Raw genomic sequence first — 44135 nt, forward strand, 5'->3', positions numbered from 1 at the left:
CCGCGGCGCCGCCGGCGGCACCGACGCGCGCCGCGCGCCCGCCGCTGGTCCGGCCACCCGCCCTTTGCTCTGCAGCCACCTACGCAGCGGCGCCCGCCGCCGTCGCTGGACCGGCTTCCGCGGCTACGGATGCTGGCCGATCCGGTCCACGACCGAGAGCCGCAGCACCGCGCTGGCGTACCGGACGGTCCCCCTGGGCTGGTTCTCGAATCGGCCCACCACGATGGATCGCGCACCCAGGAACCGGTAGGTCCGCGCGTCGAAGATCAGCTCTTCCCGGAGGCCGTCGTCCTCCCGGGCCACCGCGACGCCGGGCCGCCCGGCGGCATCGACCACGTGCGGTACGACCTCCACACCGGGAATTCCGGCGGCGGCCTGGAACGCCGCCGCCAGAACCCGCGGTGGCACGTAGGACTCCTTGATCAGGTCACCGAGGGTGATGAACGCCTGCTGGTCGGGCGGGTTCGCGCCGCGCGAGTTGCGGTACAGGTACTCGCGCATGCCGGCCGCATCTGTCGGCAGGCCGACGGGAGCGGCCGGCGCCATCTCAGGCGCAGACACGGGCAGGTCCTCCCACGCTCCGTCCGAGCCCCGGGGTCGGAGCTGGACCAGCCCGTCACGCGTGCCGTCCGCCGACAACCACACCTGCCGCTCATGAGACTCCTGATGCCGCCCGGTCAGCCGGAGCCTGTCCCGCAGACCGCCGGTGTACTCGGTCACCACCATCGAGCTGACCGATTCGACGTACACGAACTGGTCGGGTCGGGGGGTCAGGTCGGGGCCGTCCAGCGCGGTCTCCGCCGCGGCGAGGAGCAGGCGGGGCGCGTCGGCGGAGGCATCGACGGGCTCGACCGGCCCGCCCCGGCCGTAGGCCACCAGCGTGGCCGCGAGCACGACGGCCGCGAAAGCCGCCACGGGCACCAGGCCCCGCCGCCCCAGCCAGCGCCGCCGTCCCACCGTGGCCGTTCCTGACCGGGTCGACGACAGCACGCGGTGCCGCAGACCGCTGGGTGAGTGCGGTTCAGGAGCGAGGGCCTCGCCAAGATCCTTGATCATCGTCATCTCGTCCACCGTTGGCTACCTCTCGTTCCGAACGTTCGTGCCGGTGCCCTCGGCCAGTTGCCGGCGTACCTTCTGCCGGGCGCGGCTCAGCCGCGACCGGACCGTGCCGATCGGCAGGCCGAGCACCTCGGCGGCCTCCTCGTAGCTCAGCTCGCTCCACGCGATGAGCAGCAACAGCTCGCGTTCCCGGGCCGACAGGGCCAGCAGGGCGGCGGCAACGCCGGCTCGGCTCGCCCAGGCCACGACCTCGTCGACCACCCGTTCCGCCGGCCCGTCCACCACCTCGCGCGGCGCACTCGCCACGGCCTTCAGATAGGCGCGCTCCTTCCGGCGGTGCCGGGCGATCTCCTTGATCAGGATGCCGAAGAGCCACGGCCGGGCCAGCGGCCTTCCGCTGTCGTAACGGGCGCGATGGCGGAAGGCCGCCAGGAACGTCTCGGCCACCACGTCCTGCGCCGCATCGGGCCCGAGCCGACGTTGGGCGTACTGGAAGAGCTGTTCCGCATAGCGGTCGTAGAGGACGGCGAAGAGTTCGGGATTCTCCCCGGAGGCGCGCAGGATCGCAGCGTCGTCGAGCGCTCCGTCGGAGGCCACGGGCGTCAGGTTGGCGGCCATGTCAGGCCTGTTCGCATCATGGATGAGCCTTTCGCTCGGCGGGTCTGTCACCTCTTCTCTCCACCGGGCGCTCATCCAGTTCCCGATCCGCCGTGTCGACCCGCCGAAACACCCGCGGGCTCCGGGCCCGCGCTCAGGCCAGCTGCAGCGTTGCCAGGTAGAAGGGGTGATCCTGGTCGTCCACGTCGACCAGTCGCCACGGCGAGCCGTGGACCAGCCCGGCCAGTTCGTCGGCCGAGCAGACCAGATAGTCGAACCACTCGGTGCCGAGCAGCCGGTAGCGCAGCCGCAGCCGGAGCTGGCCGCCGAGCCGGCCCCACCGCCGGTTGCGCTCGTGGTAGCTGACGTGCACCGGATCGGTGGTGCCGTACGGGTCGGTGCCGTGCGCGATCACCTGCGCGCCGGGCCGGGCCAGCGCGGCGAGGGCGGCCAGGAAGCCGGGTGCCCGGTCCCGCCCCTCGATCAGGCCGAGGTTGTTGCCGAGCAGCAGGAAGGTGTCGTACCGCCGGCCGTCGGCGGTGTGCTGGTCGACGGTGCCGTGCACCAGGTCGCGTACGCCCCGGGCGCGACAGACCCGTAGCGCACCGGCCGAGGTGTCCAGGCCGGTGACCGGCACCCCGCGCTGCTGGAGGTGCAGCGCGATCCGGCCACCGCCGATGCCGACGTCCAGCACGTGCCCGCGTACCCGGTCGACGGCCCGGTGGTCGTGCGGCTGCCACGCCTCCGGCGGATCCAGGTAGTGCCCGGCGGGCGCGCCGTTGATCAGCCCGTCGTCCCGCTCGATGATCTCGATGACCGGCCGGGGCAGCCGCCCGCCGGCCAGCGGCCGGGGTCCGACGCCGGTGGCGACGGCGTACGCGTCGCGGATCATCTCGCCGAACACGTCGCCGATCGTGGGCTCCCCGGTCACGCCGATCACGCTAACCGGGCTCGGCGGAGCTGTCGCGGTCATATCCTGGGCGGCGTGACCGACCTGGACCGCCTGGCGGCGGAGAAGTACGTGCTGCTCACCACGTTCCGCAAGGACGGGCGGGCGGTGCCGACGCCGGTCTGGGCGGTGCGGGACGGCGAAGCGCTGGCGGTGTGGACCGCGGCGGACACCGGCAAGGTCAAGCGGATCCGGCGGGACGGCCGGGTGACGGTGGCCCCCTGCGACGTCCGCGGGCGACCGCACGGCGAGGCGGTGCCGGGGCACGCGACGATCTGCGATCTGGCCGGGACCCGACGGATCCGGGGGCTGCTCAAGCAGAAGTACCGGTTGATCGGCCGGCTGAGCCTGCTGGGCAGCCGGCTGCGCCGGGGGGAGACCGGCACGGTGGGGCTACGGATCGTGCTGGACGAATGAACCCCGGATACGACTAAGGGCGGCGGATCGTCGCTGTCGCGTACGACCGGCCGCCCCTGATCGGAACGCCTGAGAAACGTCCGGGTCTCAGTCCCCCTGACGCTGCTGGGGGATCTGCCCCTGCAGCAGGGCCCGGACCTCCGACTCACGGTAACGGCGGTGGCCGCCCAAGGTCCGGATGGCGCTGAGCTTGCCGGCCTTGGCCCACCGGGTCACCGTCTTCGGGTCGACACGGAACATCGACGCCACCTCGGCCGGTGTGAGTAGCGGCTCTGGTTCATGCGTTCGCGATGCCATCGGGGTCACTCCTCCACATGTATAGACATCGGCCGGGGTCCCGCCGGCCGACGCGTCTCCCATGGTCCGGCTAGTCCCCGATGTCCGACATGGGCCGAACGGCTGAAGGTCCCTAGACGGACGGATGAACCATGCCCGATTTTTACGACTTTTATGCGGCAGAAAGTACCTTATTCGGACTCATGATCACGGTTCGTGATGCGTCAACTACGAGACACCTTCGTCTTGAAGGTGCCTCGATCGGACAATTCGGGCTAGTTGCAGCGCTCCAGCAACTGCACCGCCCGCCACCGCGCGACCAGCTTGTCGTACGCCGCCGAGGCCTCCTCGGCCTCGCCCCGGGAGAGCCCGGCCAGCCCGGTCGCGACCAGCTCGGTCGAGTCGTCGGCCGCCAGGGTCTCGTCCGGCAGCAACTGCACCAGGCCGCCGTAGTCCAGCTCGACCACCGAGCGCGGATGGAACTCCTCCAGCCACCGGGCGGCCTCCTCGACCGCCTCGGTGATCGGGGCCTCCCCGACCGTCTTGCGCAGCACGGACAGCGCCCGGGACGACCGGCGGCGGGCCTTCGAGATCTCGGTCCGGTAGCGCAGCGCCCGCCGGTCCGGCTCGGTGACCAGGTGCCGCTCCTGCGCGTCGAAGAGCACGAACCAACGCAGCGGCACCCCCCAGGTGGCGATCTGCTCGTGCACCCGTGGCACCCCGTGCTCCAGCACCCGCGCCCCGCTGCGCCAGTCCTCCACCACCGCCTTGGCCTGGCCGGCCAGCACCGGCGGGACGAACGCGTCCGCCAGCACCGAGGGCACCCCGTCCCGGGCGCTCAGCGCCGCCTCCGCCACCCGGATCCGCAGGTTCCACGGGCAGACCAGCAGGGAGTCGTCGGTCTCCAGCACGTACGCCTCGTCCGGCAGGTCCGGCAGCCGGGTCCAGCCCGCGCCGAGCGCCTCGATCACTGCGGTCCGCTGCCGGACCGGCCCCTCCAGCGGCGCGACGGCCCGGCCCTCGTTGACGTAGCGGCGCCAGAACGACTGGCGGTCCCGATCGAAGGCGGTCAGCGGCTCGTACACGCGCAGGTAAGAAGCGAAGAGCGACGGCACGGCGCGATCCTCCCACGAGTCGGGACCCGTACGTTGCCGGCGTGGCGTGCCGACATGGCGTGCGCGACAGTACGGCTTCGGCCGATATTAGGCTCAGCAGCACCGGCAGCATCCCGCCGGCGTGTCACCAGGGCCGCGCCCCACAAGGGCGCACACCGAAACAGGAGTCAGCCATGGGCGTATTCGCCACCACCGACGACCCGGGATCCACCGGTCACGAACAGGTCGTGTTCTGCCAGGACAAGCAGTCCGGCCTCAAGGCGATCATCGGGATCTACTCCACCGCGCTGGGCCCCGCGCTCGGCGGTACCCGGTTCTACCCGTACGCCAGCGAGGAAGAGGCTCTCGCCGACGTGCTCGATCTCTCCCGTGGCATGGCGTACAAGAACGCCCTGGCCAATCTCGACCTCGGTGGCGGCAAGGCGGTCATCTGGGGCGACCCGGAGCAGATCAAGAGCGAGCCGCTGCTGCGCGCGTACGGCCGTTTCGTCGAGACCCTGGGCGGGCGCTACTACACCGCCTGCGACGTCGGCACCTACGTCGCCGACATGGACATGATCGCCCGGGAGACGCGCTACGTCACCGGCCGCAGCGTGGAGCACGGTGGTGCCGGCGACTCCTCGGTCCTCACCGCGTGGGGCGTCTTCCAGGGCATGCGGGCCGCCGCCGAGCACGTCTGGGGCACCCCGTCGCTGGCCGGCCGGCGGGTCGGCGTGGCCGGCCTGGGCAAGGTCGGCAAGTACCTCACCGGCCACCTGCTGGGCGACGGGGCCGAGGTGGTCGCCACCGACGTCAACCCGAAGGCCCTGGAGTGGGTACGCACGACCCACCCGCAGGTCGAGCTGGTCGACGAGACTGCCGCGCTGGTCGCCTCCGACATCGACGTGTACGCGCCGTGCGCGCTGGGCGGCGCCCTGAACGACGACACCGTGCCGGTGCTGCGGGCCAAGGTGGTCGCCGGTGCGGCGAACAACCAGCTCGCCCACCCGGGCATCGAGAAGATGCTCGCCGACCGGGGCATCCTCTACGCCCCCGACTACGTGGTGAACGCCGGCGGCGTGATCCAGGTCGCCGACGAGATCGAGGGCTTCAACTTCGAGCGGGCCAAGCTGCGGGCCACCCGGATCTACGACACCACGCGGGAGATCCTGCGGCTCGCCGACGACGAGGGCGTGCCGCCCGCGGTGGCCGCGGACCGGCTCGCCGAGCGGCGGATGGCCGACGTCGGCCGGCTCCGCACCATCCGGGTGCGATGAACGTCACGTCGGGGGCGGGCCACCGGCTCCGCCCCCGACGCCTGACGGCAGCCCGATTGCCGTTACGCTGGAAATTGGGGCATTTAGGCCCGGTTTGACCGCTGTCACGGCCGACCCCGGGGGTCGCTCCTTACCCGGTACACTTTGTGACGGCCGGATAACTGCGACGCGCAGGGCCGGCAGACGGTAACCCGAGGTGCCGAACGGTGGCATCCCCATGTACCGTAAGAGCCACGAGAGATGCCTGACGTCATCGGGGCCCGCCTTCGGGCTGCCCCGCATTCTGTGCGAGGGGGTCGAGCCATGGGGCGCGGCCGTGCTAAGGCCAAGCAGACAAAGGTGGCGCGGGAGTTGAAGTACCACTCCCCGAACACCGACCTCGCCGCCTTGCAGCGAGAACTCGGCGGCAGCGGAAAGTCGAACCGCGACTTCGACGACGACTACAAAGAGTATGTCGACGACGATGACGAGGACCACGCGGACGAGGACCCGGACACCTGGGTTCGTCCGACCCGCTGACCTCCGGTCACATCTGAGCACGCGGGTAGGCCCCGCGTGCTCACGCATGTGCCCTGCGAAAGCCGGCGTACGACCGACGATCAAGGACCTGCCGCACCGGGACGCCCCTATGCGGCGGCAGGTCCTTGATCGCGGAGTCGCACCCTCAACGGGGGCGGTTGTTCCAGTTGTAGAACGTCGGGATGTTCTCGAAGTGGTTCCACGCGCACACCGCGCTGGCCCCGTCGCCACCCGACACCTCCGCCCGCAGCAGCCGCGCGGCCTCGGCCTCGTGGAGCAGTGCGGTCAACCCCACGGCGGCTTCCCGCACCCGCTCGACGACCGGGTCCGGGTCAGCTCTCCCGACGCGCTCAGGCTGCCGGTGACTGGTGTCCTCGGGCATGCTCCAACACTCCCTCCAGTAGGCGGATCTTGCTGTTGCGGCAGTGCTCGGTCTCCGTACCGTCGAAGCGGCCCTGCTCGAAGTAGCGGTTGGCGGCGTGGCCACCACCGCAGAAGCCGAAGTACGGGCAGGACGACCGGCACGCCTCGACACCGGCAAGGAAGTCCGTCACCCAGGGGGTCCGCCCCACGCCGGCCAGGATCTCAGCCAGCGGCGTGGTCAGCACGTTGCCGCTGCCGAAGTCGCCGTACCGGGGATCGGTGAAGCCGGCCAGCTCCGGGGAGAGCACGACCACCGAACCGTCGTGGGCAACGGTGGGGATCGGGTCGAGCTGACGGGGCAGCAGCTCGTCCGCCGCGCCGGCCAGGACGGCCCCGGCGTACCGCAGGGACCACTCCACCTCACGCAGGTGGATCCGCGGATTCCGGCGCCACGCGCCGACCAGCTCCGCCCAGAATCCGGTCACCGCGGCGGCGTCCCGGGCGTTGCTCCGGGTGTTCACCCCCTCGGTCTCCTCGATGTTGATGCCGAGCACGTCGCAGCCGAGGTCGAGGAAGTAGTCGTACAGCTCGGTGGCGAGGCCGGGGCCGGGCCGGGACACCACCGCGAGAGCCGAGAAGGGCAGCCCGTGCCGGCGCAGCGCCGCCACCCCGGCCAGGATCCGGTCGTACGCGGGCCGGCCGCCCCGGGTGACCCGCTCCGCGTTGCGCTCCCGCGGCCCGTCCACGCTGACGCTGACCCGGACGCCGTGCTCGGCGAAGAACTCGCACCAGGCATCGTCGATCAGCGTGGCGTTGGTCTGGACGTGGTGCTCCACCTCGGGCTCGAACGGGGCGAGCAGGGCCGCCAGGTGCTCCCGGCCGGCCGCGAGGGGCTCCCCGCCGTGCCAGACGACGGAGAAGCGTCCCGCCGCCGCCCACGGGTTCACCGACGTGGCCACCGCCTCGGCGACCGCGACCGGCATCCGCCGGTCCACCGCCCGCATCGGCAGGTAGCAGTAGGCGCAGTCGAGGTTGCAGAGCGTGGTCGGCTGCATCACCACGTACGACGGGACGGCGGCGATGCCCCGCATCCCGGTGTGCGTACGAGCGGCCATCAACCCTCCCCCGTCAGCCGAAGTGCCCTTCAGGCTAGGCGGCGGCGGCCACTCGGGTGAACCCCCGATCAGGTGCTTGGCCGATCACCAGGCAGCGATCAACCCCGGGTGTGGTGACCGATCATCTGCACGTTGCCGGAACCCTCGATGATCTCGCCGGCCTGCCAGGCGTCCACACCACGGCCGGTCAGGGTGGCCAGCGCGCGGTCGGCGTCCTCGGCGGAGACGATGGCGAACATGCCGACGCCCATGTTGAACGTCGCCTCCATCTCCGGGTCCTCGATCCGGCCCTTGGACTGGATCAGGTCGAAGACCGGCTGCGGCTTCCAGGTGGAGCGGTTGACCACCGCGTCGACGTGCTCCGGCAGGACCCGGACCAGGTTGCCCGGGATGCCACCGCCGGTGACATGGGCGAACGCCCGCACCTCGGCCTCGGCGATCAGCTTGAGGCAGTCCTGCGCGTAGATCTTGGTCGGGGTGAGCAGCTCCTCGCCGAGGGTCCGCTGCCGGCCGAAGTCGTCGATCACCACGTCCAGCCGCATCCGGCCGGCGCCGAGCAGCACGTGCCGGACCAGGGAGTAGCCGTTGGAGTGCAGGCCGGAGGAGCGCATCGCGATCACGACGTCGCCCACCTCGACCCGCTCCGAGCTGAGGATCTCGCTCTCCTCCACCACGCCGACGCCGGTGGCCGAGATGTCGTACTCGTCCGGGCGCAGCACGCCCGGGTGCTCCGCGGTCTCACCACCGAGCAACGCGCAGCCCGCGTACCGGCAGCCGTCGGCGATGCCCGCGCCGATCTCGGCGACCTTGTCCGGCACCACCTCGCCGGTGGCGATGTAGTCGAGCAGGAAGAGCGGCTCCGCGCCGCAGGCGACCAGGTCGTCGACCACCATCGCGACCAGGTCGATGCCGACCGTGTCGTGGATGTCGAGCTGCTGGGCGATCACCAGCTTGGTGCCCACACCGTCGGTGGAGGAGGCGAGAATCGGGTTCTTGTACTTCTGCGTGTCCAGCCGGAACAGGCCGGCGAAGCCGCCCAGGTCACCCATCACCTCCGGGCGCCGGGTCTGCTTGACCTTGGACTTCAGCAGCTCGACCGCCCGGTCGCCCGCCTCGATCGACACCCCGGCGTCGGCGTACGAGACCGAACGTTTGCGTGTCGTACGGCCGGTGCCGGCCGTCCAGGGCTGGCGGTCGCCGCCGGCGCCCGTCGGGCTGGTTCCTGCGCCGCTGCGCTCGGACACGTGCGTCACGGTTCTCCCCTTTGTGTTTCTCGCGGGACCGGCCCGGTGTGGCCGGGCCCGCGTCGGTGGCGCTATGGGCGATGGCTAGCGGCCGACGGCTTCAGGCCGACGCGCGCCGAGCTGAAGCTGTCGTTGAGTGCGGTGGTGTTGTCGTCGACGGTGGCCTCGGGGGACGCCTCGGCGGCGACCCGGCGGCCCACCCCTTCGAGGACGTGCTTGCCGATCAGGTGCCCGGCCGGCAGCTCGATCGGGTACTCCCCGTCGAAGCACGCCCGGCAGAGCCGGGACTTCGGCTGCTCGGTCGCGGCGATGAGACCGGACAGCGAGACGTAACCCAGTGTGTCGGCCCCGATGGACCGCCGGATGCCCTCGTTGTCCAGCCCGTTGGCCAGCAGCTCCGCCCGGGTCGCGAAGTCGATGCCGTAGAAGCAGGGCCAGCTGACCGGCGGAGAGGAGATCCGGACGTGGACCTCCAGGGCGCCGGCCTCGCGCAGCATCCGCACGATGGCCCGTTGGGTGTTGCCGCGGACGATCGAGTCGTCCACCACGACCAGGCGCTTGCCCCGGACGTTCTCCCGCAGCGGGTTCAACTTGAGCCGGATGCCGAGCTGACGCAGGGTCTGGGACGGCTGGATGAAGGTGCGCCCGACGTACGGGTTCTTCATCAGGCCCTGGCCGTAGGTGATGCCGGACTCCTCGGCGTACCCGATCGCGGCCGGGGTGCCGGACTCGGGCACCGGGATCACCAGATCGGCCTCAACCGGGTGCTCCCGGGCGAGCTGGCGGCCGATCTGGACCCGGGCGGCGTGCACGTTGCGCCCGGCGATGGTGGCGTCCGGGCGGGCGATGTACACGTACTCGAAGAGGCAGCCCTTCGGCTCCGGGGCGGCGAACCGGGTGGAGCGCAGCCCGTCCTCGTCGATGGCGATCAGCTCGCCCGGCTCGACCTCGCGGACCACGCTCGCACCGACGATGTCCAGCGCGGCGGTCTCGCTGGCCACCACCCAGCCGCGCTCCAGCCGGCCGAGCACCAGCGGGCGCACCCCGTGCGGGTCGCGGGCGGCGTAGAGGGTCGACTCGTCCATGAAGACGAAGCTGAAGGCGCCGCGCAGCCGGGGCAGCACCTCCAGCGCGGCCGCCTCGACGGAAAGATCCGGCCGGCTGGCCAGCAGCATGGTGACCAGGGAGGTGTCGTTGGTCGAGCCGTCGGAATCCAGGCCCCGCTCGGCCACCTCGCGTTGCAGCTCGGCGGTGTTGACCAGATTGCCGTTGTGGGCCAGCGCGATCGTGGTGCCGGCACTGGTCGCCCGGATGGTCGGCTGGGCGTTCTCCCAGGTCGAGCCGCCGGTGGTGGAGTAGCGCGCGTGGCCGATCGCGACGTGCCCGCGCAGGCTGGCCAGGGTCGGCTCGTCGAAGACCTGGGCGACCAGGCCGAGGTCCTTGAAGACCACCACGCTCGAGCCGTCGCTCACCGCGATCCCGGCGGCCTCCTGGCCGCGGTGCTGGAGGGCGTAGAGCCCGAAGTAGGTCAGGTTGGCGACCTCTTCGCCGGGCGCCCAGACGCCGAAGACGCCGCACGCGTCCTGCGGGCCGGGTCGCTGGGGGTCAAGGTCGTGGCTCAGCCGGCCATCGCCTCGGGGCACCTGCCGCTCCCTCGCTGGTCTGGACCGGGCTGGCGGAGTCGGGGGGCAGCTCCGCGCGTACAGCCGGGACCGTCGTCGCCTGACAGTGTACGCGAACACGAGTTGACACCGACAGTCACGATCTGCCTGCAAACAGTAACTCAGCCGGGCACCCGCCCAGCTAGAGCGGCAGGTGCGGGGAGAGGTCCGCGCGCACCCCGCTCACCCGTACGCGACCCTGGGTGACCGCCTCCGCCCAGCCCAGGCGCCCGGTGGCCAGTGCCAGCCAGGTGGTTGGGTCCATTTCCACCACGTTTGGTGGTGTTCCTCTGGTGTGTCGCGGCCCGGCCACGCACTGGACGGCACCGTAGGGTGGGACCCGCACCTCCACCGATCGGCCGGGGGCGCGCTCCGCGAGGACAACCAAGAGGGCACGTACCGCCTCCCGGAACACCGGCCGTTCGGGTGTACGCCCCTCATCCAGCGCCGTCAACGCCGCCGCGATCGCGGCCGACTTGGAGTGCGGAGAGGACACGACGGGACGATACGATCCGACAGCAATTCGGTCGACGCCGGCCCTGGGTAGAGATGTTCCAGTCAGACAAGGCATAGTTGCCGACGGCGTATTCGTACCGTGAGTGATCATTCCTCGGCCCGGCGCCGGCCGGACGGGGAGGTCAGACCCGGAAGGCGGTGGACGTGTCAACACACCGACGTGCCTGGAAGCGACGGGCGGGTGTGGTCGTGGCGCTGGTCGTCGGCGCCCTGCTCACCGTCCCCGCCACACCTGCCCTCGCGGCTCCGCCTGGCGTCTCTGACGTCTCCGCCTCGCCCAGCACGGTTGAAGCAGGCAAAACCACGAAGATCAGCTACACCCTCACCTTCGATGACACTGACCAGGCGGCCGACATCAGCCTGTCTTCGAGCAACCCGAAGTTGACCTGTATCGACAAGTGCAACCGGGGCAGGGTCACCGCGAGTGGCACCTACGACGCCGTCTTCAAGCTCGCGGACGACGCAGCGAACGGTTCTGCTCAGATCACGGTCACGGCCACCGAGGCAACCGGGCCCCTGAAGCAGAGGCAGGAAGGCTCAACGACCGTCACGCTGGTTGCCAAGGCGCCGGAAACGCAGACGGTCAAGTCGGTCTCCGGCAAGGTGGTCGTCGCGTCCACCAACGAGCCGGTCTCGGGCGCCCTGGTCATGCTCCGGGACAGCCAGAACCGGACGTACGAGGCCAAGAGCGACAGCAGTGGCAACTTCCGCTTCGCCGGCTCAAAGTCGAACCCGATCGCGCCCGGCCCGATCGATCTTGGTGCCAGCAAGGACGGCACGCCGGGCACCGTGTCGTTCAACGCCGCGGCCGGCGAGAGCGTGACCGGCAAGCGGATCAGCCTCCGGCTCCAGGCCTCGGCGAGTCCGAGCGCCACGCCGTCGGCCAGCGAGGAGCCGCTGCCGACCGAGGAGGCCACCGAGGCGGCCACCGAGGAGGCGGCCACCGAGGCGGCCCCCGCCGCCCAGCAGCCCACCGGCAACCAGGATTCGGGCGGCTTCGGCAACGGGCTGCTGATCCTGCTCGGCGGCCTCTTCGTCGCCGTGGGCGTGGGCACCATCGTGCTGCTCTACATGCGGCGCAAGAACGAGGGCGACGACGTCGACGGGGACGACGGGTCCGGCCCGGGTGGGGCCGCGGCGGCGGGCGCGGTGCCGGTCGCCCGAGGCGGTTACCGGGGCGTGGACGACCAGACCCGGGTGGTGAACGGCATGGGTGCCGGGGCCGCGCCGACGATGGTCGGTGGTACCTCGCTCAGCGACGCGCCGACCATGATGCACCGCCCGGTCGTGGACGACGTCCCGCCGGACCCGTACGGCGCGCCGCCCGGCCCCGCGTACGGCGGCGCACAGGGCGGCTACGGCTACGGCGACGAGGCACCCGGCCCGGGCGGCGGCTACGGCGCCGGCTACGGCAACGCGCCCTCCTCCGGCGCCGGCTACGGCAACACCCCCTCCTCCGGCGCCGGCTACGGCAACGCGCCCTCCTCGGGCGGCGGCTACGACAACCGGGACTACGGCGCGGCGGGCGCCGGCGGCTACCCGCCCGCTCAGGGCGGTGGCTACGGCAACGACCGCTACGACGAGCCCACCGGTCGCTACACCGGTGACAGCACCCAGTACGCGCCGCCGGCCGACCCGTACCCCACCAGCACCTACCAGCCGGACGAGGGCCGGGGCTACGACCAGCCGGCGGGCCAGGACCAGTACGGCCGCGGCCCGGAGCAGGGCGGCGGCTACGGTGCGGGCGGTGGCTACGGTGCGGGCGGCGGCTACGGCGCCCCCGCCGGCGGTTACGACAACGGGCCGTCGGGTGGCTACGACAGCCGCCAGCAGGGCTACGACGGCGGCCAGCAGCGGGGCTACGACGGCTACGGACAGCCCCAGCAGGGCGGCTATGGCGGTGGCGACGGCTACGGCCAGCCCCAGCAGGGCGGCTACGGCCAGCAGGGCGGTTACGGCCAGGAGCAGCCGCCTCAGCAGCGCACCGGTGGCTACGACAACCAGGGCTACGACCAGGGCGGCTACTACGGTGACCCGGCCCAGGCCGGTCGGGGGCGACCCGACGGCCCGCCGGAACGCGGTGGCCGCCGCCTCGACTGGCTGGACGACTGATCGCCGGGGCTACCCGCCCCGACCAATATCGACGGTGGCCGTCCGGATGATCCGGGCGGCCACCTCGCATCGTCGACCCGGCGGCCCGCTCCGGTCAGGACGTCGGCCCGTCGATCCAGCAGGGACAACGGGGCCGTGCCTCGCGATCCAGGCTCCTGGCCCCCTCCACCGCGACCGCCACGGCAGACGACCCCTGTCGAACCCGCTACAGACCTGATGGCGTAAACGATTCAAGGGGCTCGGGCCGAATCGGCTCGGGCGTGGCCAGCCCCAGTCGATGATCACGTGAGTCGTCGACGCCATCAGGTCGATAGCCACCGACAGGCGAAGCATCGGCCCGCTCGACCGGTGGCGGAGCCGGGGGTGGCGGCAGCGGCGAACCGGGCGGGCACAGCCGGGTCAGGCGGCGGCGAAGTAGCCCTGGCGCAGCACCGGCACCACGTCGGAGACGCCCACCTGGACGGCTACCTCCACGTCCTGCGCGAAGCCACTCTCAGCGAGTTCCCGGCCGGAGACGCAGCCCCGCACCGCCGCCGGCACGTCGGGCGTGCTGGCCAGGGCGGCCAGCGCCATCGCCGCCTCCACCGAGAGCCCACCGGGCACGCCGGACAGGGCGTCCAGCACGCTGGCGGCGCCAAGCTGGTCTTCCACGCAGGGGCGCAGTGAGCCGTCCGGCCAGCGTTCGCCGGCGGCCACCACGCCCACCGGGGCGTCGGTCGAGCCGTACCCCTCCGCGCGCAGCCAGCGCCCGACGGCCGGCGCGTTGCGCAGGCACGCCGCGACCAGCGGCACGCCGGTGGCGCTCGCGGCAGCGCTGATCGCCGAGCCGTTCGGGGACGGCAGGACCAGGTCGGGGACGACCGGCGCGGTCCGCAACGCCGCCGGCGAGAGCGACCACGGGTGTTCCGGGGTCATCTGCCGGCGGCCCACCGCGGCCACGGCACCGACCCGGCGGGCGTAGTCGGCCGCCTGCTCCCCCCAGGGGAACGGGTGCACCCGCATGCCCCGGCCGACCGCCACCTCGACGGTGGTGGTGAACGAGAGCACGTCCACCACCACCAGGGCGGCACAGACCCGGCCAAGTTCCGCCGCCCCGGTCAGCCCCCAGTCGAACCGGGCGCCGGAACCGGGCTGGGCGAAGACCGCCAAGGCCAGGGCCTCAGCGCTGATCCGGTGCGGGGGCCTGATCCGGGTCACCGGAAGCCGTCGCGGAGCCCGTCGACCCGGCCTCGGCCGGGTCGGGGGCCGCCTCCACCGGACCGTCCGCACCCTCCGCCGGGCCGTCCACGACCTCTGCCGGACCGTCCACGACCTTCGCCGGGTCGGCCACCGGCTCCGCCGGGTCGGTCGCGGCCTCCGCCGGGTCGCCGTCAGCCAGGTCGGCCTCGACGTCCACCGGCTGCTCCGCGGTGGCCGGGACGCCCAGCGGGACCGCCTCCGGGCCGCCGAAGAGGCGCGGCAGGGTCGCGGTGTGCGCGGCACGCAGCTCGTCGAGACCGATCCGGAACTGGCCGCGCACCTCCAGGGCACCGCCGGCCGGGTCGGTGACCCCGATGAACTCCCACGGCACCCCGTGCTCGGCGCAGAGGGCGGTGAACGCCTTCTCGTGGCCGCGTGGCACCGACACCAGCGCGCGACCGGCGGACTCGCTGAACAGGAAGACGAACGGCATCGACCCGTCGGCGAACTGCTCCGGCACCGCCACCCGGGCGCCGACGCCACGCCGCAGGCAGGACTCGACCAGGCTCTGGGCGAGGCCGCCCTCGGAGAGGTCGTGCGCGGAGCTGAGGTGCCCCACCCGGGCGGCGGCCGCCATCAGCTCGGCGAGCTGCCGCTCGCGGGCCAGATCCACCTGCGGCGGGATGCCGCCCAGGTGCTCGTGGGTCACCCAGGCCCACTCCGAGCCGGAGAGCTCGACGTGCGTCTCGCCGAGCAGGAAGAGCTGGTCGTGGTCGCCACCCGCGCGGGGCAGGAAGCCCATCGGCACCCGGTCGGCGACGTTGTCCAGCACGCCCAGCACACCGACCACCGGGGTCGGGTGGATGGCCGCCGCGCCGGTCTGGTTGTAGAAGCTGACGTTGCCGCCGGTCACCGGGATGCCCAGCTCGAGACAGCCGTCCGCCAGGCCGCGGACGGCCTCGGCGAACTGCCACATCACGCCCGGATCCTCTGGAGAGCCGAAGTTGAGGCAGTCGGTGACGGCGATCGGCTTCGCGCCGGTCACCGCCACGTTCCGGTACGCCTCGGCCAGGGCGAGCTTCGCCCCCTGGTACGGGTCGAGGCGCGCGTACCGGCCGTTGCCGTCGACGGAGAGGGCGACGCCCAGGCCGGTCCGCTCGTCGATCCGGACCACGCCGGAGTCCTCCGGCTGGGCGAGCACGGTGTTGCCCAGCACGTACCGGTCGTACTGCTCGGTGACCCAGGTCTTGTCGGCCAGGTTCGGCGACGCGATCATGCGCAGCACGGTCTCCCGGAGCGCCTCCGGGGTGCTCGGCCGGGGCAGCGTCTCCGCCCGGTCGGCCTGCAGCAGGATCAGGTCGGCCGGCTCGCGCATCGGGCGGGCGTAGACCGGGCCGTCGTCGACCAGCGAGCCCGGCGGCACGTCCACCACGAGCTGGTCGCGCCAGGTGATGACCAACCGGCCCGGCTGCCCGTCGGCGTCCGGCGGGGTCACCTCGCCGATGGCGGTGGCCCAGACGCCCCACTTCTCGGCGATCTTGAGCACCGCCTCCAGCTTCTCGGGGGCGACGACCAGCAGCATCCGCTCCTGCGACTCGCTGGCCAGGATCTCGTGCGGCTCCATCGAGGGCTCGCGCAGCGGCACCCGCTCCAGCCAGACCCGCATGCCGGTGCCGGCCGCCGCGGCGGTCTCGGTGAGCGCGCAGGTCAGGCCGGCACCGCCGAGGTCCTGGATGCCGACGACCAGCTCGGCGTCGTACAGCTCCAGGCACGCCTCGATGAGCAGCTTCTCCATGAACGGGTCACCGACCTGCACGGAGGGGCGGCGCTGCTGGCTCTCGTCGTCGAAGGTGGCGCTGGCCAGCACCGACACGCCGCCGATGCCGTCCCGGCCGGTCTTGGCGCCCATCAGCACCACGACGTTGCCGGGGCCGGCGGCCTCCTTCTTCTGCAGCCGGTCGACCGGCAGCACGCCGAGGCAGAGCGCGTTGACCAGGGGGTTGCCCTGGTAGCAGGGGTCGAAGACCACCTCGCCACCGATGTTCGGCAGGCCGAGGCAGTTGCCGTAGCCGCCGATGCCGGCGACCACGCCGGGCAGCACCCGGGCGGTGTCCGGGTGGTCGGCCGCACCGAACCGCAGCGGGTCCATCACCGCCACCGGGCGGGCGCCCATGGCGAGGATGTCCCGGACGATGCCGCCGACACCGGTGGCCGCGCCCTGGTACGGCTCGACGAAGCTCGGGTGGTTGTGCGACTCGACCTTGAAGGTCACGGCCAGGTCGTCGGAGACCCGCACCACACCGGCGTTCTCGCCGATGCCGGCGAGCATCCGGTCGCTCTGCGGCGCCTTCTCCGCGAACTGGCGCAGGTGCACCTTGCTCGACTTGTAGGAGCAGTGCTCGCTCCACATGATCGAGTACATGGCCAGCTCGGCCTGGGTGGGCCGGCGGCCCAGGATGTGCCGGATCCGGTCGTACTCGTCGTCGCGGAGGCCGAGCTCCGCGTACGGCTGGAGTTCGTCCGGCGTGCCGGCGGCCCGGGGCACGGTGTCCACGCCCGGGGCCCAGCCGTCGACCGGGCCGGCCTGCGGCAGCACGGCGGCCGTACGCTGCCCTGCGGAGTCGGCCGGGAAGTCGGCCGGCGTCTCCCGCAGGGCCGGGTCCGGATGGGTGGTCATGACCTCTCCTCGCTGCGCTCGCCGCCGTAGGGGCGGGGGAGCCTACCGATGATCCCGCCGCGCACGGTCACGCCGGGGCCCCCACCAGGTGCTTGAGCACCGAGGTGAAGAAGCCGAGACCGTCGAGGGAGGGGCCGGTGAGCGCCTCCACCGCGTGCTCGGGATGCGGCATGATGCCGACCACGTTGCCGGCCTCGTTGGTGATCGCGGCGATGTCGCGCTGCGATCCGTTCGGGTTGCCGCCGACGTAGCGGGCGACGACCCGGCCCTCGGCCTCCAGCCGGTCCAGGGTCGCCGGGTCGGCGACGTAGCAGCCCTCGCCGTTCTTGACCGGGATCAACACCTCCTGGCCCGACTGGAACGCGTTGGTCCAGGCGGTGCCGACGGCCTCGATGCGGAGGACCTGATCCCGGTTACGGAAGTGCAGGTGCTGGTTACGGGTGAGCGCGCCGGGCAGCAGGTGGGCCTCGCAGAGGATCTGGAAGCCGTTGCAGATGCCGAGCACCGGCAGGCCGCCCCGGGCCGCGTCCACGATCGTCTCCATCACCGGGGCGAACCGGGCGATGGCGCCGCAGCGCAGGTAGTCACCGTAGGAGAAGCCGCCGGGCAGGACGACCGCGTCCACCCCGTGCAGCGCCGGGTCGCCGTGCCACAACCGGACCGGCTCGGCGCCGGAGATCCGGACGGCTCGGGCCGCGTCCCCGTCGTCGAGCGAGCCGGGGAAGGTCACCACACCGACCCGGGCGGTCACCGGTGCGCGTCCACGGTCTCGTCGGTCTCGGCCAGGCGGACGGTGAAGTCCTCGATGACCGGGTTGGCGAGCAGCTTGTCGGCGATCTCCCGGGCCCGGTCCAGGTCCGGTTCACCGGTGAACTCGATCTCGATCCGCCTGCCGATCCGGACCGAGGCGACGTCGCTGACGCCGAGCCGGGGCAGCGCGTTTGCGACGGCCTGGCCCTGCGGATCGAGGATCTCGGGCTTGAGCATGACGTCGACGACGACGCGAGGCACTGGGCACTCCTGACTGTGTACGCAGTTGGGTGCCGACCCACAACGGGCGAGCGCAGCCAGCCTACCTGGCAGATTCCGCCTCGGCCGAACCGGCCGGGGGCAGTTCGGACACGGACCGACATTGCTGGCGGGGTGCGGGAACGCGGGATGTCCCGGCTGTGCCGAAACGTGCCGGAGCAGGGAGTTCGCCGCGCCCGAGGACGCCAAATCGTTACATCGAGTAGTCTCGATCAGACCCTTGCCACGACCACGGATGACCCCTACTCTACATCGACGAAGCTCGATGCTTGGCCGGCGGGTGACCCGCGACCCCCACCGGCTCGATCGACCCGGCGATCCCGGGTCCGTGAGGCAAGGAGTCCCCGATGCGTATCCGTTCCCTGCTCGCCGTGCTCGGCACCGCCCTCGTGGGCGTCATGGGTGCCGCCAGCGGCGCCGTCGCCGCCCCCGTCAGCCCGTACATCATCGGCGGCGGCACCGTCTCGTCGGCGCCCTGGGCCGCCGCGGTCTTCAGCAACGGCTCGTTCACCTGCTCCGGCAGCGTGATCGCCTCGTCGTGGGTGCTCACCGCCCGGCACTGCATCAGCGGCAGCATGTCCGTCCGGGTCGGCAGCGTCTACTACGCCTCGGGCGGCACCACCCGCACCGTCAGCGCCACCTACACCCGCTACGACCTCGCGCTGATGCAGCTCTCCAGCCCGGTGAGCACGTCCGCCGTCTCGCTGGCCAGCAGCAACCCGCCGGTCGGCTCGACCAACTCGATCTACGGCTGGGGCATGACCTGCTACAGCGGCTGCTCCCCGTCGAGCCAGCTGAAGACCGCCACCGTCCAGGTGACCAGCAACAGCGCCACCGACGCGTACGGCGGGCCGGCCATCCGCAGCAGCCGGATCAACGGCAACGCGTGGAAGGGCGACTCGGGTGGCCCCCAGTTCTACAACGGGGTCCAGGTCGGGGTCGCGTCGACCGCCGACGGCCAGAGCATCCAGAACTACGCCAGCGTGGCGTCCAGCCGGTCCTGGATCACCTCGGTGGCCGGTGTCTGACCGTCCGGCCCCTCGACACCCCTTCTGGGTCGTGTCGGCCGATTGACACCGTCCGCGGCGCGGATGGTCGGCTCAGCGCCGGCCGTCCGCGCCGACCCGTTTCGCAGCATCCGATCAGGTGACCACGGCAGACGTTCGGGTAGCCGTCCGACTGACAGCATCGGAATCGTGCTGGTCGTGACGACGGATCAACTGCCCGGCTACGAGATCCGCCAGATCCTCGGCGAAGTGGTGTCCTCGATGGCGAGGACGCGCAACCCGTACCGCGAGGGCGTCAAGAACCTCCGCGGTGGCGCGTACGACCCGATGGCACCGGACAACCTAACCCGCTGGCGTACGGACTCGGTGGCGCGACTGGGCGAGGAGGCCCAGCGGCTCGGCGCGAACGCGGTGATCGGCATGCGCTTCGACAGCCGGGACTGCGGCGAGATGTGGATGGAGATCTGCGCGTACGGCACGGCGGTGATCGTCGTACCCAAGACGCCGGAGGTCATGCCCCCCGACCAGCCCCTCGTCGCGGCCGACACGGCACACGAGCCGGAGATCGCGTCCGCCCCCGGCGGCGTCGCCGAACCGCCCAGCGCCCCCGACCTCAGCTCCGCCGCCGAGACCCCCACCCGCGACTCCTGACCCTCGGCCGAGCCCGCCCGCCGCCCCACGGCGTTGATCAAGGGGTTTGCGTCCACGAAGAGATCAACTCGGACGCAAACCCCTTGATCAACCAGACGTCGGAGGCCGGGGTCAGAGGATGGGGGGTGGGGAGTAGGCCGCCGCGTGGGGGTGGACTTCTACGATCTTGGCGATCCGGGCCGTCACCCGGTCGACCTGGGCGCCGGCCGCGCCCACGAAGGCGTTGCGGTCGGCGACCAGTGCGTCGATCTCGGCGCGGCTCAGGCCGAGGCGACCGTCCGCGGCGAGGCGGTCGAACAGGTCGTTCTCGGCGGCGCCCTTCTCCCGCATGGCCAGCGCCACCGCGACCGCGTGCTCCTTGATCACCTCATGCGCGACCTCCCGGCCGACGCCCCGCCGGACCGCCGCGACCAGGATCTTGGTGGTCGCCAGGAACGGAAGGAAGCGCTCCAGCTCCCGGTTGATCACCGCCGGGTACGGGCCGAACTCGTCGAGCACGGTGAGGAAGGTCTGGAACAGTCCGTCGGCGGCGAAGAACGCGTCCGGCAGGGCCACCCGGCGCACCACCGAGCAGGAGACGTCCCCCTCGTTCCACTGGTCGCCGGCCAGCTCCCCGACCATCGACAGGTAGCCGCGGATGATCACGGCGAAGCCGTTCACCCGCTCGGACGAGCGGGTGTTCATCTTGTGCGGCATCGCGCTCGAGCCCACCTGGCCGGGCTTGAAGCCCTCGGTGACCAGTTCCTGGCCGACCATCAGCCGGATCGTGGTGGCCAGCGACGACGGCGCGGCGGCGACCTGGGCCAGCGCGGAGAGCACCGCCAGGTCGATCGAGCGCGGGTAGACCTGGCCGACGCTGTCCAGCACCCGACTGAACCCGAGGTGCTCGGCCACCCGGCGCTCCAGCTCGGCCACCTTCTCGGCGTCGCCGTCGAAGAGGTCGAGCTGGTCGGCGGCGGTGCCCACCGGGCCCTTGATGCCGCGCAGCGGATACCAGTCGATCAGGTCGGCCAGCCGCTCGTACGCGATGAGCAGCTCCTCCGCGGCCGAGGCGAACCGCTTGCCCAGCGTGGTGGCCTGCGCCGCGACGTTGTGCGACCGGCCGGTCATCACCAGGCCGGAGTACTCGTGGGCGTGCCAGGCGAGCCGGGCCAGGGTGGCGACCACCCGGTCCCGGATCAGCTCCAGCGATCGGCGGACCTGAAGCTGCTCGACGTTCTCGGTGAGATCCCGGGAGGTCATCCCCTTGTGCACGTGCTCGTGCCCGGCGAGCGCGCTGAACTCCTCGATCCGGGCCTTCACGTCGTGCCGGGTGACCCGCTCCCGCGCCGCGATCGAGTCCAGGTCGACGGCGTCGACCACCCGCTCGTACGCCTCGACCACCCCGTCCGGCACCGGGACGCCGAGGTCCCGCTGGGCCTTCAGCACGGCGAGCCAGAGCCGCCGCTCCATCCGTACCTTCTCCTCCGGCGACCAGAGGGCGACCAGCTCGGGCGAGGCGTACCGGTGGGCGAGCACGTTCGGGATCGTCGTCACGTACCTCATTCTTTCGTACTGGTCCGGGCCCCATCGGCATGGGTCGCCGGGCTACCCCACCTGCTTGATCTCGTGCACCGTGGCGGTCACCACGACGGTCTTCTTCTGGCTGCCCTGGGCATTGGTGACCGTCAGCAGGTAGGTGTGCCGCTGGACGTCACCCTCGGCCCCGGAGCAGGGGAAGTTCAGCTCCTTGCTGCCGGCGGGCGGGAGGTTGCCCTCGTACACGCCCGGGCCGTCGACGGAGAGGGCGACGGAGTCGATATTGCTGGCCTTCCACTCCAGGACGACCGGCCTTCCCTCGATCGGGTTGCGGTTGGTCCCTGACGGGCAGGACGGCTTCTGGGCCACCCGGAAGAAGGCGATGTCGGGTCCGGCCGCCTTCGAGGAGTTCGTCGCCGGCTTGCTGCCGGACTGCCCACCGTTGCTGCCGGTGCCGCCGCCGGTCGACCCGCCGCCGCTCGTCGTCGCGTCGGTGACGGGCGCGGCGGACTCGGCCGTCGTCGCGTCGGTGACCGGCGCGGTGGACTGGGCCGTCGTCGCGTCGCCGGCGGCCCCGGTGGCGCTGGACTCGGTGGCCTTCTCACCGCTGGGGCCGCAGCCGGCGACCGCCAGCGCGGCGGCCAGGGCGACGACGGTGGTACGGAGCACAGCTTGACCGGACATGACCACTCCCTCATGGGTGCCGCCGTCGATGACGTCCGGGCGGACTGGCGTTCACGGTAAGGATGGTCGGCAAGCGGCGCCCCCGGTACCGGATAGGGTGACCATCCTCCTGACTCGACCGACAGGATTGGGGAAGCGTGTCCACACTCACCGGCAAGGTCGCCCTGGTCACCGGCGGGAGCCGCGGTATCGGTGCCGCGGTCGTACGCCGCCTGGCCGCAGACGGAGCCCACGTCGCCTTCACCTACCGTGAGGCGGAGGACAGCGCCAAGGCCGTGGTCACCGACATCGAGTCCTACGGCCGCACCGGCCTGGCCATCCGGGCCGACAGCGCCGACGGTACGGCGGTGGCCGACGCGGTCGAGCAGACCGTCACGGAACTGGGACGCCTGGACATCCTGGTCAACAACGCCGGCGTCTTCTCGGCCGGCCCGATCGACAAGGTCAGCCTCGACGACCTCGACCTGGCCATCGCCGTGCACGTACGCGGGGCGTTCCTGGCGACCCAGGCGGCGGTACGCCACATGGGCGACGGCGGACGGATCGTCAACATCGGCAGCAGCTTCGCCAGCCGCGTCCCGGACCCGGGAGTCAGCGTCTACGCCATGACCAAGAGCGCGGTCAACGGCCTGACCAGGGCCCTCGCCCGGGAACTCGGCCCGCGCGGGATCACCGTCAACCTGATCCTGCCCGGTTCCACCGACACCGACATGAACCCGTCGGACGGCGCCACCTCCGACAAGCAGCGGTCGCACATCGCCCTCGGCCGGTACGGGACGCCGGCCGACGTGGCGGCGACGGTCAGCCACCTGGTGGGCGAGGGTGGCCGACAGATCACCGGCGCGTCGATCGCGATCGACGGCGGCACTACCGCGTGACGGGGCCGGGCCAGGCCATCACTCTGGTTGCCTGACCTCCGCTTGGTTGCCTGGCCCCCGCCCCGCCGTTCGACCCGGCTCCGCCGCTGGTCGGGCGGCTGGCGGGGCCCGGGGGCCGGCGCGGCGACGTGGCTGTCCACGTCTCGGTGACTATCGACCTGATGTCGTAAACGACTCGCTGCCTGTCCACAGCAGTCGCCCCGGCCGGCGCCACCGACCGCGCAGCGTGCTCAGCGCTCCAGGATCGCCGTCACACCCTGGCCGCCCGCCGCACAGATGGAGATGAGTCCGCGTCCGCTCCCCTTCTCGGCGAGCAGCTTGGCCAGAGTGGCCACGATCCGGCCGCCGGTGGCCGCGAACGGGTGCCCGGCGGCCAGCGAGGAACCGTTGACGTTGAGCTTGTCCCGGTCGATCGAGCCGAGCGGCCCGTCCAGGCCCAGCCGTTCCTTGCAGAACTCAGGCGACTCCCAGGCGGCCAGGGTGGCCAGCACCTGCGCGGCGAACGCCTCGTGGATCTCGTAGAAGTCGAAGTCCTGCAGGGTCAGGCCGGCCCGGGCCAGCATCCGGGGGACCGCGTACGCGGGGGCCATCAGCAGACCCTCGTCGCCGTGGACGAAGTCGACCGCGGCGGTCTCCGACCAGGAGAACCAGGCCAGCACCGGCAACTGGTGCTCGCGCGCCCACTCCTCGGAGGCCAGCAGCACGGTCGAGGCGCCGTCGGTGAGCGGGGACGAGTTGCCCGCGGTCATGGTGGCCTGCTCGGCGTCCGGACCCTTCGTGCCGAAGACCGGCTTCAGCGAGCGGAGCTTCTCCAGGCTGGTGTCCGGGCGGAGATTCTGGTCCCGGGTCAGCCCGAGGTAGGGGGTCATCAGGTCGTCGAAGAACCCCTTCTCGTACGCGGCGGCGAGCCGCTGGTGCGAGCGGAGCGCCAGCTCGTCCTGGGCCTGCCGGTCGATGTGCCAGCGCAGCGCCGTCCGCGCCGCGTGCTCCCCCATGGACAGCCCGGTACGCGGCTCCGCGTTGCGCGGGATCTCCGGCTTGAACGGCTGGTGCGGGCGGAGCTTGGCGGCGATCTTCAGCCGCTCGCCGAGGGTCCGGGCGGAGTTGAGCTGGAGCAGGGTCCGGCGCAGGTCCTCGTTGAGGGCCAGCGGCGCGTCCGAGGTGGTGTCCACCCCGCCGGCGATGCCCACCTCGAGCTGCCCGAGCGCGATCTTGTTGGCGACCAGGATGGCGGCTTCCAGCCCGGTGCCGCAGGCCTGCTGGATGTCGTACGCCGGGGTGTGCGGGTCGAGCTTCGAGCCGAGCACCACCTCGCGGCTGAGGTTGAAGTCCCGGGAGTGCTTGAGCACCGCCCCGGCGACCACCTCGCCGATCCGCTGCCCGGCCAGGCCGAACCGGGCGACCAGGCCGTCCAGCGCCGCGCCCAGCAGGTCGGCGTTGGACGCCTGCGCGTAGCGCGAGTTGGACCGGGCGAAGGGGATGCGGTTGCCGCCGATGACCGCGACCCGCCGGACACTCTGCACGATCGGCCTCCTCGAAGCTGTTGCCCGAACCCTACTCGCCAGTAGGCTACGCCTATGACCGACAGGTACGCGAGCTTCGTCCAAACGGGGGCCGGTCGCGCGCTGGTCAAGCGCCTCGGGCTGCCCGACCCGCCCCGACTGCGCCGACACACGCCCGGCGACCCGCTCGTTCCCGGGCCGGTCCTGCTCAGCTCCGCGACCGGCGGCCGGCTCGCCGAGCCGGTGGGCAAGATCCTGACCGCCGCCGGGGTCGAGCTGGCCGACCCGGCCGCCGGCACCGGCGCCGCGTCGCGCTTCGCCGCCCTGGTGTACGACGCCACCGGCATCAGCGACTCCACCGGGCTGCGCCAGCTCTACGACTTCTTCCACCCGCAGGCCCGCGCCCTGCTGCCCAGCGGCCGGGTGATCGTGCTCGGCACCCCGCCCGCCGAGTGCGGCTCGCCCCGCGAGGCGACCGCGCAACGCGCCCTGGAAGGGCTGACCCGCAGCATCGGCAAGGAGTTCGGCCGGGGCGTCACCGCCCAGCTCGTGTACGTCACGCCGGGCGGGGACGCCGGCACCCCGGTCAGCCTGGAGTCCACCCTGCGCTTCCTGCTCTCCGGGCGGTCCGCGTACGTGTCGGGGCAGGTGATCCGGGTCGGCACCGGCGCCGCCACCGCGCCGGCCGACTGGGACCGGCCGCTGGACGGGCAGGTCGTCCTGGTCACCGGGGCGGCGCGGGGCATCGGCGCCGCGCTCGCCGGGGTGCTCGCCCGGGACGGCGCCCGGGTCGTGGCGCTGGACGTGCCCGCCGCCGGGGACGCGCTGGCCGCGGTCGTGAACGAGATCGGCGGCAGCGCGGTTCAGCTCGACCTGACCGCGCCGGACGCCCCGGCCCGGCTGGCCGAGCACCTGGCCAGCCGGCACGGCCGGGTCGACGTGGTGGTGCACAACGCCGGGATCACCCGGGACAAGACCCTCGGCCGGATGGACGCCGACCGGTGGGACTCGGTCATCGACGTGAACCTCTCCAGCCAGGAGCGGATCAACGACGTGCTGCTGGCGCGCGACCTGATCCCGGCCGGCGGGCGGATCGTCTCGGTCTCCTCGATCGCCGGCATCGCCGGCAACCGGGGGCAGACCAACTACGCGACCAGCAAGGCCGGCGTGATCGGCCTGGTCGACTCGCTCGCCCCGTTGCTGCGTGAGCGCGGCATCAGCCTCAACGCGGTCGCGCCCGGGTTCATCGAGACCCGGCTGACCGCCCGGATGCCGGTGATGATCCGGGAGGCGGGCCGGCGGATGAACAGCATGGCCCAGGGCGGCCTGCCGGTGGACGTGGCCGAGACGATCGGCTGGCTGGCCTGGCCGGCGACCGGTGCGGTCAGCGGCAACCTCGTCCGGGTCTGCGGCCAGAGCCTGTTGGGGGCCTGATGGCGCGGCGGAAGCAGCGGCGGGCGGAGGAGCCGGCCGAGGAGCTGTCGGTGCACGAGCTGATCGAGGGCCCGACCCAGGATCTCACCGCGGCCCGGGACGCCGTGGCCACGACCGGCGGCGGGCCGGGACCGTCCACCGACAAGACACAGGATCTGGCCGGCCTGACCGCCGGCGTCGCCCGCGACCTGCCCGGACCGGCCGCCGGCGCCACCCGCGACCTGTCCGGGCCGGCCGCGGCGGTCACCCGGGACCTGTCGGCGGTCGCCGGGACGGCCGTCCGCCCGGCGGCCGGGGCCACCGGGGAGCGGGTACGGATCGACCTGCCCCGGATGCCGTCGGCCGGCGCGCTCTACCGGCGCGCCCTGCTCGGGACGCTGCCCGGCCTGGGCGGGCGACGCGGGCCGGAGCTGCCCGAGGTGGAACTGGGCGTCAGCGGGGTGACCGTCGACCGGACGCACCTGGCCGACTACGACCGGGTCTGCGGTTTCCGGCTCGCCGACCGGCTGCCGGCCACGTACCCGCACGTGGTGGGCTTTCCGCTGGCACTGCGGCTGATGACGGCGGCGGAGTTCCCCATCCCGTTGACCGGGGTGGTGCACGTGGCGAACCGGATCACCGTGCACCGGCCAATCGAGGCCGGCGAGATGCTGGACTTCCACACGTACGCGGAGAATCTGCGCCCGCACGAGCGGGGCCGGCAGCTCGACGTGGTGCTGGTCGGCTCGATCGGCGGCGAGGAGGTCTGGCGCGGCGTCTCGACGTACCTCGGGAAGGAGCGCCAGGCGGGCGGCGGCCCGCGGCGCGACCGGGGTGACCGCCCGACCCCGCCGGCCGCCTCCGCGCACTGGCGGGTGACGCCGCGGGTGGGGACCGACTACGCGCGGGTCTCCGGCGACCACAACCCGATCCACACCTCCCGGCTCGGGGCACGGCTGTTCGGCTTCCCCCGCCCGATCGCGCACGGCATGTGGAGCAAGGCCCGCTGCCTGGCCGCGCTGGCGGGCCGGCTGCCGGAGGCGTACACGGTGGAGGTGGCGTTCAAGCTGCCGGTGCCGCTGCCGTCCACGGTCGCCTTCAGCGCCACGAACACCGGCACGACGTGGGATTTCGCCCTGCACGACGCGCGCTCCGGCGGACCGCAGCTGGTGGGCACCGTCCGCTGAGGAGAGAGGGGGCTGGCTTTCCCTCCTTCGTACGCTAGGTTGTTCTCACATTGAGTTGTTCTCAGAGTGAGATAGATGCCGTGAACGAGCAGGACTTCCTCGCCGGGTACGACCCTCGGAACTACCCGGCGGTCGCGGTCACCGTCGACGTGGTGGCGCTGACCATCCGCGAGGGGGCGCTGCACCTGCTGCTCATCCGCCGGGGTGCCCCGCCGTACGAGGGGCACTGGGCGCTGCCCGGCGGCTTCGTCCGGCCGGACGAGGACCTGAGTGCCGGTGCCCGGCGGGAGCTGGCCGAGGAGACCGGGCTCGGCGGCGATCGGCTGCGCCGCGTCCACCTGGAGCAGCTCGGCAGCTACGGCTCCCCCGACCGCGACCCCCGGATGCGGGTCGTCTCGGTCGCCCACCTGGCCTTCGCCCCCGACCTGCCCGACCCGGCCGCCGGCACCGACGCCGAGGACGCGGCCTGGCTGCCGGTGACCGCGCTGACCAGCCGGCAGCTCGCCTTCGACCACGCCCGGATCATCGACGACGGCCTGGAGCGGGCCCGGTCGAAGCTGGAGTACACCCCGCTGGCCACCCGCTTCCTCGAACCGGAGTTCACGATCACCGAGCTGCGGGCCGTCTACGAGACGGTGTGGGGGCACCCCCTGCACGCCGGCAACTTCCACCGCAAGGTGCTCTCCGTGCCGGGCTTCGTGGAGAGCACCGGTGCGAGCACCGAGCGCGGCGGCGCCCGGGGCGGCCCCCGGGCCAAGCTCTACCGGGCCGGCGACGCGCGGCTGCTGCATCCGGCGCTGCTGCGCCCCGCCCGGGAGGAGACGGTCCGCTGAGGACCGGGGCAAGGACCCGCCAACCCTTCACCCGCAACCCCTAGGAGGCTGCCATGGGCAGCGGAATCTGGTCCACCGACGTGTACGACGCCGCCGACCGCTGGCGCCGGGCCACCGGCGCGAGCGCCTTCTCCTACAGCGACAGTGGTGCGCGGAGGGTGCACCCGGCGCTCGACCCGCGCGGGGCGGTACGGGAGAGCCGCGACTCCGACGAGCACCCCCGGTCGACGCCCATCGCGGTGCTGTTCGACGTGACCGGCTCGATGGGCCACGTGCCCCGGGTGCTCCAGACCAAGCTGCCGCGGCTGCTCGGCCTGCTGCTGCGCCAGGGGTACGCCCGCGACCCCCAGATCATGTTCGGCGCGATCGGCGACGCCACCTGCGACCGGGTGCCGTTGCAGATCGGGCAGTTCGAGTCGGACAACCGGATGGACGACGACCTCGGCCGGATCGTGCTGGAGGGCGGCGGTGGCGGCCAGATGACCGAGTCGTACGAGCTGGCCATGTACTTCATGGCCCGGCACACGGCCACCGACCGCTGGGAGAAGCGGGGGCGGCGGGGCTACCTGTTCATCATCGGCGACGAGCTGGCGTACCCGCGGGTGAAGGCCCGGGAGGTGGGCCGGCTGATCGGTGACGACCTGCGCGAGGACCTCCCGGTACGGCAGATCGTCGACGAGGTGACCCGGCGCTGGGACACCTACTACCTGCTCCCGGCCGGCAGCGCGTACGCCGGCAGCCGCAAGGTGCTGAACTTCTGGCGCGGCCTGCTCGGGCAGAACGCCGTCGAACTGGACGACCTGGACGCGGCCTGCGAGACGATCGCGCTCACCGTCGGCCTCGGCGAACAGGCCATCGACCTGGACGAGGGGCTGTGCGACCTGGACCGGGCCGGCTCGGCGGCCACCCGCACGGTCTCCCGGGCGCTGGCCCCGCTGCGCGGTCGACGGGCGGTGGCGGCGCTGCCCGCCACACCCACCACCGGAGGCGGGGCCACCCGGCGGTGAAGCACGTGATGGTGGTCGACCTCGGCTACGGCGACGCCGGCAAGGGCACCGTCGTGGACTGGCTCTGCGCGAGCCGGCCGGTGCACACGGTGGTCCGGTTCAACGGGGGCGCGCAGGCGGCGCACAACGTCGTGCTGCGCGACGGACGACACCACACGTTCGCGCAGTTCGGTGCCGGGACGTTCCGCCCCGGGGTCCGTACGCACCTGTCGCGGCACGTGGTGGTGGACCCGCTGGCGCTGGCCGCCGAGGCCGACCACCTCACGGCGGTGGGGGTGCCCGACGCGCTCGACCGGTTGACGGTGGACGGCGAGGCGCTGCTGGCCACCCCGTACCACCGGGCCGCGAACCGGGCCCGGGAGATCGCCCGGGGAGCCGACCGGCACGGCTCCTGCGGGCTGGGGGTGGGCGAGGCGGTCGCGTACGGCCTCGCCCACCCCGACGATGCACCCCGGGTGGCGGACTGCCGCCGCCCGGCGGTGCTGCGTCACCGGCTCACCGCGCTGCGGGACCGGCTCACCGCCGAACTGGGTCCGCTGGACGCCCGGCCGGTCGCCGACTGCCTGCCCGCGTACGCCGGCTTCGCCGAGCGGGTGGCGATCGTCGACCGGTCGTACCTGGCCGGGGTGCTGCGGGCGGGGAGCTGCGTCTTCGAGGGGGCGCAGGGGGTGCTGCTGGACGAGTGGCACGGCTTCCACCCGTACACCACGTGGAGCACGACCACCTTCGCGAACGCCGAGGCGCTGCTCGCCGAGGCGGGCCTGGCCGGCACGGCGCAGCGGCTCGGGGTGCTGCGGGTGACGACCACCCGGCACGGGCCCGGGCCGCTGGTCACCGAGGATCCGGCGCTGCCCTTCACCGACCCGCGCAACCCGACCAACCCCTGGCAGGGCCAGTTCCGCTTCGGCCACTTCGACGCGGTCGCCCACCGGTACGCCCTCGACGTCGTCGGTGGGGCGGACGGGCTGGCCCTCACCCACCTCGACCTGGCCGGCCCGGAGCTGCAGATCTGCCGCCGCTACGACACCCTGGACCGGATCACCCCGGGGCCGGCCGGCGACCTGGACCGGCAGGCCGCACTCACCGCCCGCCTGCTGCGGGCCCGCCCGGTGTACGACGACGCGCCGGCCGACTGGTCGGCGACGGTGGCCTCGGAGCTGGGCGTCCCGGTGGTACTGGCCTCGCGCGGCCCGACCGCCGACGCCAAGGTCGCGTCGGGCTGGCTGGCCGCGCCCACCCGTACCCACGTGTCCGCCTGATCCCGCAACTCAGCCCGGCGGCCGATGTGGCGGCACCAGCATGAGGGCATGGGGAACGTGCTCGACCTGCTGCAGCAGACGGCGACCTCGCCGTGGGCGTACCTGGTGATCTTCGTGGTCACCGCGGTCGACGCGTTCTTCCCGGCGGTGCCCGGCGAGACGGTGGTGATCACCGCCGCGGTCTTCGCGGCGGACGGGGAACCCGCCCTGGCCGCGCTGATCGTGGCCGCCGCGCTCGGCGCGCTGGCCGGCGACCACGTCTCGTACGCCATCGGGCGCGGCGGCGGCGGGCACCGGCTGGCCCGGCTGCCCGCCGACAGCCGCCGGCGGGCGGGCTCCGAGTGGGCCCGCCGGGCGGTCGACCGGCGTGGCGGGATGATCCTGATCACCGGCCGGTACGTCCCGGGCGGCCGGACCGCGGTCACCCTGACCATGGGCGCGGTCCGCTACCCGCTGCGCCGTTTCCTGACGTACGACGTGCTCGCCTGCACCGCCTGGGCGCTCTACTGCGGGCTGCTCGGCTACTTCGGCGGGCTGGCCTTCAAGCAGAACCCGATCCAGGGCCTGCTCCTCGGGGTGGGCCTGTCGCTCGTGGCCACCGGGCTGTTCGAGGCGGCCCGCTGGGCCCGCCGCCGCTCCCGGTCCCGCGCCGCCGCCCGCCGCTGAGCCCGCGCCGGCCTCACAGCAGATCGGCGCGGCCCCACACCCGGTTCACTTCACCTGTACGAAGCCCGGCGGGGGCGTCAGCACCAGACGCGCCAGGTTCTCCCCGGTACGCGGCAGCCAGGTGTACGTCGTCGTCACCCTGGCCGAGGCCGGAAACCCCTCCCCGCCCCCCTTGGCCACGATCTCCTTGACGGGAAGGTAGGTGGTGCTGTCCACCCACATGTCGATCCGGTACAACCGGTTGGGGCCGTCGATCCGCAGGTGCAGCGCCTCGACGCCGTCCACCTTCTCCCTGCCCAGCAGTTCCACCTTGCCCTCACTGATCGCCTTGCGGACGCTGTCAGCGTCGGTGATGTCGACCGGGATGGTGGGCTTCATAGCGGGGGCTTGCTCCTTCGACCACCACTTGCCGTCGTAGTTGACGGTGATGGTGGTCCGGTTGCCCTTCGGACCACCGACGCTGTTGGACTGGCTGAGGCGAAGCGGGCCGGCCGTCTCTTCCCCGGGGGCCTCCGGCATCCGGTCTGTCCCGTCTGGCGCCGGTGCCTGGGGAGCGGGCAGGCTCGTGTAGACATCGGTGCGGTACCGCTGGGTGGCCTTGTCGATCCACACGTCGTAGTGCCCGGTCCCGTAGCTGTTCTTCGCGTGGATGACGTACTGCGACGCCTGGTCCAGCGCCTTGACGGTCTGCTCCTGTACGTAGGAGACGTTCTCCATCCGCGTCCGAGCACCGTTCGGCTGGTGCGTCCGGTCCGGAGCGCCCTGCCCCGGCATGGTCACCAGGATGGCGGCAGCGGCTGCCGCGGCCACCGGGGTGGCAATCGCGGTACGGATCGCCCAACTCCGCCGGGCCTGCCGACCGCGCAGCCTCCGCATCAGGTCCGGGGCGGCGTGCACGTCCGCCGTCTCGTGCCGCAGCTGGACACCGAGCTGCTGGCCGTACTGCTCATCAACTGGCATGGAAGGCCTCCAGTGAAGTGGGCTGGTGCTGACCGGCCAGCAGTTCACGCAGGCTGGCCAGCGCCCGAGACGTGTACGACTTGACCGTGCCGGTGGAGCAGCCGAGCACCTCCGCGGTCTGTTCGACCGACAGGTCCTCGAAGAAGCGCAGCACGATGACCTGCCGCTGGCGGATCGGCAGCCTGGCCAGGGCTCTGATCACCACTCGGCGCTCGGTCACCTGCTCATAACCGGCGTCGACGGCGTTGACGACGCTGTCCGGATCCGGTGGCATCGGCGCTTCCCGGGGCCGCCGGAACAGCCATCTGATCCGGTCCCGGGACAGGTTCACCAGCACTCGGCGCACGTACGCCTCGGGTGCGTCCCGCGCCCGTGACCAGTGCCGCGCGGTGCGCAGCAGCGCTGTCTGCAACAGATCCTCGGCATGCCCGCGGTCCCCGGTGAGCAGGTACGCGGTGCGGAGCAGTGCCGTGGATCTGCCTTCGACGAACGTTTCGAAGGTGGGGTCTACCCGCATGCCCTTCAGAACTCCACCTCGGCGGGACGGGTTGCCATGCGGTAGGACCGGATCCCATCGGTGGTCGCGCCGCAGTGCCTGCTTATGACAGTGGGCCCTTCCTCACGCCTCAGGCGGGCGCCAGGTGACGCCACGGAGGAGCTGGTCGGCACCGAGCCAGGCGACGTTCATCATCCGGGTGGCGGTCTTCTCCGGGTCCGCCTCCGGGTGGTCGGCGAGCCAGTCGGCCAGCGACTCACTCGCCCCGACCAGGGCGTACGCGACCACCTCCAGGTCGGTGCCGCCCACCTCGCGCCCCCTGGCGCGCAGCGCGTGGTCGAGCATGCCGGCGACCACCTCGACCAGCCGGCCGCGCATGGTGGCCACCTCGGCGGCGAACGGCCGCTCGCCACGGGCCTGCCGGTAGAGCACCGCCCAGCCGTCCCGGTGCGCGCCGACGAAGGTGAAGAAGGCGCGCAGCCCGCGCCAGAGTCGTTCGTCGGCGGGCAGGTCGGGGGCGGCCGCCCCGGCGATGGCCGCCATCAACCGGGTGCCCTCCCGGTGCAGGCAGGCGACGAAGAGCTCCTCCTTCGTGCCGAGATACGCGTAGACCATCGGCTTGGAGATGCCGGCGGCTTCGGCGATCTCGTCCATGCTGGCCGCATGGAAACCTCGTCGGGAGAACACCCGCACCGCCGCGTCCAGCATCTGCTGCTCGCGTACGGCCCGGGGCAGGCGCTTGAAGGTGGGCGTGCCAGACACCTTGCGAGCATACCTACTCCTGCGTAAGGTTACGCCTGAGTAACCAAAGTCGGCCCGCCCCGAGAGGTGCAACCCCATGACGGACTTCGACCCGGCCAACTTCGCGAACGTCAGCCCGAAGGAGTTCGCGCAGTTGGTCAAGTCCACCCCCGATGACAAGATCGCCGGGGTCATGTCCGGCGACCTGCGCGGCAAGATCCTGAGCGAGGTTTTCGAGCGCATGCCGTCGCTGTTCCGGGCCGACCGCGCCGGCTCCACCAACGCGGTCATCCACTGGAACATCACCGGCCGCGCCGACGGCGGCACCGACACGTACGAGATCGTCATCGAGAACGGCACCTGCACCGTCTCGGACACCCCGACGCGCGACCCGAAGCTGAGCCTCACCATGGGTCCGGTCGACTTCCTGAGGATCGTGTCCGGCGGCGGCAACCCGGTGATGATGTTCATGACCGGCAAGCTCAAGGCCAAGGGGGACCTGGGCCTCGCCGCCAACATCGCCAACCTGTTCGACATCCCCAAGGCCTGAGATGGCCGAGTTCTCGCTCGATCTGAACGAGGAACAGCGGGATCTCCGCGACTGGGTGCACGGCTTCGCCGCCGACGTCGTGCGCCCGGCCGCGGCCGACTGGGACGCCCGCGAGGAGACGCCCTGGCCGATCATCCAGGAGGCGGCGAAGGTCGGGCTGTACGGCTTCGAGTTCCTCGCCACCTGCTGGGCCGATCCCACCGGCCTCTCGCTGCCGATCGCCAGTGAGGAGCTCTTCTGGGGCGACGCCGGCATCGGGTTGAGCATCTTCGGCACCTCGCTGGCCGTCGCCGCCATCTACGGCGCCGGCACGCCGGACCAGCTGGTCGAGTGGGTGCCGCAGTGCTTCGGCGACGTCGACCAGCCGGCGGTCGCCGCCTTCTGCACCACCGAGCCGGAGGCCGGTTCCGACGTCGGGGCGATGCGGACCCGGGCGGTCTACGACGAGGCCACCGACGAGTGGGTGCTGAACGGGCAGAAGGCGTACGCCACCAACGGCGGGATCGCCGGGGTGCACGTCGTCACCGCCTCCGTCGAGCCTGAGCTGGGCTCGCGGGGGCAGGCCGCGTTCGTCGTACCGCCCGGCACGCCGGGGCTGACCGCCACCCGCAAGCTGCGCAAGCTCGGGCTGCGCGCGTCGCACACCGCCGACGTCTTCCTCGACGACATCCGGGTGCCGGGTCGCTGCCTGCTCGGCGAGCGAGAAGCCCTGCTGGAACGGCTCGCCCGGGCCCGCTCCGGGCAGCGCGCCTCGGGCCAGGCGGCGATGCGCACCTTCGAGCTGTCCCGCCCGACCGTCGGCGCCCAGGCGCTCGGCGTGGCCCGCGCCGCCTACGAGTACGCCCTGGACTACGCCAAGGAACGGGTCCAGTTCGGGCGGCCGATCATCGAGAACCAGGCGGTCGCGTTCGCGCTCGCCGACATGAAGATGGAGATCGACGCCGCCCGGCTGCTGGTGTGGCGGGCCTCCTGGATGGGCCGCAACAACCGGCCGTTCACCGCCGGCGAGGGCTCGATGTCCAAGCTCAAGGCCGGCGAGGTGGCCGTGTCGGTCACCGAGAAGGCGGTCCAGCTGCTCGGCGGCGCCGGCTTCCTGCGCGACCACCCGGTCGAGCGCTGGTACCGGGACGCCAAGATCTACACCATCTTCGAGGGCACCTCCGAGATCCAGCGTCTGGTCATCTCCCGGGCCGTCTCCGGGATGCAGATCCGCTGACCGAGAGGAGGCTTGCGGCTTGGACCTGCCGTTCATCGTCGCCACGCTGACCCGACGCGGGTTGCTCAACCCGGGCCGCCCGATCCGGGTCGCGTCCCAGCTCGGTGCGCTGCGCAGGTGGGGCTGGAGCCTCGCCGGTGAACTGCGCCAGGCCGCCGCGCGGGACCCGGGGCGCACCGCCGTGGTGGACGAGGACGGCGGCTCGCTGACGTACCAGGAGCTGCTGGACCGGACCGAACGGCTGGCCCGCTCGCTGCGGGCCGGGCTCGGCGTCCGGGCCGGTGACCGCGTCGGCGTGCTCTGCCGCAACCACCACGGCATGATCGAGGCGATCGTCGCGGCGATGCTGCTCGGCGCGGACGCCGTACTGGTCAACACCGGGCTCTCGGCGGCGCAGCTCGCCACCGTGGCCGAGGAGCAGGCGCTGCGGGTGCTGGTGCACGACGCCGAGTTCGCCGAGCGGATCCTCGGCCTCCCCGCGGACGTGCACCGGGTCGACGAACGCGGCCGGGAGGAGCTGATCGCGGGCGCCCTCCCCGGGGACCAGCTCCGGCCGCCGGAGCGGGACGGCCGGACCATCGTCCTCACCTCCGGCACCACCGGGGCGCCCAAGGGCGCCCGTCGGCCCACGCCGAACGGTTTCGGCCCGCTGGTGTCCATCATCGACCGGATCCCGCTGCACGCCCGGGACACCGTGCTGATCGCCGCGCCGCTCTTCCACACCTGGGGGTACGCCGCGCTCCAGGTGGCCTTCGCACTGCGCTCCACCGTCGTGCTGCACCGCCGGTTCGACCCGGCCGCCACGCTGGCCGCCCTGGCGGGGCAGCCCTGCGACGCGCTCTTCGCCGTACCGGTGATGCTGCAACGGCTGATGGAGGTGCCCCCGCCGGAACCCCGGCCGCCGCTGAAGGTGGTCGCGGTCAGCGGCTCCGCGCTTCCCGGCGGGCTGGCCACCGCCGTCATGGACCGCTACGGCGACGTCCTCTACAACCTGTACGGCTCGACCGAGGTCTCCTGGGCGTCCATCGCCGGCCCGGCCGACCTGCGCCGGGCGCCCACCACCGCCGGCCGGCCGCCGCACGGCACCCGGCTGGCGATCCTGGACCAGGCCGGCGCGCCGGTCCCGCCGGGCCAGGTCGGGCGGATCTTCGTGGGCAACGAGATGCTCTTCGAGGGGTACACCTCGGGGGCCGGCCGGGAGAGCCACGACGGCCTGCTCGACACCGGCGACCTGGGCCGGACGGACGCCGAGGGCCTGCTCTTCGTCGACGGACGAGCCGACGACATGATCGTCTCCGGTGGTGAGAACGTCTTCCCCGCGGAGGTGGAGGACCTGATCGCCCGGCTGCCCCAGGTGCGCGAGGTCGCGGTGATCGGCGTACCCGACGCCGAGTACGGCCAGCGGCTCGCCGCGTTCCTGGCCCTGCACCCCGACGAGACGCTCGACCCGGAGGCGGTCCGCGAGTACGTGCGGCACTACCTGGCCCGCTTCTCGGTGCCCCGGGACGTGATCTTCGTCAAGTACCTGCCGCGCAATGCCACCGGCAAGGTGCTCGGCCGCGAACTGCTCCGCTACTACGCCTGAACCCGACACCACTGAGGACGGACGGGCCGGCTCCCCCGATGGTATTTTTCCTGTGCCGGCTGTCCCGGCAGGTGCATTCACTTGACCGGGAGCTGTCCGATGGTTCGACTCCGCCGGCGCTGGGCACTCGGCCTCCTGTTGGGCGGAGCCTCCGCCACGGCGCTCGGCAGCACCGGGCCCGTCCTCGGCCGACGCCGCGCCGGCACGCTCGTCCGCCGCCAGCCCTCGCCGATCGAGATCGAGAACCGGGCGGCCGGCGCGCCCTGGTGGCCTCCCGCCGACGACCGGCCCGCCGACGACCGGAGGCGGCAGATCCAGGGGTACGCCTCGGCGACCAGCGTCGCCCCGGGCGAGTCCATCGACTTCCACGTCGCGGTCAACCCCGCCGGCCGGTTCCGGATCACCGTCCACCGGCTCGGCTGGTACGACGGTGCCGGAGCGCGCACCGTGCTGCGTAGCCCGATGCTGGACGGCGCAGCACGGCCGGTGCCCCCCGCCGACCCGCAGACCGGGATGATCGCCTGCCGCTGGCCGGCGTCCTGGACCCTCCGGGTGCCCGACGACTGGACCTCCGGCCTCTACCAGGCGGTCTTCACCTCCGCCGACGGCTGGCGCGCGTGCACCCCGTTCGTCGTACGCGACGACCGGCGGGCCGCCGCGCTCTGCGTCGTCCTGCCGGTGGCCACCTGGCAGGCGTACAACCAGTGGCCGGCGGACCGGGTGTCCGGCAAGAGCCTCTACAACGGATACGACCCGGGCGGGCGGCTCAACCCGGCGCTACGGGCGCGGGAGGTCTCCTTCGACCGGCCGTACGCCGGGCGCGGCCTGCCCAGCCAGTTCAGCCAGGACTACGACGCGATCCAGTGGCTGGAGCGCAACGGTTACGACGTCAGCTACGCGACCAGCCTCGACCTGCACTCGGGGCGGCTCGACCCCGGCCGGCACCGGGGCGTGGTGTTCTGCGGGCACGACGAGTACTGGTCGCTGGAGATGCGGCGGGTGGCGGAGCGGGCGGTCGCGGACGGCGTCAGCCTCGCCTACTTCGGCGCGAACAGCGTCTACTGGCACGTCCGTGTCCGGCCCGCCGACGACGGCCGGCCCGACCGGGTTGTCGCCTGCGCCAAGGTGACGCCGGACCCGGACGAGGACGAGGCCGGCCCGACAGTCACCTGGCGGCTGGTCGGCCCGGCCGAGCAGGCGCTGCTCGGGGTGCAGTACAACGGCATCGTCCGCACCGCGGCTCCGCTGGTGGTCCGGGAAGCCAACCACTGGTTCTGGGCGGGCACCCGGGTCGCCGACGGGGACCGGATCCCCGGGGTGGTCGGCCGGGAGGCCGACGGCATCGATCCGGCCTTCCCCCGGCCGGTCAACGTCACCGCGACCACCCTGAGCGCTTCGCCGTACCGGACCCGCTCGGGGCGGCCCGCCGTGCAGCACACCCATCTCTACCAGACACCGCAGGGTGCCCTCGTCTTCGCGAGCGGGACGCTGCACTGGACGATGGCGCTCAACCGCCCCGGCCACCGGGACGACCGGATCGAGCGGGCGACGGCGAACCTCCTCGACCGGATCATCAGCCGCACCCCGGCGCCGCTCCTGAACCGCTCGATCGCGACCGCTCAGGGGTAGAGGGTCAGCCCGGCCGTCCGGGCCAGCGCCGCCAGCTGCGCGGTGGTGAGCAGCGGTTGCTCCGCGGTGCGCCGGGGGGCACCCCCGTCCGGCCCGGTGCCCGCGTTGGCGGTGATCGCCCTGACCATGGTGCCGTCCGGTCGTACCAGGATCGCCGAGAGCTGGGCGACGCTTTCGACCCCGTACGGCACCGCACTGGTCAGAAGGACGCCGCCATCGGCCAGCTCGGTCCTCGTGCAGTGCTTCGAATCTCCGGTCAGGGTGGCGCAGTCCGCAGCCGCGTCCGCCGCGGTCGGGCGCAGGTCCACCGTGAGGAAGCCCTCTTCCGCGCCGCGCGCCAGGCGGCCGCTCGCAACGTACCTGCGGTAGCTCGGCTGGTACTGGAACCGCGGGTCGGTGCAGCCGGGCAGCACCGCCCGGACGGTGACGTCTGGTGGCATCACGTCCCGCAACGCCCCGCGCAGCACCCCCGTCAGCCGGTCCACCGTGTGTGAAACGGAGGCGAGGGGCAGCCGGGTTGCCCGGTCAGGCCGGAATCGTGACCTGTTCGTTCACCGCGGCGGCGGCGATGTCGGTGCGGTGGTGCGAGCCGGCCAGCTCGACATCGCGTAGCAGGGCGTAGGCGGCGTCCCGCGCGGCAGCCAGGTCCGGACCGGTGGCCGTACCGCAGAGGACCCGGCCCCCGGCGGAGCGCAGGGTGCCGTCGGCGGCGCGGCGGGTGCCGGCGTGGATGATCCCGGCGCGGTCCGCGCCGGTGATCACGTCGCCGGTACGCGGTGCCGCCGGGTACCCCTCGGCCGCCACCACGACGGTGACCGCCGCGCCGTCGCGCCAGCGCAGCGGCGGGTGCGCGGCGAGGGTGCCGGTGGCGGCGGCGTGCAACAGCCCGGCGAGCGGCGTCTCCAGCAGCGCGAGGACGACCTGGGTCTCCGGGTCGCCGAAGCGGGCGTTGAACTCGATCACCCGGGGGCCGGCGGCGGTGATCGCCAGGCCCACGTAGAGCAGGCCGGCGAAGGGCGTGCCCCGGCGGCGCAGCTCGGCCAGCGTCGGGTGCACGACGTCGCGCATCACCTCGTCGACCAGGCCGGGCGGTGCCCAGGGCAGCGGCGCGTACGCCCCCATGCCGCCGGTGTTGGGCCCGGTGTCGCCGTCGCCGGCCCGCTTGAAGTCCTGCGCGGGCAGCAGCGGCAGGGCCGCCTCCCCGTCGGTGACCACGAAGAGGGAGACCTCGGGGCCGGCCAGGTACTCCTCGATCACCACCCGGCCGCACTCCTGTGCGTGCTTCTGGGCGACCGCCCGGTCGCCGGTCACCACGACGCCCTTGCCGGCGGCCAGCCCGTCGTTCTTCACCACGTACGGCGGCCCGAACTCGTCCAGCGCCCGGCCGGCACTCTCCGGATCGGTGCAGGTGTACGCCCGGGCGGTGGGCACCCCGGCGGCGGTCATCACGTCCTTGGCGAACGTCTTCGAGCCCTCCAGCCGGGCCGCCTCCGCCGACGGACCGAACGTGGGGACGCCCTTTGCGCGTACCGCGTCGGCGACCCCGGCCACCAGCGGCGCCTCCGGCCCGATCACCACCAGGTCGGCGCCCACCTCGACCGCGAGCGCCGCCACGGCTGCCGGGTCGGTGACGTTCACGTCCCGCAGCTCGGCCACCGCCGCGATCCCCGGATTCCCCGGCGCCGCGACCAACGCCTCGACGGACGGATCACCGGCCAACCCGAGCGCGAGTGCGTGCTCGCGCCCTCCACCCCCCACAAGCAAAACCCGCACGACCCCGCATCCTACTGCCCCACCACCCCACCCTCGTTGATCAAGAAGTTTGCGTCTCATTTCCGCCTTTCCGGCGGCCCAAACTCCTTGGTCAACTCACGACGGTCGGGCCCGGCGGAGGGCTTGTCTGACCGTTTCGGGGATGTAGTCGGGTCGGAGGGTGTCGGACCAGGTGAAGCGGAGGACCGTCCAGCCGGCGTTGACCAGTCGGTTCTGCCTGACGCGATCCTCGTAGACCGCCTGGGGCGTGCGGTGTGGATCCCTGCCGTCGGCCTCTGCGATCACCCGAGCTCGCCGCCAGCCGAGATCTCCGACACCGAGCAGATAGCCGTCCTCGTCGCGGACCTCGAGTTGCAGTGCATCAGGTGGGACAACGCCGTCCACGCACCTCAGCCGGACGCGCGTCTCAAGCGGCGACTGCGCCCGGCCGTCCGCCTCGGCCAGGCATCGTCTGGCCGCCACCGCTCCACGGCGGCGCGCGATGAGGCTCGGGATGGCCGAGAGCTTCGTCTCGGTGAGCAGCCGGCGATTGAGCCCCGAATCGAGGACGCAGACCGCCGCGTACCGATCGACCCGGAGGATGACGTCGGCAACGGTCCGGATCGGGGTGGTTATCGGTATGCCGGCGAGGCTGGAGACATCGTTCGGTTCGAGAGTCAGCTGGTGCACCACGAGATCCGGATCGGTGGGGCGCTGTGGGCGGGGACAGTCGATCGGCACCGACACGTGGATCGCGGACGTCGGCCTCAGGCCTCCGATGCGGTGCAGTCCGGCGGCCGTGTCGAGGACCACGACCGCACCGGGCCCGAGGCTGCTCACCGCCGCACGGATCCGCGCCAGTCGCAGGGTCGTCACGTCCAGCTCAGGGGTTGGCACGAAGCAGCCACGGGCCACCCTGATCCAGCGCCCCGACCTGGCCAGATGGCGGATCTGGCCCCGGCTGAAGCCCGCGGACAACGCCTGGACCGCCGTCACCACGCCGCCCTGTCGGGCAGCAATGCGGTTCAAAAGATCGAGATCAGCCACTCACCCAGGCTGCCGCCACCCGCGGCTACCCCGCCGCCCCTGTGGACAACCACCTCACCACCTGTGGACAAGCCCCCTCTCCGCCACGTTGATCAAGGGGTTTGCGTCTGAATCCGGGGCTGGACAGACGCAAACCCCTTGATCAACAAGGGCTCTCGGGGTTGGGGTTAGAGGAGGGGGTGGCGGAGGACGTTTTCCTCGCGGCCGGGGCCCACTCCGACAACGCTGACGCGGGTGCGGCAGAGTTCCTCGATTCTCGCGATGTAGCGCCTCGCGTTCTCGGGGAGCTCGTCCTCCGTCCTGGCCTTGGTGATGTCCTCCCACCAGCCGTCCAGCTCCTCGTAGATCGGGGTGGCGTGGTGGAAGTCGGTCTGCGTCATCGGCATGTCGTCGAAGCGCTCGCCGTTGATCTCGTACCCGACGCAGATCGGCACCTTCGGCAGGCCGGTGAGCACATCCAGCTTGGTGATGACCAGGTCGGTGACGCCGTTCAGGCGGCAGGCGTACCGGGCGACGACGGCGTCGAACCAGCCGCAGCGGCGCTCCCGGCCGGTGGTGGTGCCGTACTCGTGGCCGATCTTGCGCAGGTGCTGGCCGTTGTCGTCGAAGAGCTCGGTCGGGAACGGACCCGAACCCACCCGGGTGGTGTACGCCTTGCTCACCGCGATGACCCTGCTGATCGCGGTCGGCGGGATGCCCGCGCCCACGCACGCCCCACCCGCAGTCGGGTTCGACGAGGTGACGAAGGGGTAGGTGCCGTGGTCCATGTCGAGCATGGTGGCCTGGGCGCCCTCCAGCAGCACCGTCTCGCCGCGGTCCAGCGCGTCCCAGAGCATCACCCGGGTCTCCGCGATGTACGGCTTGAGCCGCTCGGCGTAGCCCAGGTACTCCTCGATCGTCGCGTCGACGTCGATCGCCTTGCGGTTGTAGACCTTGAACAGCACCTGGTTCTTCTCGCGGAGCGCCAGCTCCAGCTTCTTGCGCAGGATGCCGGGGTCCAGCAGGTCCTGGAGCCGGATCCCCATCCGGGCGACCTTGTCCCCGTACGCCGGGCCGATACCGCGGCCGGTGGTGCCGATCCGGGACGAGCCGAGGTAACGCTCGACCACCCGGTCCAGCGCCCGGTGGTGCGGCATGATCAGGTGCGCGTCGCCGGAGATCCGCAGCCGGGAGACGTCCACGCCCCGCGCGGCGAGCCCGTCGATCTCCTCCAGCAGCACCTTCGGGTCGACCACCACGCCGTTACCGATCACGATCATCGCGCTTGGCGAGAGCGCGCCGGACGGCATGAGGTGCAGTGCGTACTTCTGCCCGTCCGGGGTGATCACGGTGTGGCCGGCGTTGTTGCCGCCGGAGTAGCGCACCACGTAGTCGACCCGCCCGCCCAGCAGGTCGGTAACCTTGCCCTTGCCCTCGTCGCCCCACTGGGCGCCGAGGAGCACGATCGCTGGCATCTTCTCCGCCTCCAGAAGGCTCGGGTGCCAGGTGGCGACCGGTCAGCGAGCCCGGGGTGTCAGGCTAACAAGTAGGGACGGCGGGACCGGCAGGGGTTCGTCGAGAAGCAGGAGGCTCCTTCGTGTACGACGTGGTGCTGCTCACCCTCGGCTCGGAGCGGGACACGCCCGGTGGAGGATGCGGCAGTGGTGGAGCCTGCTGCGGTGGCGCCGACGAGACCACCGGCGCCGCGCCCGCGGAGCGCTGCGAGACGCCGCGCGTACCGGTGCTGGCCTGCGCGGACGCCCTGACCGCGCGAGGCGCCCGGGTGGAGACGGTGACCGCCCGTTCGGACGCCGAGATCGACGAGGTGCTGGCCCGCCTCGACGGGGCGCCGCGCCCCGACGGCCTCACCTGGCCGGACCCGGACAGCAAGACCCGGCTGGTCGTCGCCACGGCCAGCGACGGTCAGCTGCGCGCCGTCCTGCGCCGGCTGGTCCGGCGGTACGCTCCGCCGCCCAGCCGCCGCCCGGCCGACCTGCCCGACAACCGGACCGTCCCCGACCTGCCCCCGATCGGCGTACTCCCGCTCGACCCGGCCCGCAGCGGTGCGGCGCGGGACCTGGCCGGGCAGCTCGGGCTGCCCCGCGACCCGGCGGCGGTGGCCGCCGCGGTGCTGGACGGCACGGTCCGCCGGCTCGACCTGCTGCGCAACGACGGCGGTTCGGTCACCCTCGACGGCGCACTGCTCGGCGCGGCCGACGACGCGGGCCGCCCGCTGCACTGGCGGGCCCGGGTCGAGGTCGACGGCACGATCCTCTCCGAGGGCGAGGACCCGATCATGGCCTGCGTGATCGGCAACGCCGGCGGGTACGCCCGCCTGGACGACGTGGCGCTGCTGGCCGACCCGGACCCGACCGACGGCCGGGTCGAGGTGGCGGTGGCCGTGCCGGTGGTCACCCGGTCCGCACTCGGCAGGAAGCGGGTACGACTCGAGGTGCGCCGGGCCCGGGGCCGGGCGGTGGCGGTGGTGCCGCGCGACGAGAAGGTGCCCTTCCTCGACGACGGCGTCGAGGGCGAGCTGAACCGGAAGCGGTCCTGGTGGACCGAGCCGGGAGCCTGGGCGGTGTGGGCGGCCTGACCTCCGTCGATCCGGTCGGACCGTCCGGCGAACCGGACGGCCTATCCTCGGCGGGAGGAATGGGGAGGAACCGTGGTGCACGAGAACGCCGACCGGGCCCACGTGCCGGGCCAACCGCAGGTGCCCGAGCGGGACATCGAACCACTCTGGCCGCCGGATCCGACCGACCCGACCGCCGCCGTCCCGCCCTGGGCGGCACCCCAGCCGGCAGCGTCGGCCTGGCCCGCCCCGCCCGCCACGAGCACACCCCCGGCGCCCTCCTGGCCGCCCGCGCCGCAGCCGGTCGACCCGGCCGCCGGACCGGCCCCCGACCAGACACCACCGGGTACCGGCAACAGGGCATCCGCGCCCCGCGCGGCGCATCCTCCGGTCGACCTGGACCTGCCGTTCACCCTGGACCACCCGGTGCCCAGCCCGGACAGCCCGGCGGCGGATCCGGGCGGCGAGGCGGGGCAGCGCGGCGAAGCGGGCAGTTCCGAGCGGACGACCGAGGAGGCAGCGGCCGTCGGTCCGGCGACTTCCCCGCGAACCGAGGGCACGACGGCCAGCGATCCGGCGACTTCCCCGCCCACCGCCGTGACGGGGGACCCGGCGGGCGGCCGGAACGAGTCGCCGTGGGCGCAGCCACCGCAGCGGTTCATCAGCTCGGGAGGCGAGCCGGCCGCCGAGGCACCGGTGCCCGAATCGACGGAGGCCGGCTCGGCGACGCCGCCGAATAGCGAAGCCCTGCCGCTGCCAGCCCGGTCGGACCTGCCGGCACCCGCTCCCGTCGAGGCGCTGACGGTCAGCCCGGCACCCGGCCCGACCGGCTCGGCGGCCGGCGGCGCGACCAGCGACGGCCCAGGAAACGACGGGCCAGGAAACGACGGGCCAGGAAACGACGGGCCAGGAAACG

General features: G+C 72.6%; 42 protein-coding genes and 1 pseudogene. 19 read left to right on the forward strand and 24 right to left on the reverse strand.

What is annotated here, in order from left to right; all coding sequences use genetic code 11:
• Positions 1-123: 123 nt before the first annotated feature.
• The 3 genes from ABZ570_RS12075 to ABZ570_RS12085 form a co-directional block, all read right to left on the reverse strand.
• Positions 124-1062, reverse strand: coding sequence for a CU044_5270 family protein (locus tag ABZ570_RS12075; RefSeq protein ID WP_358061124.1), 939 nt, complete (start codon positions 1060-1062; stop codon positions 124-126).
• Positions 1063-1077: 15 nt separating this feature from the next.
• On the reverse strand, positions 1078-1656 hold the full coding sequence (locus ABZ570_RS12080; protein WP_358060951.1) for an RNA polymerase sigma factor: 579 nt from the start codon (positions 1654-1656) through the stop codon (positions 1078-1080).
• Between the two features lie 154 nt (positions 1657-1810).
• A complete protein-coding gene (locus tag ABZ570_RS12085; protein ID WP_358060953.1) occupies positions 1811-2587 on the reverse strand; it encodes a class I SAM-dependent methyltransferase in 777 nt (258 codons plus the stop codon).
• 54 nt (positions 2588-2641) lie between these two features.
• Between ABZ570_RS12085 and ABZ570_RS12090 the strand changes: the two genes are divergently transcribed.
• On the forward strand, positions 2642-3022 hold the full coding sequence (locus ABZ570_RS12090) for a PPOX class F420-dependent oxidoreductase (protein WP_358060956.1): 381 nt from the start codon (positions 2642-2644) through the stop codon (positions 3020-3022).
• A gap of 87 nt (positions 3023-3109) precedes the next feature.
• On the opposite strand, the gene ABZ570_RS12095 is transcribed toward ABZ570_RS12090, so the two are convergent.
• Positions 3110-3319 carry a BldC family transcriptional regulator gene (locus tag ABZ570_RS12095; protein WP_007073996.1) on the reverse strand — a complete coding sequence of 70 codons (210 nt, stop codon included), beginning with the start codon at positions 3317-3319 and terminating at the stop codon, positions 3110-3112.
• Between the two features lie 254 nt (positions 3320-3573).
• Positions 3574-4413: a hypothetical protein gene (locus tag ABZ570_RS12100; RefSeq protein ID WP_358060959.1), complete on the reverse strand. Its 840-nt coding sequence runs from the start codon at positions 4411-4413 to the stop codon at positions 3574-3576.
• A gap of 173 nt (positions 4414-4586) precedes the next feature.
• Here ABZ570_RS12100 and ABZ570_RS12105 point away from each other — a divergent pair, with 173 nt between their 5' ends.
• Together ABZ570_RS12105 and ABZ570_RS12110 are read left to right on the forward strand one after the other, a co-directional pair.
• A complete protein-coding gene (locus ABZ570_RS12105; protein WP_358060962.1) occupies positions 4587-5669 on the forward strand; it encodes a Glu/Leu/Phe/Val dehydrogenase dimerization domain-containing protein in 1083 nt (360 codons plus the stop codon).
• Between the two features lie 303 nt (positions 5670-5972).
• Positions 5973-6188 carry a DUF3073 domain-containing protein gene (locus ABZ570_RS12110; protein ID WP_089004553.1) on the forward strand — a complete coding sequence of 72 codons (216 nt, stop codon included), beginning with the start codon at positions 5973-5975 and terminating at the stop codon, positions 6186-6188.
• Between the two features lie 145 nt (positions 6189-6333).
• Here ABZ570_RS12110 and amcA read toward each other — a convergent pair whose 3' ends face one another.
• The 5 genes from amcA to ABZ570_RS12135 form a co-directional block, all read right to left on the reverse strand.
• Positions 6334-6570: a multiple cyclophane-containing RiPP AmcA gene (gene amcA, locus ABZ570_RS12115; RefSeq protein WP_157744304.1), complete on the reverse strand. Its 237-nt coding sequence runs from the start codon at positions 6568-6570 to the stop codon at positions 6334-6336.
• On the reverse strand, positions 6539-7642 hold the full coding sequence (gene amcB, locus ABZ570_RS12120; protein ID WP_358061127.1) for a cyclophane-forming radical SAM peptide maturase AmcB: 1104 nt from the start codon (positions 7640-7642) through the stop codon (positions 6539-6541). Before amcB ends, amcA begins: the two co-directional genes overlap by 32 nt.
• Positions 7643-7764: 122 nt before the next feature.
• Positions 7765-8919, reverse strand: coding sequence for a phosphoribosylformylglycinamidine cyclo-ligase (gene purM, locus ABZ570_RS12125; RefSeq protein WP_358060966.1), 1155 nt, complete (start codon positions 8917-8919; stop codon positions 7765-7767).
• A gap of 62 nt (positions 8920-8981) precedes the next feature.
• Positions 8982-10553 (reverse strand): amidophosphoribosyltransferase, encoded by a 1572-nt coding sequence (purF, locus tag ABZ570_RS12130; protein WP_358060969.1) that lies wholly within the window; start codon positions 10551-10553, stop codon positions 8982-8984.
• A gap of 160 nt (positions 10554-10713) precedes the next feature.
• Positions 10714-11037 (reverse strand): sterol carrier family protein, encoded by a 324-nt coding sequence (locus tag ABZ570_RS12135; RefSeq protein WP_358061130.1) that lies wholly within the window; start codon positions 11035-11037, stop codon positions 10714-10716.
• 194 nt (positions 11038-11231) lie between these two features.
• Here ABZ570_RS12135 and ABZ570_RS12140 point away from each other — a divergent pair, with 194 nt between their 5' ends.
• The gene (locus ABZ570_RS12140; protein WP_358060972.1) at positions 11232-13199 is read left to right on the forward strand and encodes a carboxypeptidase regulatory-like domain-containing protein; all 1968 of its coding nucleotides are present in this window, start codon (positions 11232-11234) and stop codon (positions 13197-13199) included.
• A 399-nt stretch (positions 13200-13598) separates the two neighbouring features.
• Here ABZ570_RS12140 and ABZ570_RS12145 read toward each other — a convergent pair whose 3' ends face one another.
• The 4 genes from ABZ570_RS12145 to purS all read right to left on the reverse strand — a co-directional run bounded on the left by ABZ570_RS12145 (position 13599) and on the right by purS (position 18066).
• A complete protein-coding gene (locus ABZ570_RS12145; RefSeq protein ID WP_358061133.1) occupies positions 13599-14348 on the reverse strand; it encodes a 2-phosphosulfolactate phosphatase in 750 nt (249 codons plus the stop codon).
• A gap of 10 nt (positions 14349-14358) precedes the next feature.
• Positions 14359-17055: a phosphoribosylformylglycinamidine synthase subunit PurL gene (gene purL, locus ABZ570_RS12150; protein ID WP_358060975.1), complete on the reverse strand. Its 2697-nt coding sequence runs from the start codon at positions 17053-17055 to the stop codon at positions 14359-14361.
• A gap of 67 nt (positions 17056-17122) precedes the next feature.
• Positions 17123-17806 carry a phosphoribosylformylglycinamidine synthase subunit PurQ gene (gene purQ, locus ABZ570_RS12155; protein ID WP_358060978.1) on the reverse strand — a complete coding sequence of 228 codons (684 nt, stop codon included), beginning with the start codon at positions 17804-17806 and terminating at the stop codon, positions 17123-17125.
• On the reverse strand, positions 17803-18066 hold the full coding sequence (purS, locus tag ABZ570_RS12160; RefSeq protein WP_358060981.1) for a phosphoribosylformylglycinamidine synthase subunit PurS: 264 nt from the start codon (positions 18064-18066) through the stop codon (positions 17803-17805). Before purS ends, purQ begins: the two co-directional genes overlap by 4 nt.
• Before the next feature lie 365 nt (positions 18067-18431).
• Here purS and ABZ570_RS12165 point away from each other — a divergent pair, with 365 nt between their 5' ends.
• Both ABZ570_RS12165 and ABZ570_RS12170 read left to right on the forward strand, forming a co-directional pair.
• Positions 18432-19112, forward strand: a complete 681-nt coding sequence (locus ABZ570_RS12165; protein ID WP_358060984.1) for a DUF1986 domain-containing protein — start codon at positions 18432-18434, stop codon at positions 19110-19112.
• Between the two features lie 63 nt (positions 19113-19175).
• Entirely contained in the window at positions 19176-19742 is a 567-nt protein-coding gene (locus ABZ570_RS12170; RefSeq protein WP_358060987.1) for a YbjQ family protein, read from the forward strand.
• Positions 19743-19853: 111 nt separating this feature from the next.
• On the opposite strand, the gene purB is transcribed toward ABZ570_RS12170, so the two are convergent.
• Positions 19854-21278 (reverse strand): adenylosuccinate lyase, encoded by a 1425-nt coding sequence (purB, locus tag ABZ570_RS12175; protein WP_358060990.1) that lies wholly within the window; start codon positions 21276-21278, stop codon positions 19854-19856.
• 51 nt (positions 21279-21329) lie between these two features.
• Complete coding sequence (locus tag ABZ570_RS12180) at positions 21330-21944, reverse strand: hypothetical protein (RefSeq protein WP_358060993.1); 615 nt, start codon at positions 21942-21944, stop codon at positions 21330-21332.
• Positions 21945-22081: 137 nt separating this feature from the next.
• Between ABZ570_RS12180 and ABZ570_RS12185 the strand changes: the two genes are divergently transcribed.
• Entirely contained in the window at positions 22082-22822 is a 741-nt protein-coding gene (locus tag ABZ570_RS12185) for a 3-oxoacyl-ACP reductase family protein (RefSeq protein WP_358060996.1), read from the forward strand.
• Between the two features lie 230 nt (positions 22823-23052).
• On the opposite strand, the gene ABZ570_RS12190 is transcribed toward ABZ570_RS12185, so the two are convergent.
• Positions 23053-24345 carry an acetyl-CoA C-acetyltransferase gene (locus ABZ570_RS12190; RefSeq protein WP_358060999.1) on the reverse strand — a complete coding sequence of 431 codons (1293 nt, stop codon included), beginning with the start codon at positions 24343-24345 and terminating at the stop codon, positions 23053-23055.
• A 54-nt stretch (positions 24346-24399) separates the two neighbouring features.
• Between ABZ570_RS12190 and ABZ570_RS12195 the strand changes: the two genes are divergently transcribed.
• The 6 genes from ABZ570_RS12195 (at position 24400) to ABZ570_RS12220 (ending at position 30689) form a co-directional block, all read left to right on the forward strand.
• Positions 24400-25758 carry a 3-oxoacyl-ACP reductase gene (locus tag ABZ570_RS12195; protein ID WP_358061002.1) on the forward strand — a complete coding sequence of 453 codons (1359 nt, stop codon included), beginning with the start codon at positions 24400-24402 and terminating at the stop codon, positions 25756-25758.
• Between the two features lie 332 nt (positions 25759-26090).
• Positions 26091-26924, forward strand: coding sequence for a MaoC/PaaZ C-terminal domain-containing protein (locus ABZ570_RS12200; protein ID WP_358061136.1), 834 nt, complete (start codon positions 26091-26093; stop codon positions 26922-26924).
• 80 nt (positions 26925-27004) lie between these two features.
• Positions 27005-27757, forward strand: coding sequence for an NUDIX domain-containing protein (locus ABZ570_RS12205; protein ID WP_358061004.1), 753 nt, complete (start codon positions 27005-27007; stop codon positions 27755-27757).
• Between the two features lie 53 nt (positions 27758-27810).
• Entirely contained in the window at positions 27811-28764 is a 954-nt protein-coding gene (locus ABZ570_RS12210) for a hypothetical protein (RefSeq protein WP_358061007.1), read from the forward strand.
• Complete coding sequence (locus ABZ570_RS12215) at positions 28761-30023, forward strand: adenylosuccinate synthetase (protein ID WP_358061010.1); 1263 nt, start codon at positions 28761-28763, stop codon at positions 30021-30023. The genes ABZ570_RS12210 and ABZ570_RS12215 overlap by 4 nt, the downstream gene beginning before the upstream one ends.
• Before the next feature lie 48 nt (positions 30024-30071).
• The gene (locus tag ABZ570_RS12220) at positions 30072-30689 is read left to right on the forward strand and encodes a DedA family protein (RefSeq protein WP_358061013.1); all 618 of its coding nucleotides are present in this window, start codon (positions 30072-30074) and stop codon (positions 30687-30689) included.
• Positions 30690-30734: 45 nt separating this feature from the next.
• On the opposite strand, the gene ABZ570_RS12225 is transcribed toward ABZ570_RS12220, so the two are convergent.
• The 3 genes from ABZ570_RS12225 to ABZ570_RS12235 form a co-directional block, all read right to left on the reverse strand.
• Complete coding sequence (locus tag ABZ570_RS12225; RefSeq protein WP_358061016.1) at positions 30735-31649, reverse strand: hypothetical protein; 915 nt, start codon at positions 31647-31649, stop codon at positions 30735-30737.
• Positions 31639-32166: a SigE family RNA polymerase sigma factor gene (locus ABZ570_RS12230; RefSeq protein ID WP_358061019.1), complete on the reverse strand. Its 528-nt coding sequence runs from the start codon at positions 32164-32166 to the stop codon at positions 31639-31641. The genes ABZ570_RS12225 and ABZ570_RS12230 overlap by 11 nt, the downstream gene beginning before the upstream one ends.
• Before the next feature lie 102 nt (positions 32167-32268).
• Positions 32269-32907, reverse strand: a complete 639-nt coding sequence (locus tag ABZ570_RS12235) for a TetR/AcrR family transcriptional regulator (protein WP_358061022.1) — start codon at positions 32905-32907, stop codon at positions 32269-32271.
• 76 nt (positions 32908-32983) lie between these two features.
• On the opposite strand from ABZ570_RS12235, the gene ABZ570_RS12240 reads away from it, so the two are divergent.
• From ABZ570_RS12240 to ABZ570_RS12255, 4 genes are all read left to right on the forward strand, one after another.
• Complete coding sequence (locus ABZ570_RS12240) at positions 32984-33436, forward strand: SCP2 sterol-binding domain-containing protein (RefSeq protein WP_358061025.1); 453 nt, start codon at positions 32984-32986, stop codon at positions 33434-33436.
• A gap of 1 nt (position 33437) precedes the next feature.
• Positions 33438-34652, forward strand: coding sequence for an acyl-CoA dehydrogenase family protein (locus ABZ570_RS12245; protein ID WP_358061028.1), 1215 nt, complete (start codon positions 33438-33440; stop codon positions 34650-34652).
• A gap of 19 nt (positions 34653-34671) precedes the next feature.
• Positions 34672-36237, forward strand: a complete 1566-nt coding sequence (locus tag ABZ570_RS12250) for an AMP-binding protein (RefSeq protein ID WP_358061031.1) — start codon at positions 34672-34674, stop codon at positions 36235-36237.
• A 99-nt stretch (positions 36238-36336) separates the two neighbouring features.
• Positions 36337-37866 carry a N,N-dimethylformamidase beta subunit family domain-containing protein gene (locus ABZ570_RS12255; protein WP_358061033.1) on the forward strand — a complete coding sequence of 510 codons (1530 nt, stop codon included), beginning with the start codon at positions 36337-36339 and terminating at the stop codon, positions 37864-37866.
• Here ABZ570_RS12255 and ABZ570_RS12260 read toward each other — a convergent pair.
• The 4 genes from ABZ570_RS12260 to ABZ570_RS12275 form a co-directional block, all read right to left on the reverse strand.
• Entirely contained in the window at positions 37857-38351 is a 495-nt protein-coding gene (locus ABZ570_RS12260) for a hypothetical protein (protein WP_358061036.1), read from the reverse strand. The two genes, ABZ570_RS12255 and ABZ570_RS12260, sit on opposite strands and share 10 nt — an antisense overlap.
• A gap of 40 nt (positions 38352-38391) precedes the next feature.
• Positions 38392-39639 (reverse strand): phosphoribosylamine--glycine ligase, encoded by a 1248-nt coding sequence (gene purD, locus ABZ570_RS12265; protein WP_358061039.1) that lies wholly within the window; start codon positions 39637-39639, stop codon positions 38392-38394.
• Positions 39640-39735: 96 nt separating this feature from the next.
• The gene (locus ABZ570_RS12270; RefSeq protein WP_358061042.1) at positions 39736-40665 is read right to left on the reverse strand and encodes a type IV toxin-antitoxin system AbiEi family antitoxin domain-containing protein; all 930 of its coding nucleotides are present in this window, start codon (positions 40663-40665) and stop codon (positions 39736-39738) included.
• Positions 40666-40832: 167 nt separating this feature from the next.
• On the reverse strand, positions 40833-42119 hold the full coding sequence (locus tag ABZ570_RS12275) for an adenylosuccinate synthase (RefSeq protein ID WP_358061045.1): 1287 nt from the start codon (positions 42117-42119) through the stop codon (positions 40833-40835).
• 122 nt (positions 42120-42241) lie between these two features.
• Between ABZ570_RS12275 and ABZ570_RS12280 the strand changes: the two genes are divergently transcribed.
• Both ABZ570_RS12280 and ABZ570_RS12285 read left to right on the forward strand, forming a co-directional pair.
• On the forward strand, positions 42242-43240 hold the full coding sequence (locus ABZ570_RS12280) for a hypothetical protein (protein WP_358061048.1): 999 nt from the start codon (positions 42242-42244) through the stop codon (positions 43238-43240).
• 72 nt (positions 43241-43312) lie between these two features.
• Positions 43313-44135: pseudogene (locus tag ABZ570_RS12285) on the forward strand (hypothetical protein); the annotation flags it as partial.

The organism is Micromonospora sp. NPDC007271, assembly GCF_040634005.1.
Taxonomy (GTDB): Bacteria; Actinomycetota; Actinomycetes; order Mycobacteriales; family Micromonosporaceae; genus Micromonospora.

Coding starts and splice junctions, on each gene's coding strand:
- ABZ570_RS12075 (WP_358061124.1), bottom strand. CDS start 1,062: ATGACGATGATCAAGGATCTTGGCGAGGCCCTCGCTCCTGAACCGCAC.
- ABZ570_RS12095 (WP_007073996.1), bottom strand. CDS start 3,319: ATGGCATCGCGAACGCATGAACCAGAGCCGCTACTCACACCGGCCGAG.
- ABZ570_RS12105 (WP_358060962.1), top strand. CDS start 4,587: ATGGGCGTATTCGCCACCACCGACGACCCGGGATCCACCGGTCACGAA.
- ABZ570_RS12110 (WP_089004553.1), top strand. CDS start 5,973: ATGGGGCGCGGCCGTGCTAAGGCCAAGCAGACAAAGGTGGCGCGGGAG.
- amcA (WP_157744304.1), bottom strand. CDS start 6,570: ATGCCCGAGGACACCAGTCACCGGCAGCCTGAGCGCGTCGGGAGAGCT.
- amcB (WP_358061127.1), bottom strand. CDS start 7,642: ATGCGGGGCATCGCCGCCGTCCCGTCGTACGTGGTGATGCAGCCGACC.
- purL (WP_358060975.1), bottom strand. CDS start 17,055: ATGACCACCCATCCGGACCCGGCCCTGCGGGAGACGCCGGCCGACTTC.
- ABZ570_RS12165 (WP_358060984.1), top strand. CDS start 18,432: ATGCGTATCCGTTCCCTGCTCGCCGTGCTCGGCACCGCCCTCGTGGGC.
- ABZ570_RS12170 (WP_358060987.1), top strand. CDS start 19,176: ATGGTCGGCTCAGCGCCGGCCGTCCGCGCCGACCCGTTTCGCAGCATC.
- ABZ570_RS12180 (WP_358060993.1), bottom strand. CDS start 21,944: ATGTCCGGTCAAGCTGTGCTCCGTACCACCGTCGTCGCCCTGGCCGCC.
- ABZ570_RS12195 (WP_358061002.1), top strand. CDS start 24,400: ATGACCGACAGGTACGCGAGCTTCGTCCAAACGGGGGCCGGTCGCGCG.
- ABZ570_RS12200 (WP_358061136.1), top strand. CDS start 26,091: ATGCCGTCGGCCGGCGCGCTCTACCGGCGCGCCCTGCTCGGGACGCTG.
- ABZ570_RS12210 (WP_358061007.1), top strand. CDS start 27,811: ATGGGCAGCGGAATCTGGTCCACCGACGTGTACGACGCCGCCGACCGC.
- ABZ570_RS12220 (WP_358061013.1), top strand. CDS start 30,072: ATGGGGAACGTGCTCGACCTGCTGCAGCAGACGGCGACCTCGCCGTGG.
- ABZ570_RS12225 (WP_358061016.1), bottom strand. CDS start 31,649: ATGCCAGTTGATGAGCAGTACGGCCAGCAGCTCGGTGTCCAGCTGCGG.
- ABZ570_RS12230 (WP_358061019.1), bottom strand. CDS start 32,166: ATGCGGGTAGACCCCACCTTCGAAACGTTCGTCGAAGGCAGATCCACG.
- ABZ570_RS12240 (WP_358061025.1), top strand. CDS start 32,984: ATGACGGACTTCGACCCGGCCAACTTCGCGAACGTCAGCCCGAAGGAG.
- ABZ570_RS12245 (WP_358061028.1), top strand. CDS start 33,438: ATGGCCGAGTTCTCGCTCGATCTGAACGAGGAACAGCGGGATCTCCGC.
- ABZ570_RS12255 (WP_358061033.1), top strand. CDS start 36,337: ATGGTTCGACTCCGCCGGCGCTGGGCACTCGGCCTCCTGTTGGGCGGA.
- ABZ570_RS12275 (WP_358061045.1), bottom strand. CDS start 42,119: ATGCCAGCGATCGTGCTCCTCGGCGCCCAGTGGGGCGACGAGGGCAAG.